This window comes from Mucilaginibacter flavus, from assembly GCF_030409315.1.
GTDB lineage: Bacteria > Bacteroidota > Bacteroidia > Sphingobacteriales > Sphingobacteriaceae > Mucilaginibacter > Mucilaginibacter flavus.
The window spans coordinates 403,699-461,369 of sequence record NZ_JAUFPS010000041.1 but is presented as its reverse complement, the minus strand read 5'-3'; the positions used below and the strand labels follow the sequence as shown (position 1 = coordinate 461,369).

Sequence of the window (57,671 nt, the reverse complement as noted above, 5' to 3'; positions counted from 1 at the left end):
GGCGCGGGAACGGGCGCCGCTGTTTACAGTCCTCTGCATTCAAACGGTATTTATTATCCCTGGGGGATAGCTATATTTAACGCAGGCAATATTTTTGTAGCCGATGGCGATGATGGTGTAAACGGTGGTGCTGTAATTCATTTAACAGGCCCGCCTACAGTACAAGCCTCAAACCTTACTTTTTCAAACATCAGTGGCTTTGGTGCCACTGCCGGTTGGACAAATGGAAACGGGGCTTCGCGTGCAGTCTTTGTATCTAATTCATCCACAGGTAGCCCGGCGCTGGTTGATGGTACAACGTACGTAGCCAACGCCGCTTTCGGCTCGGGTAATCAAATTGGTTCATCTGGATGGTATTGTGTTTATAACGGTACAGGTACATCAGTTGCAATTACTAATCTAAGTGCAGGCAACACCTACCGTGTAATGACGGTAGAGTATAGCGGCGCAGGAAGTGGAGCCAGCTATTTGACCACGGCGGGCACAAATAATCCTGTTAATTTTAATACATTAACATTGGTAGATGTAAATGTTACCAGTACCGACAATACAACAACCTATACACCAGGCACAACACATACTTATGTTATAAAGGTAACCAATTATGGCCCCAATAACGTGACAGGCGAAACAGTTGCCAGTATTTTGCCGGCTGGAAGTACCTGGGCCGCGGCATTTACCGGTGGAGCCACCGGCACCGCCAGCGGTAGCAGCAGTATTAATGAGTTGGTGAACATCCCTTTTAATGGTGCAGTTACTTATACGGCCACGGTACCTATACCCAGCAGCCAAACAGGGCAATTTATAAATACAACTACCTTAACAGCACCTGCTGGCGTAACAGATGTAAACCCGGCAAATGACCAGGCAAATGACGTTGATACCCAAAATAGCATAGCTGATTTGAGCATTACAAATACCGATGGTGTACCAACCTATATATCAGGTACAACACATAACTATACTGTAGTTGTAACCAACAATGGGCCAAGCGATGTAACCGGCGCGATAGTAACAAACCCGCTTCCGGCAGGAAGTACCTGGGCGGCTACTTTTACAGGCGGTGCTACGGGTATAGCCAGTGGTACTGTAAGTATCAACGTAACAGACGATATCCCTTCTGGTGGCACTGCAACTTATAATATAACTGCACCAATACCGGGAACGCAGATAGGTAACTATACAAGCACAGCCACAGTTACTACGCCTGCCGCCGTAACCGATCCAACTCCCGGAAATAATACAGCATCTGATGTTGATACGCCGGTAAGTAATATCACATCTGCCGGTTCTTTAACAGCTTTAACAACCACTTTTGGCACTGCTTCCGCATCAACAACTTTTAATGTATCGGGCTCCAATTTAACAGCCGGGATATTGGTTACGCCGCCTGCCGGTTTTGAGGTGAGCGCCAACAACGCCACATTTACAGGCACAGTTACCATTGGCGCAGCTGGCAATATAAGTTCAACCCCGGTATACGTAAGGCTTGCCGCGGCAACAGCTCCAGGCAATTACTCGGGGAACATTGTTTTGAGCAGCCCTACAGCCACCAGTGTAAATGTTGCAACGGTATCAAGTACAGTTACGCTGAACCCTGCCAAAATCTTTTACTCAGGTACCTTAACGGCCCTAACCACTACTTTTGGAACCGCCTCTTCACCAACAACATTCAGTGTTTCGGGTACCGATTTAACTGCTGGGATATTGGTTACCCCCCCTGTTGGTTTTGAAGTAAGCGCAGATAATGCTACATTTACCAGCACCGTTACCATCGGCGCAGCTGGTACAGTAAGTTCAACTCCGGTTTATGTAAGGCTTGCGGCAACAACACCTGTCGGCAATTACTCGGGAAATATTGTTCTGAGCAGTCCTACGGCCACTAATGTAGATGTGGCTACCGCATTAAGTACCGTTAACGCGTTAAACATTGCTGTCAGCTCTATCAAGCGTACTGCATCAAGCCCTGTCAATAGCAACTCGATTACTTATACGGTAACATTCGGAGCCAATATTACAGGACTAACAACCAGTAATTTTTCACTTACTACAACAGGCGTAGCTGGGGCAAGCATAACTTCGTTAACGGGTTCCGGAGCGGTATACACGGTAACTGTAAATACAGGTACCGGGGATGGTACCATTGTGTTAAACCTTGCCAACAGTACCGGTACAACGCCGGGGATCAGCACTGCTTTGCCTTTTGCTGGCGAACTGTATGCCATAGACAAGACCCCGCCCATAGCAACAAGCCTTATTTATGCTTCAAATAATACCAATAGTGGTTTGGCAAAAGTTGGCGACGTTGTAACTCTTCTTTTTGGCAGCAATGAAGCCATACAAACGCCCACTGTAACTATAGCGGGGCATGCTATAACTGCTGCAAGCCTGGGTGGTAATAATTATTCGGCAAGTTATACTATGACGGCCGGAGATACCGAGGGTAGAATACCTTTCGCCCTGTCTTTTAGCGATCTGGCGGGAAATCCGGCTATTAATGGTTTATCATATAATGATGTGGCCGCTGGCGACCTGATAACCTTTGACAAAACTCCACCAACCGTAAGTACCCTAACCTTTACTTCCAATAATAGTAATAACGCAGAGGCCAAGGTTGGTGACATTGTGACACTTAATTTTACTACAAGCGAAGCCATACAAACGCCGGCTGTAGTGATAGCTGGGCACACCATAGCTGCCACGAATCCATCCAGCGATCATATCAACTGGTCGGCAGCTTATACTATGACCGCAGGTGATACCGAGGGCACTATACCATTTAGTTTACTTTTTGCAGATCTTGCCGGTAATAACTCAGCCTCGTATACCCAATCTACCACAAACAAAATTGTTGTATTTGATAAAACATCACCCGCTGTAACAGCCATTAATCTACATACTCCGGCTACCTCTCCTACTAATGCCACAACATTGGTGTATCGTGTTAATTTTTCAGAACCTGTTTCTGGCGGTAATACAGGCGCGTTCAGTTTAACATCAACCGGAACAGCTACGGGTACCATATTTCAAACAGCAACAGCCGGATCAAATGGGTTAGATGTAACCGTTAACAATGTATCTGGTGTAGGTACCTTGAGACTCGATTTTAAGGCAGCTCCAACGGGTATTAGCGATCAGGCGGGCAATCTTACAACCACCGGTTTCACCAACGGACAGGTTTATACTATTATCCAGGTTCCAACTGCAACCACAAGCTCTTCAACCTTCGTCTCAACCACCAGCGAAACGGTTACAGGTTCGGCAAATGACAACGGAAGCGCGACAACCGTAAGTTTCACCTACGGCACAACTGCCGATCTTTCCGGGACAACTACGACCATACAAGCTACCACAGGTGGCACCATTAGCGCCGGTGGCGGCCAAACCGGGGCTTCGTTAACACTAACCAATTTAATTCCCTCAACTACCTATTACTATCAATTAACAGCAACCAATAACGCGGGAACCGGCAAAGGGTTAATACTCAGCTTTAACTCAACCGCACCGGCATCCGCACCGGCGGTCACTACCTTGGGCCCGCCTACTGCTATTACATTTGCCGGGGCCACCATTGCCGGTTTTGTAAACTCAAACGGAGCTGCAACGTCGGTAGTTTTTAATTATGGTTTAAGCGCAACACTGAGCGGAGCTACAACAGCGACTGCTACCACAAATGGCAGTTTAGCCGCCGGGGCAAGCGGTAACGCGTCGCTCTCATTAACAGGACTTGTACCCTTAACCACGTACTATTACCAGGTTAAGGCAAGTAACAGTTTGGGGACAACTCCGGGGAGTATACTTTCATTTACTACACTCGCGTCCAGCAATTCAAACTTATCAAGCCTATCTATCAATCAGGGAACGTTATCGCCTGTTTTTTCCCCAGGCCAAACTTCCTATGCAGCTACCGTAAGTAATGCTATCAGTACCTTATCTGTAACGCCAGTAACCGGCGATAGCCATGCTACGGTTTCCATCAACGGATCGGCGGCATCATCTGGTTTGGCAACAAATGTAAATCTTGCAGTAGGGGCAAATACCATCACTACGGTTGTTACCGCTCAGGATGGCAGCACCACCTCAACTTACACAGTAATTGTTACCAGGAACAAAGCACCACAAACTATTACGTTTGCCGCTTTACCTTCAAAAACTTATGGCAACGCAGACTTTGCGCCCGGAGCAACCAGCACTAACAGCACAATACCTGTTACCTATAACAGCGATAACACAGCTGTAGCTACAATTGTGGGCGGCAATATTCACATTATTGGTGCCGGCACAGCAAATATTACTGCTTCCCAGGCGGGAAATGCAAATTTCAACGCGGCAACAGATGTGCCACAGCAATTGATTGTAAGTAAAGCACCTGTCACCGTTACCGCCGACAGTAAAAACAAAGCATTTGGCGACCCTGATCCTGCCTTAACCTACCAGGTTACCAGTGGAGCCTTGGTTGGTACGGATGTTTTTACCGGAACATTAAGCAGAACTACTGGCGAAAACGTGGGGTCTTATCCTATTCTGCAAAACTCCCTTGCCCTTAACGCCAATTACGCGTTAACCTATGTTGGTGCAAACCTTACTATCGGCCAGGTTTCGCAAACTATCACCTTTGCAGCGTTGCCGTCAAAAACCTATGGCGATGTTGATTTTGCGCCGGGAGCCACCAGTAATAACAACACAATACCCATTACCTATAGCAGCGACAATACCGCGGTTGCCACCATTATAGGCGGCATGATTCATATTGTTGGCGCGGGTACAGCAAACATCACCGCCTTGCAGGCCGGCAATGCAAGCTTTATCGCCGCGGCAGATGTAAGCCGACAATTAAATGTGGGTAAGGTTGCTATTACTGTTATAGCAGATGCCAAAAGCAAAGTTTTCAATACGCCTGATCCAGCCCTTACCTACCAGATCACCAACGGGGCTTTGGTTGGTACCGATGTATTTACCGGAGGATTAAGCAGAACTGCCGGCGAAAGCGTAGGCGCTTACCCCATTTTACAAAACACCCTTGCGCTTAATAATAATTATACATTAACTTATATAGGTGCAAATTTATCCATAGGCCAATCAACGCAGGCAATAACCTTTGCCGCCTTGCCACTGAAAACGTATGGCGACGCCGATTTTACCCCTGGAGCTACCAGTAACAATAATACCATCCCAATTACCTACAGCAGTGATAATACCGCGGTTGCTACCATTGTAAGCGGCCAGATTCATATTGTAGGCGCAGGCACCGCAAACATCACCGCATCGCAGGCGGGAAATGCAAGTTATGCCGCCACTGTAAACGTGGTAAGGCAATTGACCGTTGGTAAAGTAGCCATCACTGTTACCGCCGGTAGCAAAAACAAAGTTTTCGGCGCGGCAGATCCGGCTTTAACATATAGCGTAACCTCGGGAGCTTTAATAGGTGCAGATGCTTTTACCGGAACATTGAACAGGGCTGTCGGTGAAAACGTTGGTGTATACCCAATTTCGCAAAACACCCTCGCGCTTAGCGGTAACTACGCGTTAACCTATGTTGGTGCAAATCTTACCATTGGGCAATCAACGCAGGCTATAACCTTTGCAGCTTTGCCGTCAAAAACCTATGGTGATGCCGATTTTGCGCCTGGAGCTACAAGTACCAATAATACCATACCGGTTACCTACAGCAGTAACAATACAGCGGTTGCAACGATAGTAAACGGCAATATCCACATCGTAGGTGCTGGTACAGCAAATATAACCGCTTCGCAGGCGGGCAATACTAATTATGCCGCAGCAACAGATGTTACTACCCTGTTAACGGTTGGCAAAGTAGCAATCACTGTTACTGCCGATAGTAAAAGCAAAGCTTTCGGCGCTGCCGATCCTGCGTTTACTTATAGTATTACTTCGGGCGCTTTAATCAGCGGTGATGCCTTCACAGGTACATTGAACAGAAGCCCGGGCGAAAATGTAGGTATCTACCCGATATTGCAAAATACGCTTGCACTGTCCGGCAATTATACGTTAACCTATGCCGGGGCTAACCTAACCATTGGCCAGGTTTCGCAATCAATTACTTTTGCCGCGTTACCATCAAAAACTTATGGTGATGTAGATTTTGCGTCAGGAGCAGTTAGTACCAACAATACCATACCGGTAACTTACAGCAGCGACAACACCGCCGTGGCGAGTATTGTAAATGGCAAAATACATATTATTGGCGCGGGTACGGTAAATATAACCGCCTCGCAGGCCGGTAACGCTACGTTTATCGCCGCTGCGGATGTAACCCAGCAACTTACAGTAGGTAAAGCAGTCATCGCTGTAACAGCCAATGCGCAAAGCAAAACTTATGGCGATGCTGATCCCGCATTAACCTACAATATCACGGCGGGGGCGTTGGTAGGTGCAGACGCCTTTACAGGCTCGCTAAACAGGGCAGCCGGCGAAACCGTTGGAGCCTACGCTATAAACAGGGGAACACTGGCGCTCAACACTAACTACGCGCTTACTTATACGGGCGCAAACTTAACGGTTACCACTAAGGCAATTACCGTAACCGCCAATGCGCAAAGCAAAGGCTATGGTGATGCAGATCCATCGTTAACCTACAATGTTACCAACGGCGCATTGGTAGGCACAGACAGCTTTACAGGGGCGTTAAGCAGAAACGCCGGCGAAAGCGTAGGTAACTACCCTATCGCAAAGGGCACACTGGCACTTAACAGTAATTACCTGCTTACTTATATTGGCGCAAACCTTACCATTACAGCAAAGGCGGTTACTATTACAGCCGATGCCCGAACCAAAATTTATGGCGCTGCCGATCCTGCACTAACCTATAGCATTACCAATGGAAGTTTGGCCAATGGAGATACTTTTACCGGGGCGCTAACAAGAGTTGCAGGTGAAAGCGTTGGTACATATGCCATCAATAAAGGTACACTTGCTTTAAACAGTAATTATACCCTTACGTATGCAGGAGCAAGCTTCACCATAAGTAAAGCATCGCTCAGTATAACTGCTGATAACCTGAGCAAAACCTACGGACAGCCCAACCCTGTATTTACCTTAAGCTACAGTGGTTTTGTAAATGGCGATACCAAAGCCAGTTTAAATACGCCGGCTACAGCCACCAGTACTGCGACAACGTCGTCGGCAGCCGGAAGCTATGCCATTACTCCTACAGGCGCTATAGATGCTAATTACATTATTACTTATACCAACGGTAAGCTAACTGTTAATCCTGCTACGCTAACTGTAACCGCGGGTAATGCAACCCGAATTTATAAAACAGCAAACCCAGTATTTACGGTTACTTACTCCGGCTTTGTAAATGGCGATACACAAGCCAGTTTAACTACACCTGCTACGGCTACCACGCTGGCAACAACAACGTCGGTAGTGGGTACTTATCCAATAACACCTGCGGGTGCTGTTTCTGGTAATTATGGCTTAAACTATATAAACGGCGCGCTTACCATTACAGCAGCTACCCGTGCTTTAACTTTTAACCCTTTAACCGCAAAAACATACGGCACCGCCGATTTTGATCCAGGAGCAATTGCAAGCTCGGGAGAAACTATTATTTATAGCAGTAGTAACACCGCGGTAGCAACCATTGTAAATGGTAAAATACATATCACGGGCGCAGGTATTGCAACAATAAGCGCAACGCTACCCGTTAATACCAATTACAGTAATACACCATTGGTAAGCAGGGCGTTTGTAGTTAATAAAGCCCATCAAACTATCGACTTTGCCGCCCTTCCAGATCAAACCAAAGGATCAACATTTGACCTAAGCGGTGTAACATCAAGTTCCGGACTACCGGTTACTTTCACCTCGGCTGATGAAGGTGTGGCAAGCATAAGCGGTGCAACTTTAAACGCCCTCCACATCGGCACAACTACCATTACCGCAACACAAGGAGGCAACAACAACTATTTTGCCGCCACAAGTGTGGTGCAAACGGTAACGGTAAATGATGCCGCCGGCGATGAAATACTTGTACACCAGGCCGTATCGCCTAATGGCGATGGTATAAACGATTACCTATTTATAGAAGGCATCAAAAACTATCCTGAAAACGAGGTGCTTTTGTTTAATCGTAACGGGGTATTGGTATACCAAACCTTTAATTATAATAACAGTAGCAACTTATTTGACGGGCATTCCAGTGTTACAGGTGTTTTACAACAAGCCGGCACCTATTTTTATAAAGTGGAGTTTGTTGTAAATGGCGAGAAAAAGCATAAAACAGGCTTCTTCGTTTTAAAATATCAATAGATCAACCTTTAGCAATTAAAAGAAATGAAATCAGGATATATGATTATTAAAAATACAGGAGCCACACTACTCGCGCTGTTTTTGCTGCTGACCGGCAAGGTAAGCGCGCAGACCCAGGCCTTCAGTTATACGCAATACATGGATAACCTAACCCCTCTTAATTCGGCATATTCCGTGTTGGATAAAGCGGGTTCGGTAAATATGATGGCACGCAAACAGTGGGTAGGTATTGACGGATCGCCAACAACATTCCAGTTTAACGGAAATATACCAATAGCTTCAATGGGCGCGGCGGCTGGTGTTATTGTACTTAATGACCAGTTTGCCATAGAACGGCAAACAGAAGTTAATGCCTATTTTGCCAAATCAATACAATTAGGGCAAAAAGATTTCTTAGCAGTATCGTTAAATGCGGGCATCAGAAATTACAGGGCCAACTATTCAAGTTTAGATGCAAATGATCCGGTATTTACTAATGATGTAAGGCAAACTAAGCCCAATTTGGGTTTTGCTGTAATGTATTATACAGACTGGTACTATGTTGGTGTTTCTGTACCGGAACTAACTATAACCAGCCTGGGCACGGCATCAGTACAAAACAATCGCAATTTTATAAACCATTATTATTTTACAGGGGCTTTTATTAAAGATATATCAGAAGATATACAGGTTAAGCCATCAATCCTGTTTTCGTATGCCCGGGGCGTACCACTTATTACCGATTTTTCGAGCATGTTTTATTTAAAGGAAACCCTTGGGCTTGGCGCAACTTACCGCTTAAACAGCGAAATGGCTGGAATTATATCATTCAATTTTACCCGGTTTCATTTAGGTTATAGTTATCAGTTTGGTACATCATCTGAAAACCTTGGTGGTGTTAATATTCCCACACATGAGGTTACCATTGGCTACCGTTTTGGTAGTGGTGCGGTTAAACCCAAATTGTTATAAACTATTTCCCATATCATAGATGCTGGTAAGAAAGGTTGTTTCCTAAAGCAGGATAAGAATTGTAAGTTTGTTATTAAACAATAAGCAATAACATGCCTTTTTTATCCCGCATATCTGTTCCCGCTTTGCAGGATGGCAGTTACCTGCAAAACATTCCAAGCCTTGGCAAAGGTTTACAGCTTACACTGAAAGAAAATGTAACTTTTTTTGTTGGCGAAAACGGATCTGGGAAATCAACCTTATTAGAGGGTATTGCCGAGCAGTGTGGGTTTAGCTTAAGAGGTGGCAACCGAAACCACAACCTTAACACCGGGTATCGTTTTGAAGGTTACGAATCGCCGCTTGCACCATATTTACAGCTGGGTTGGACACCGCGCCGGATTAACGAAGGTTTCTTTATGAGGGCCGAAAGCTTTTATAATTTCGCATCCTATATTGATGAGTTGGCTGTAGACAATCCACGTATTTTTCAGGCTTATGGCGGGCGATCACTACACGAGCAATCTCACGGTGAATCGTTTCTTAGTTTGTTTAATAACCAGTTCGAATCCGGTATTTATATTCTCGACGAGCCAGAAGCCGCGCTATCACCAGCCAGAGTTTTGGCCTTTATGTCGGTAATAAATGAACTTGAACAAAGCGGACGGGCGCAATTCCTGATAGCCACCCATTCGCCAATGCTCATTTGTTATCCCGGCGCTGCCATTTATCAGTTTGATGATGATGGCGTGCGGGAAACAGCATACGAGAATACCGAGCATTTTTACCTTACTAAATCATTTCTTGACAATCCGCAATCATACCTCAGGCATTTGATTAGGGGTTGAAAGATTAGTTATACCAATATTAAAATACCAACCCAAAAACGTGACCGCCGATACCGCCGCCATTTTTGATTATCATCGTGCAATGATCTCTTTTCATGGCAACACCGGCCCGGCTGCTTTAGGTTGGCGCGACAAGGAAAGTCAACTGATAAGATTCAAGGTACTGGCCGGGATAGCGAACCTGGATAACTTTAGCATATTAGACGCGGGATGCGGACATGCCGATCTGTTGGGATTTTTGTTACCCAATTACCCCGAAATTACCTATACAGGTTTTGAGCAAATTCCCGAATTATTAAGTGAAGCAAAGAAACGTTACGGCAACCGGCCTAACACCAATTTCATATTAGGTGATTTTATTGAGACTTCACTACCCGTTGTGGATTATGTATTTTTAAGCGGCTCGCTTAACTACTATCAGGCCGATCCCGATTTTATTTACAAGGCCATCGAAACTTTGTATAATAGCTGTAAAAAGGGTTTGGCTTTTAATTTATTGCATCGTATAATACCAAACGGCTTGTTGGCAGCTTATGAGCCGGGCAAAATATTGAGCTTTTGTAAAACAATATCCAACAGGTGTATTTTAACCGATGATTACAGCGATGAAGATTTTACGGTATTTATGTACGGGGACTAAACAGGCAATAAAAAAAGTGGGCTAAACAATTATAAAACTGTTTAGCCCGCTTTTTTATCGTTTTAATAACCTATAGTCTGCCGGTATCACCACTTTCAACTTTCTTTCTGTAGGTCCAATAAAATACTATCGGAAATACAAAAAGGTTGAATATTGTATTGGTGATCAACCCGCCTATTACCACAATCGCCAGCGGTTTTGAAGCTTCTGAACCAATCCCTGCCGATAACGCCGCGGGCAATAAACCTATCGCTGCCATCATAGCGGTCATGATAACCGGGCGCATTCTATCGGCCACGCCGGCTCTTAGCGCATCCGGGAAATCAACGTACACATTTTGGCGCAGGTCTTTGATGTTTACCTTGAATTTAGAAATCAGGATAACGCCATTTTGTACGCATATACCAAACAGCGCTATAAAACCAATACCTGCCGAAATGTTGAAGTTAACACCCGTGATCAGCAGCGCCAGGATACCGCCCATTATGGCGAATGGTACGTTGTTTAAAACCAATAGCGAATCCCTGAAATTACCAAACAGGATAAACAGAATAAAGAAAATGATCAACAAACTTACCGGCACCGCTTGCGATAACCTTTGGGTTGCACGCTGTTGGTTTTCAAAATCGCCCGCCCATTCTAAGCGGTAATCTTTTGGAAGTTTGATCTGGGCATTTACTTTGGCTTGCGCTTCGGCAATGGTACTACCCATATCCCTACCCCTGATTGAAAACTTAATGGCACCATACCTGCTGTTTTTATCGCGGTAAATCATACTGATGCCGGTTATTTTACCAATATCAGCCAATTCCCTTAAAGGTACGCTACCGCCATTTAAGGTTGGTACACGTAAATCACCTATAGCTCTGGCGTTGTTCCTGAAATCTTCGGGATAACGGATTCTTAAATCAAATTTTTTCTCGCCTTCATAAATCTGCGTAGCTGCCCTGCCACCTATGGCCGTTTCTATAACGGCGTTTGCGTCGGCAGCGGTAACACCATACTGGGCCATTTTATCCTGGTTAAGGTTTATTTGGAGCTCGGGCTGCCCCATGTTACGTAAAATACCCAAATCTTCAATACCTTTTACCCCTTTCAAAATTTTGTAAATCTGCTCTTCGCGACTTTCAATATAAGGATAATTGTCGCCAAACATTTTCACAACGATAGATCCTTTCACACCAGATACGGCTTCCTCCACGTTATCTGAAATTGGTTGCGAAAAGTTAAGATCCACGCCCGGGTAAAACTTTAATTTGTCCTGCATCCTGGCAATTAACTCTTCTTTGGTTTCCTTACGCTTCCATTGATCCTGCGGATAAATATCGACGTGAAACTCAATATTGTAAAAGCCTGTAGCATCGGTACCATCATTTGGTCGGCCGGTTTGGGAAATTACCTGTTTAACCTCATCAAAGCTCAGGAAGATTTTACGCATCTCGTTTGACAACTTAACAGACTCTTCGAGTGAAGTGCTCAACGGCCCGGTTGCCCGCACATATATTGAACCTTCGTTCAGCTCCGGTAAAAATTCAGATCCTAATAAAGTGAAACAACCTAAACTAATCACCAATGAGATTAGGGCTATCGGGAACACTAATTTGCGTCCTTTAAAGCATATGTTATAAAAGCTCAGCGCGTGTTTGGTAATAAACTCCACAAACACGTTATGACGTTCACGAACGTTTTTCTTTAGCAGGATGCTACATAGGGCCGGTACCAATGTGAAAGTTAGCAGCAAGGCTCCTAAAAGGGCGAAACTCAGCGTCCAGGCCAGGGGCGAGAACATTTTTCCTTCTACCTTTTGAAAACTAAATATGGGCAGCAAACCGGTAATGATGATAGCTTTGGCAAAAAAGATGCCTTTACCATTTACCTGGCAGGCCTGGCGAATTAAACCCAGCTTGCTCAGTTTGTTGAAGTTCTCCATTCCTACTTCCTTGGCTTTATGGTCGAGCAGTACAAAAATACCCTCCACCATCACCACGGCCCCGTCTATAATAATCCCGAAATCTATCGCCCCCATCGATAGCAGGTTGGCAGACATACCTTTTAATTTAAGGCACAGGAATGCAAATAATAATGCTAAAGGAATAATAATTGCCACAATAACCGTAGTACGCCAATCGGCCATAAACAGTAACACAATTACGGTTACAAATACAATACCTTCAGCCATATTGTGTAACACGGTATGTGTAGCAAAATCTACCAGGGTTTCGCGGTCATAAAACGTGTTGATCTTTACGTCTTCTGGTAAAATACTGCCATTCAACTCTTTTATCTTGTCTTTCAAACCTGCGATAACTACGCTTGGGTTTTCGCCTTTGCGCATTACTACAATGCCTTCAACGGCATCGGGGTCAACATCTCTGCCTACCTGGCCTAAACGCGGCAATGCAGATTCGGTGACCTCGGCAATTGTTTTTACATAAATCGGAGTGCCTTTTACATTGTTTACTACAATGTTTTTAATCTCGTTAATGTTGTTCAACAAACCAATGCCGCGCACCACGTAAGCCTGCCCGCTTTGCTGAATAACGTCGCCGCCAACATTCACGTTACTTTTTGATACGGCATCGTATAGCTGTAAAGGCGTAATATTATATTGTACTGCTTTTTGGGGGTTGATGGTAATCTGATAAGTTTTCACCTCGCCGCCAAAGCTGTTTACATCGGCTACGCCAGGCACCGCCCTTATCTCGCGGCTTACCACCCAATCCTGTATTGTTTTTAACTCCCGTACAGAACGTTTGTTACTGGTAAGGGTATAACGGTAAATTTCGCCTGTTGGGCCGTAAGGAGGCTCAATTTCGGGCGTAATGCCATCCGGTAAATTAGCTTCATCTAAGTGATTGTTGATCTGCAAACGGGCAAAGGCATAATCAACATCATCATCAAAAGTTATCTTAACTACTGATAAGCCAAATAATGAAGACGACCGTACGCTTGTCTTCTTCTCAGCCGGGTTCATGGCCAGTTCTATAGGCCTGGTCACAAATTTTTCAACCTCCTCGGCAGATCTGCCCGGCCATTGTGTAATAATGGTTACCGATGTATTGGTTACATCCGGAAAAGCATCAATAGCTATTGTTTTGAAGCTAATATAGCCGGCAACAGCCATCAATAGCGTTACAAAAAATATAAATACCTTGTTTTTAAGTGCAAAAGACAGCACTCCTTTTATGAACTTGTTCATTTGTTCGTTTTTATAAAATCTTAGCCTCACCTAAATCCCCTCCAAAGGAGAGGATTTTTGATTTGCATTCTCAACTATCGGTTAATCACCTTGATTTTTAGAACCCTCTCCTCTGGAGAGGGCAGGGTGAGGCCTTTAGTCTTTTAAAGACTCATACAGGTAAACTTGTCTTGATGCCACTACACGTTGCCCCGGTTTTAATCCGCTGCTGATATAAGCTACGTCCTCTACACGTTTTGCTATCTCGATGGGTTGAATATGCACCTTTGCCGGGCCATCAATAACAACCACATAGTTCTTATTGTTATCAAATACAATAGAGTTAGTATTAATAGCCGGCAGGTTCATGCCAGATTTTGCCTGGATTTTAACATTGGTAAACATTCCCGGCTTTAGCATATTATCGGGGTTATTGATTTGTACACGAGCGCGCATTACCTTGGCATCAGGATCAAGCACATCAAAAAGCTTGTCAATTTTACCCGTAAACACTTTATCGGGATAAGCAAGAGTAGTAATTTTCACTTCATCGCCCAATTGTACACTGGCAATATCGCTCTCATACATGTTGATAAGCACATATACCGACGATAAATCGGCTATAGTAAACAGGTTCTGAGTATTATCAGCACGTACCTGCATGTTGTCTGTCACGTTTTTTTCGATGATGTAACCAGTTAAGGGTGCCTGCACTTCTAACCCATTGCTGTTACTTTTATTGATGGCCAATATGGAATTGGCGCGGCTATTTTCGGCAACGGCCTTTTGGTAGTCAGATTTTGATTGCTCTAAATCTTTCTCTGATGCCAACCCGCTTTTATACAAATCCTCAGTTGATTCCATTTGGCGTTTGGCATTACGCAAATCGGCTCCTGCACTTATTAAATCGCGGTTAAAGCCTGCTATTTCGGCACTGCGCATGGTGGTAAGCACCTGGCCTTTTTTAACCACATCGCCCAATTGTACGTGTACAGATTGCGCAACCCCACTTACCATGGGGTAAATTTTTACCATTTTAGTTTCATCGGGCGCTACGCTGCCGGTAAGCGTAATTTCTGATAAGGCATTCTCTGCCTTAACAGTATCAACTACCAGGCTGTGCAATAAACTATCGGTCACCTCAAAATGGGCGTCCTTTTCTGTTTCTTCGCTATGATGCGTACATGCCGCAAGCGACATCATCAGTGGTATAATACTAAGGCTAATTATTTTATATGGGCGATACATGATCTGTGTGTTATTGTTGATTAAAGAATGGTGTGCCGGTGGCAAAGTTTAATTGCTCAAGCGAACTGATGCGGTTAAGCTGCAGGTTATTGAGTTGAAGCGTGTTAGTTTTATAAGAGTCGTAAAAATCCAAGAACTCCAATAAACTGATGTTATGTTTCTGGTAATTTTTAAACACTTCCTGAATCAGGTGGTTAAAATCCTGCTTAAACTTCGGGTCGAAGCTGTTGTATAGGTTTTCGAGCCGTAAAGCGCTTTTATAGTCGTTGGCGATATCGCTTTCTAACTGATCTTGCGCGCTTTGCAGCTGCACCTTACTTGCGTCGACTGCTATGCGGGCTTGTTTAATGCCACCTTGATTGCGATTAAAAAACGGCAATGAAAAAGCTACACCTGCGCTTGAATAATCGCGGATGTAACTACCTTGCTTATCGTAGGCCAATGAAAAGGTAAGATCGGGTACGGCGTTGGCTTTTTGTAATTTAAGGTTGATGTTGTTATAGTCGACCATTGAACGGGCAACCTTTAAATCGTACCGGTTGGCATTGGCCGAATCTACCAGGTGTTGGTACGGCACTTCAGATACTATGGACTTACCTTCAAGGTTAATATCAACCACCGGCACTACAAAACTTTGTGGATTAGCCCTTATCATCAGCTTTAACTCGCTTTGCGTATCATCGATACCGTCAATCAAATCGTTAAGTTCTGACTGTAATGAGTAAAGCTGCGATTGAATGCGCAGTACTTCTTTTTGGGCGATGTTGCCTTTGGTGTATTGTTCCTTGAAAACAGAAAGTGTTTTTGCCAGGGAGTTAATCTCTTCCTGGTAAACCTTTGCCGATTGTTCCTGAAAATATATCTTATAAAAATCACTCCGTAAGGTAAATCTCAGCGTGCGCAATAAATCAAACAATTGATATTGAGCCTGTTGAAAACCTATTTGAGCCAACTGGATGCTTTTGTTACGCTTTCCTGCTGTTTGAAAAAGCTGCGACAACTGGGCCGAGTATTCGCCCCCATCGTGACTGGTATCAAAAAACTTTTTAGTTTGCGGGTTATACAAAACGTTGGCGAAACTAAAATCGGGATTATTGAACAAACGGGCGGTTATAATTTGCGCCTGTGCCTGGTCAATACTATAATGCTGAACAATGAGATCGAGGTTATTTTTCAGGAATTGTGCTTCTGTCTCTTTCAAACTCATCCTAAGGGTATCGCCGCCGGTAGATTGACCAAAGGCCTTCCCCCCGATAGCTATACACGATAGTTGAATTGAAAAAAGAACGATAACAAATTTTGTATGCATAGTATATTTGTTTAGAACAAAGCTATCCCACCTAAATTAGAGGCACATTAAAAACACATTAGAAAGAGATTAGAATGTTGGTGTAAAACTAATGGTAAATGATGCTCCCTCATTGATAACTGATTGCATGCTTATTATTCCATTAAACAATTGTATTATTTTAAAGGCAACATATAGCCCAACTCCATTGCCATCAAATACCCGGCCATTGGCGCCACGGTAAAAGGGGGTAAAAATTTTTTCCTGATCATCAATGGGAATGCCTATGCCCAAATCTTTTATTGTAATTACTATGGTTTGCCCGTTTGCAAATAAACCACACGAAACAGGTTTATTACCCGAAAACTTAAAGCCGTTTCCAATAATGTTGTTTAATGCAATTTTTAGCAGGGTTAGGTTCGCATTTATAAACAAAGCTTGCTGCTCATCGGGCAATTCATCGATATGTACCTGCAATTGCGGGTGGTTTTGTGTTGATGCCCAATAATGCTGCAAATCCCATAAAAGTTCGTCAACCTGTACCGGTTCAAGTTGGGCGCGTGTGTACTCCATATCGGTTTGGGCCAGCTCCATCAGGCTGTTGATAGTATCTTTTAACCTTTCCGAATCAAGTAATATTGATTTTAGTAGTTGTTCATACTCTGTAATACTACGCTGCCTGTTTAGGGTTACCTCCACCTCGCCTATTATGCTGGTTATTGGCGTACGCAGTTCATGTGACGCGTTGGCCACAAAAGTTTGCTGCAATTCAAATGAGTTTTGCAAATGACTTAACAATCGGTTAAAGTTCAGGGCAAGCGCGCTAATCTCATCTTTGCCATTCCCTTCATCAACCCGCACATGTAAGTTGCTGGCATTAATTTGCTTCATTTGTTTAACCAAACCATCTATTGGCAACAACGATTGTTGCGCAAACCACCGGCCTATAAAAAACAAAACACAGTTTACCAGTATAAATATCACCGCCATAATTTTAATGATACCAGTTAACCGGTTAACGGCCTGCTGATCATACGCCGACGCCAGTATTACAAAATTACCCTGGTTATCATGGTAATAAATACCTATGGTTTGCCTATCCCCTTCTTTAAAGCTTACACTTTTCTGTTGTCGAACTTCTTCAATGGTATTGATACTCCAATACTGGTCTCTGTCTTTTATAAAAGAAGCCATGTTATTACCATCGTACACCCGTATTACTTCATTGGGTAATTTCTCCAGCATGCGCTCTCTAACATGTACCAATGAATCTGACGATATTTCATCGGCCTCAAGATATAACTGTGCTGCAACCTTTGCCCTATCTCTTAAATGTCCATAAAAATCAGTGCTAAAAAAACGCGAGAAAGCAAGATACATTATTGCCATAGTTACCAATAGCAAACCAGAGCTAAGCAGGGTAAAATTAAGGGCAAGCCTGTTTTTTATCTTCATACCCCTTTATCTTTTAAAATATACCCCATACCTATCACTGTGTGAATAAGTTTACTTTGGCCACCTTTTTCAATTTTCTTTCGCAGGTAATTCACGTATACGTCAATAAAATTAGTGCCCGTATCAAACTGAATACCCCACACCTTTTCGGCTATATAATCTCTTGATAAGGTTTTATTTGTATTACACATAAACAATTCAAGCAGGTGATATTCTTTGGTAGTTAAGGTTATTTCAATGCCTGCCCTCCAGGCTGTTTTAGTAAAAGTATTTAATTTAAGGTCGCTAAAAGTTAATAAACCATCTTCTTGCAAAATAATGGGCTTAAAACGCCTTAATAAGGCGCTTATCCTGGCCAGTAACTCATTAAAATGAAATGGCTTTACCAGATAGTCGTCGGCACCGGCCTGTAAACCATTAACTTTATCATCAACCCTATCAAGCGCGGTGAGCATTAATATGGGGATGGTGGCATTATCTTTTCTTATCTGCCGGCAAAGGTCAAGACCGCTTATGTCTGGCAACATCAGGTCAAGTATAATCAAATCAAAAGATTGTGCAGTTACCAATTCAAGTGCAGAAATACCCTCGTTTACATGAACCACAACATAATCATGTTCCTGCAAACCTCTTGAAATAAAGGCTGCTACTTTCTCTTCGTCTTCTACAAGGCAAATCCGGTTCATATTTTTAACACGATCAATAGCTGCAAATTAAAGGAATAAATGTGCAGATTTTATATTTTGTTATATTCAACCCCATACTTTCCGCAAATGTTGAGATATTTACCAATCAGCGCCAGGAAAAATAAGTGGATACATTAATAGCTTACGAAGAGGATGACAGCCGGGAACATAGCTTTATCATTGATGATATAGCTTTTAAAGATATTACCGAAGTTACAATATTTCAAAGGTCCTCGGGAGGGTTTGACAATCATCCATCTTTATACAGGCACATAACTCCGCAATATATTGAAATAAATCACGGCATTTTTTATCATGATTATGATAAAGATTTTCCTTCGGTTGTTGTAGATCAAAAAGGTGATAAACTGACGCTTAGATGCTCCTGCAATTGTGCTCCAAACAGGTTATGCGTTCATCAGGCCCTGGTTTTAACCGCCATTATCAAAAAGGAAGATTTCTCCATATTTTTCAATCCTGGGTCAAGACACGATAAGCTTAAAAGAGCAGCTGTTGATTACGGTCTTGAAAATGAACCCAACCTTGATGAGTACCTAAAAGTTACTTATGATGACAGGCGTACCGTCATCAGCCCAAGGTTATCGTCGTTAATCCCGGTGACAAAAGATAGCCTTGATGCATATGCCGACCTTGTTTCTGCACCGGATACGTTAGCCTTACCAAATGACGATACAGATCGTTCGGTGTGTATAGTTGTAAAACAACATAAGTATTACAAATACTTGTTCATTGAGCTTTACAGCGCGCAAACGGCTAAAAACGGCAAAATAAAAAATCCGCTTGTGTTTATAAATCCCATGGAACAGATTTGGGATACTGATGACCACGAACGTTTAAAGTTTTTTACGGCGATAAATAAATTTCAAAATCATATCAATGGCAAAAGATCGCCCGCCGATATCATGGCGTTGCGGGCGATAGTTAAAAACCCATTGGGATATAATTTTTACTATCACAATAGTGAGGTTTCTGAAAATATCACAGCTACATCCATCGTGCCGGTGCAAGTTGCGTTATTGCCCAATAACATTAGTTTAAATGTAAAACCTCAGGGACTTTTTTATGAATTTACCGGCACACTTCGCTTAGGCCGACACACCTACGCACTGAAAGATCTTCAGATAAAGTTTACCTACTTTATTTTACTGAACGATAGGCTTTACCTGCCCGATAATATACAACTGCTTGGCATTATTGAGCTGATGAAAAAGCGTGCCGAAAATCTGCTTATCCATCAATCAAAATACAGTGAATTTAAAAGTAAGCTACTCAGTAAAATTGAGGATAAAATAGAGATAGCTTACCAGCATATTAAACCGGCAACCCCTGTTCAGTTAAAACAGGAAGGTTTTGATAAAGAAACCGAACAGATTATTTACCTGTCTGATTTTGGCAGCCATGTGATGATCATCCCGGTGATACGCTATGGTGAAAGCGAAATCCCCATTCGTACTCAGCGACAGATTTTTGGGGTAGACCAAAAAGGGAACGAGTTTTTGGTAAAGCGCGATGACCCGGCCGAAGTTGAATTTACCGCGCTGCTTGTGAAGCAGCATCCCTACTTTGCCGAGCAATTAGAAAACGACCTGCATTACTTTTACCTGCATAAAAAGCATTTTTTAGATGAAGATTGGTTTTTAAATGTATTTGCAGACTGGACAAACCACGGCATAACGGTGTTAGGCTTTAATGAGTTGGAAGGGAATAAACTAAACCCTAACAAAGTAAATATCACCATAAGGGTACTCAGCGGCATAAACTGGTTCAATACCGAAATCAGTGTGCGGTTTGGCAAAAAGAAAACTACCTTAAAACGGGTTCATAAAGCGGTGCGTAATAAAAGCAAATATGTGCAGCTTGATGACGGCACATTAGGCATTTTACCATTAGAATGGATCGAGAAATTTGGCAAATATTTTAACGCGGGTGAGATAACGGATGATGATATATTAAGCATTCATAAAATAAACTTCCAGGCACTTGCCGAGTTATTTGACCAACAGGTTATGGATGAGGAAGTTAAAGCCGAACTAATCACCTATAGGGAAAAACTTGTGGACTTTGATAGTATTAAACCTGTTGAAGTATCCCCAGATTTACTTGCTACACTGCGTCCTTATCAGCAACGGGGATTAAACTGGCTAAACTTTTTGGATGATTTTAATTTTGGAGGATGCCTTGCTGATGATATGGGCCTGGGCAAAACCATGCAGATCATTGCCTTCATACTATCGCTACGTAAAAAAACAGCGCACAAAACCAATTTGTTGGTGGTACCAACCTCGCTAATTTTTAACTGGCAGGCCGAGGTACAAAAATTTGCGCCCTCTATCAGGATTCATACTATTTACGGGGCCGATAGGATTAAAAGCACCGCTGGTTTTGATGGATATGAAATTATACTTACGTCTTACGGTACACTGCTTGCCGACATTACTTTTTTAAAAAGCTACCAGTTCAACTACGTTTTTCTTGATGAATCGCAACAAATCAAAAACCCCGATTCGCAGCGTTATAAAGCGGCAAGGTTATTAAAATCACGTAACCGGATAACTATAACAGGCACTCCTATCGAAAACAATACTTTTGATATTTACGGTCAATTATCCTTCGCTTGCCCTGGCCTTCTGGGCACCAAACAATATTTTAAAGATATTTACGCGGTACCCATTGATAAATTTAAAAGCCATAAGAGAGCTGCCGAGCTTCAGCATAAAATAAAACCCTTTGTATTAAGACGAACCAAACAACAAGTGGCTGCCGAGCTTCCCGAAAAAACAGAAATGGTTTTGTATTGCGAAATGAAAGAAGAGCAACGAAAAATTTACGACGCTTATGAGAAAGAATTTCGTGAATATATATCGGCAACAACCAGCGATGAACTGCGGAAAACGCCGATGAACGTACTTAAAGGCTTAACTAAACTACGACAGATATGTAATTCGCCATTATTAATTGAGGGCGAGAAACCGCCGGGGGCCGAATCGGCCAAAATTGAGCTGCTGATTGAGCAAATTCAAAGTAAATCCCATAAACATAAAATTTTGGTATTCTCGCAATTTGTATCAATGCTGGAATTGATTAAAATTGAATTAACCACACGCAAGATAGGCTTTTGCTGGCTTACGGGCAGCACGCGTAATCGCGAAGCGGTGGTAAACGAGTTTCAAACTAACCCGGATGTTACCGTGTTTCTCATCAGCCTAAAAGCAGGTGGTACAGGTTTAAACCTCACGGAAGCGGATTATGTTTACCTTGTTGATCCGTGGTGGAATCCTGCTGTCGAAAATCAAGCTATTGACCGTTCGCACCGTATCGGACAAAATAAACCAGTGGTGGCTGTCAGGATGATTTGCCCCGATACCGTTGAAGAAAAAATAATGCAAATGCAGGAATTTAAAAGAGGCTTGGCAGATACCCTTGTCAATACCGATCAATCATTTATCCAATCGCTCTCAAAAAGAGACCTGCTAAATATTCTTGGTTAAATCATCACCTTAACACGGTGACATAACCTGTAAATCTTTTGCTATCCACTTTGGTATCAACAATATAATAATACACACCAACAGGTACCGGCGATCCGTTACTGGTTCCGTCCCAAGGTACACCGTAACCCCTGGAATGAAATATCAAGGTGCCATATCGATTAAATACATCTACTGTTGAATTTTCATAGGCTACAAGACCAACTATCTCCCAATTATCATTAGTTCCGTCGCCATTAGGAGAAAAAGCATTGGAAACAGATAAATGTGGCGACACAATGACATAGGTAGTATCCGAAGTAACACATCCCAACTTATCGGTGATGGTTAATGTATAAGTTTGATTGACTTGGCCACCCGTAATTACAGGATTCTTAGCATGAACGTCATTTATGTTATTAGGATCTCCGGTGGTTGTCCATAAATAAGTTACGGTTTCATCTTTTACTATCGGATGTAAGGTAATTGTGTTACCTTTTAATACATATCGTACATGTTCGGTAGCCAAAACAGCCGGCGGTATAAACGTTACCTTCATATCGTCGGTGGTAGTATAACACTCGCCAGAATTGTTGATGTTAAAAGTTAATGTTACTGAACCTTTCTTTTTATCATTAACTCCTGGCAAATAAACGGCGTTAGGCTGGGTACCAGACTGAAATGTACCATCGCCAGTAGCGGTAGACCAAAAGCCGGTTGCGCCTGAAAGCAGAATTTTACCGGCTAATTGAACACGCGTATCCTGGGCGCAAATGCTCTGATCTATACCAGCATCTACGCCAGGCGTAAGTCCAAATTTCACAACTACATCGGCTGTAGCAACAGTACAATCGTCATTACTGGTCGATGATAGCGTTAATGTAACGCTACCGTTTTCTTTATCTTTAGCCGTGGGGATATAATTTACGTTACCAATGGTTGTAATTGATGGTGAAAAACCCGTGCCTCCGCTGCTGCTGCTCCAAATACCGGTTGTAGTACCGCCACCAACCGTGCCATTAAGAGATATTGTAGTGGCAGTAGTACAAACAAGATGAGGACCTGTGGCTGTTACCACCGGTGGTTTATTAACCTGCACTGTTGTTGGCCCCGGATCGCTTGTGCACCCACCTACCGTAACAAATAAATTATAGGTACCTGCAGCAGCTTCCGTAGCAGGTATATCTACGTTTTGCGATGTGGACGAAAAATTATTAGGTCCCATCCAAAGGTAAGTAGCCCCGGCAACTGACGGTGTGCGTAATTGTATTTTACTGGCCACGCAAACCGGCGAGTTGCTATTAGCTTTAGGAACATCGGGTTTGGGGTTTACGGTAACAATATGTGAAAAAGGATCACCGGTGCAACCGTAAGCCGATGGGGTTATAATATAAGTAACGTTGATAGGGCTGGTTGTTGTATTTATAAGAGTTTCATCTATCAAAGCTCCCGTTTTTTGGGTAGCGGCATTGCTAATACCTGCAACAGCGGCGCGTTTCCATTCAAATGTGGCCGAAGGAACGTTTGATGTGATCGTATAGTTCTGCGGCGTTTTATTACATGCTAATGATACAGCGTCGCTGGTGATATTTACTTGCGGATATACAGTAACTATCCAATTGAAAGGCGCCCCATCACAATCATTTGTTTTGTAATTGATGGTGTACGGCACATCAATAGGCTCCGACGTTGTATTAAATAAAACCTCCTTTATTACCGCTGAAGCCTGCCCGTTAACCGCGGCATTTAAAATACCGGGGATTGCAGCCCTACTCCATGTAAAAATGGTGTTTGGCGTGGTAAAAGTTATGGCGTAATTAGCGGTTGTACCATAGCAAACGTTATCTTTTGCATGGCTTACTATAGTTGGTGTTGGATAAACTGTTACAACATAATCAATGGGCTCGCCGGCACATGTACCATTCATTGGGGTAATTACATAAGTAACATTGATAACATTGGGCGTAGTATTCACCAGGGTTTCCGTAATATCAGTTGTTGTTTGGTTGGATACTGCAGCATTTGTTATACCTGCAACCGCCGCCCTGCTCCATAAAAATGCAGCAGTTGGTACATTTGAAGTAATTGTATAGCTTAAAGGGTTGCCACTACAAACAGGATCTGATGATCTGCTGGTGATGTATGGTGCCGGAGTTACGGTAACAGTTATTCTTTTGCGCGGACTTACACATTGCCCTATTGCCGCTTGTACCTCGTAAAATGTACTATTGGTTAAAGTGGTACTTGTAAACGACGCACCGGTGCCAACGGATTGTCCCGACTCATTAAACCATTCATAAGTACCAACAGAGCCGCTTGCGTCTATTTTAACAACATTGCCGCTGCATGTGGTTATAAGATCATTAGGTACCACTGGTGTTGACGGCACGTTATAAATGGAAACGGTAACCTGCGTGCGCGGACTGGTTAGGCCATTAACAGTGGTTGATACATAATATGAGGTGGTAGTGGTAAGTGCAGGAGTTTGAAAGTTTGCGCCTTGTTGTAATGAACTTCCTCCAACAGCATCCGCATACCAATCGTAAGTTCCGCCCGGCGCGGTAGCTGTAAGCGTTACGCTGCTGCCAACACAAGCCTGCGTACTTTGCGCTGTTGGTGCAGGCGGTATGCTATTAAAAGTAATGGTAACTGTTGCCGTTTTGATGCCACAGGCGCCCGGAGGATCGTTAGAAGTTAAGGTTAATTTTGCCTGTAATTCATCCACTGCCGGGGTATATACAGCGTGCAAGTCATTAACATTTGAAAACGTGCCCGCTCCGCCGCTCCATGTACCAGTTACGCCGCTGCTTATACTGCCGTTTAAAGTAACCGGCGTATTAATTGGCACGCTTTTATTTGAACCGGCGCTTACAGTTATAGCTTTATCAATTGTTATTTTAGCTTGCGATACAGAACCGGTAAAGGCGCCGCTGGCAGGTATAGCATTTGTTACCGTATAGGTACCTGGCGCCGTTTTTGAAAGATCTATCTCGCCCGTATAATCGCTCACAAATGTTAATCCGGACGGGCTGGCACTGAAAAAACCGGCATTAGCACCCGGGTCAAATATTGGTTTAGGATTACTACCAACCTGGCACACCGGTGTATCATACCTAAATGACGTTGAGGGATGATCTGTAATTGTTATAATGGATGAATAAGTACCAGAGCAAGTACCATTACTGGTGAGTACTATTTTGTAGGTACCGGGAGTGCTTGCCGCAGCATTGATTTGCCCGGTAGTTGCATCAACAAATACCACACCCGCAGGGGCACTAAATATACCCGGACCTGAGGGATTATCAATAATGGGGGTGGGATTATTACCGGATTTAACTATGGTGCTTGATGGGTAATGAAAGCTGGTACCACCAATATTTACCTTCACATCAACCTGCGTACGGGCGCTAATGCACGTACCCGAAGTGCTTTGTACATAATAACTCTTATCGGCATAAATGGCATCAGTTTGATAATTGGAGCCTGTATGCAGCGATACGCCGCCTGCGGGCACCTCAAACCAATCTATAGATTGGCCGGCCGGGGCCGTTGCCGATAAACTGGCAGTTTCTCCAGGGCAAATTGTTGGCCCCGGATTTACTACGGGTGCCTGTGCCGCCGGTTTTACTGTAACCTGAACAGCGGTTTTATTACTTGCACAACCGTTGTTACTTACCTGAACGTAATAAGTAGTGGTGGCCGTTAACGCTGGTGTATTAAAAATTTTACCTACCTGTAAAAGATCGCCGGCGGCGTTATACCACGCATAATCACCGGCTTGTCCGTCGGCTGTTAATGTAGCTACATCACCACTGCAAATACTTGCACCCGTTGCGGTTGGTTGGGTTAAAGGGGCAAGTACCGGAACCTGCACAACCGTTCTGGTACTTGTACATGATCCTATAGTGGTTTGTACGTAGTATGTTGTAGTTGCCGTTAAAGCCGGGGTTGTAAACTTTCCATTTTCGGTTGTAGGCAAGGGAGTACCTCCGGTGGCTGTAGTAAACCACTGATAATTACCGCCCGGAGCGGTTGCTGTTAGCACAGCGGTAGAGCCGTTACAAATAACAGGTGGGTTAATAACGGAGGGTTGCGGAACAGGAGCTGCTACAACCACATTTACCGGAGTCAGGGCGCTGCTACAACCACCGTTTACTGCCATAACATAGTAGGTGATATCGTGGGTTAAAGCAGGAGTATCATAAGTAGTGCCATTTTTAAGCAGATGTTTGCCGTTTGCATCAGAGTACCATTGATACGCTCCGCCGGTGGCGCTGGCCGTAAGGTGCGCGCTACTGTTATAACAGGCATTTACCGTTTGGTTAGCCGGTGCAGATGGTATTGGGTTAACGTTAACCGTAACAGGTACACGGTTGCTTAAACAACCGTTTAAATCGGTTTGCACATAGTAGGTGGTATTGGCTGTAAGCGTCGGCGTGGTATAATCCGGGCTTATAATAAGGGGGCTGCCGCCCGATGCCACATCATACCATTCAACAACACCCGCTGGCGCATCAGCATGTAAAGTAATAACATTGCCGGAGCATACTCCCTGGTTTGGTGAAACTACAGGTGATTGTGGGGCTGATGTCACATAAGCGGTAACGGGCGTACGGCCACTTGTACAACCGTTAGCAACAGACTCCACATAATAAGTAGTGTTGTTTGTAATTGAGCTAATATTTAAAATAGCGCCTGAATTTACCGACGTTGTTGATGAGGGGGATGTATACCATTGAAAATTATCGCCGCCGCTTACCGATAATGTTACTGGGCTCCCGTAACACGCGGCTCCATCATGAGCTGTGGGGTTTGAAATATTGGTTACAACAACAGTTGATCTTGCACTTGTACAGCCGCTACTTGTAGCTTCCACGTAAAATATGGTAAACGTAGTAACAGGATCTGTATCGTAACTGGTTCCGGTATGAAAAGGCGTGACATCTGTTGCATTTTTATACCACTGGAAGCTATCCCCTCCAGAAGTGATGGTAAGATGGGCACTGTTGCCCTGGCACACTATCCCCCCACCTGTTACGGTAGGTGGATTAGGCGTAGGCGTTATATTTACTGTTGTATTACCTACAGCAGTACAACCCGATGATTTATCCGTTACCGTTACCGAATAGCTCCCAGCTTTATTAACGTGCGCAACATTGGTTGTTTCGCCGTTACTCCAGGCATAACTATAAGAGCCGCTTCCGCCGGCAGGTGTTGCTGTTAAAGCTATAGTGTTACCTGCGCAAATACCAGGTTCTGAAGATGTTATACTGACACTTAAAGAACATTGGCTATAACTGCGTAGCGATATAAACAAAAAAACAAATACAATTAAACGGCTCTTCATTAACCTTAATATCTTTAGTTTTTAGCTTTTTTGATAATGGGGTAAAGGTTAAAATTAACTCCCAAATGAGAAGTAAACTATTTATAACCATTATCATACGGCTTTAAACATTGTACGGCTCAAATAAAATATGCCCTTTTTACGGTTTCACAGTTAAAATAGTTTGCTTTAAGCTTAAAATACCTGTTGTGATTATCATTTTTATGCCCAGCGGCCTTGAGTACGTATTTGATTGCAAAAAAAACGGCCCACAGGACTGGTTCTCATTACTATTAATAGCATGTATAGAGTAAAGCGTTAATCGGCAAATGCGTCTAAAGCGTTAGTGGGTTTACCCGTAGTGTCAAAAGCACCTAAAGCATAACCCTGCCAGTTGTTATAACTCTCCGGCTCCCAATAAAAAACACCTAAACCACTCCCGCTGTCAACAGATTTTACTTTACTGATAATATCCGAAAGAAAAGCTTTTGATTCAGCAGGTGCACCTGCCTCCATCCCAACTTCAACCACCATAACAGGGGTTGAATAACGGCCAACCATATCGTTCATATTAGTAAAGCATTGCGCATCAAGGGTTGACCAGTTTGTTTTTGATGGGTATAAAGACATGCCTATAATATCCCATTTTGCGCCGTTTGCTTTTAAGCCATCAAACATCCACCTAAACAAACCATTATCATAGCCGTTAGAGATATGGATGATAACTTTAGTAGCGGGGCTAACTTCCTTAACCGCGGCATAACCGTTTTTAATTAATGCTGCAAAATTGGCCATGCTTTTTGAGGCCCTCCCCTCTTCCCAAAGCATTCCATCATTTGTTTCGTTGCCAATTTGTACCCAGGTGGGTGCTATGCCGTTGTCCTTTAAAGTGCTCATCACACTTTTGGTGTAATCATGCAAGGTAGCTGTAAGTGTTACAAAATCAAGAGAGGCCCAGGCGGCGGGTTTGGTTTGTTTGCCAGGGTCAGCCCAATAGTCGCTGTAGTGAAAATCAATCATGATTTTAAAGCCCTGTTTTTGAGCGCGAATCGCTTTGGTTAACAGATCGGCAGTGTTACAATAACCATCTGTTGGATTTACCCATGCCCGCAGCCTGATGGAATTAAACCCCAAACTTTTTAGTAATACAAACAAGTCCTTTTGAGTACCGGTTTTATCATAAAATTTAATCCCCTTTGCTTCCATTTCGGTAACCCAGCTCACGTCGGCCCCCTTGGCAATTGTTACCGGCGTATCAACCGGGTGTGTTTTGATTGGTGATTGAGTAGGGCTATTACTTTTTGAACAGGAAAAATTCAAGCAAAACGTTATTAGTATTAGTCCTGTGCACAAAATCTTTTTCATCTGCGGCATAATTAATAGTTGGCCAGCAAAGGTAAGAAGCAAAATTGGTTATAAAAACAACACCTATTATCATAACAAAAGCACCGTCATCTTTAATAACGGTGCTTTTGTTTGCATATTAACGGTATTACAACTTTCCTGTTCTTGAAGGAGCGCTTAAAGCAGATACATAGTTAAACGTTTGGGTTTGGTCGCCTACCTGGATTTTAAATTCTCCGGCTTCGGTAACTGTTTTGCTTATATCATTTACAAACGCTAGGTCTTTTGGCGTAATCTTAAAGCTTACCGTTTTTGTTTCGCCTGGTTTTAATAAAATTTTATCGTAAGCCCTCAGCCGTTTGGTATCCGGCGAAATGCTGGCGTATGATTGGCTGGTGTACAATAAAACCGATTCTTTACCTTCAATCGCCCCGGTATTTTTAACATCAACAGTAACTGTTAAAACTTCATTATCCTTTAATTGGGGCTTGCTGATGTGCAGGTTATTGTAGCTGAAAGTGGTATAGCTTAAACCATAGCCAAATTCATACAGCGGATTGTAGCCATGTTTATCATCAGAATTACCGTTCTCCAAATTTTTACGGTAGTAATTGTTTAACGCGTTGGTATAACGAGGATAGGTAACTGGCAGCCTGCCAGATGGATTTACATCGCCAAATAAAACACCGGCAATAGCATCTCCACCTTCATTGCCGGGCAAATAAGCCATTACGGTAGCGGCAGACAGGCTTTCGGCATCAGTAACAACACGTGGCCGGCCTTCTGCAAGTACTAATATTATCGGTTTACCAGTTTTTGCCAAAGCTTGCGCTAACTGAATCTGGGCAGCCGGTAAATTCAAATCATCAATATTACCTACGTTTTCGGTATAGGATAATTCTCCAAGGCAAAGTACTATCGCATCAGCTTTTTTAGCGGCTTTGATGGTTTCATCTATATTTTGAAGGCTATCAAATGCGGCACCGGCTTCATAGCTTACATTATCCTTACCAATTTTTTGTTGCACTGCCTCCAAAATGGTGTTTTTGCCGGCCGCGAATTTATCCGACTCATCACCTTGCCACGTATAGCTCCACCCACCATCTAATGAACGCATGGTATTAGCCGTAGGGCCGGTTACCAGTACCTTCATATCTTTTTTAAGCGGCAGGATATGGTTATTGTTTTTAAGTAAGGTAATGGCTTCATTGGCCGCCTGTACACTTACCTGGCGGTATTCTTCCGATCCGAATTTTGGATAATCTTCCGGATTACCAACCGGGCGGTCAAATAAATTCAGCTCGTATTTTACTTTCAAAATGCGGTGCACGGCTTCATTGATGCGACTCATCGGCACTTTACCTTCTTTAACCAATTCAACCAGATAGGTAAAAAAGGTATAATCATAAGGCACCATGCTCATGTCAACACCCGCGTTCACGGCAATCATCACGGCGTCTTTTTGGGTTGCGGCTATATGGTGACGGTCATGCAGATACTGAATATCGCGCCAATCGGTTACAGCTACACCCTCAAAATGAAGTTCGCCACGCAGTACATCGGTAAGCAGGTATTTGCTGGCGTGTACTGGTACCCCGTTAATCTCGCCCGAGTTGATCATCAATGTTTTGGCACCGGCCTTTACAGCCTCGGTAAACGAAGGTAAAAAGTACTCGCGCATATAACGATCCGGAATCCAGGCAGGCGTACGGTCTTTCCCGCTCAACGGAAAGCTGTAACCCAGGTAATGTTTCATACAGGCGGCAACGTGATATTTATCGCCAACATTGTTACCCTGGTAGCCTTTTATAATGGCTGCTCCCATGGTTTTAACCAGGTAAGGATCTTCGCCAAAAGTTTCATAGATACGTGGCCACAATGGTGATTTACCTAAATCCAATACCGGCGAATAATTCCAGGGGATATAACTGGCTCGGGTTTCATACGCGGTGATCTCCCCTGCCTTATGGGCTATATCACGGTTAAATGTTGCTGCCATAGCTATCTCCTGCGGAAACAGTGTACTACCGGTGGTATAAGTTACACCATGAATAGCGTCGATACCATAAATAACCGGGATTTTTAGGCGGTCCTGGTCTGCCGCTTTTTGTATGGTAGAGATCACCTCATACCAATGCGCGCGATCATAAGCATGTCCGCTTACATTCAGGATAGAACCCACATGATATTTCATGATAGCCTCTTTCAATTTATCGGCATCGAGCTGGTGATTAGGTACATTGGTTTTGGATACCACATCAGAGGCAACTTCGGTCATTTGCCCTACTTTTTCCTCCAGCGTCATTTTAGCTATCAAGGCATCCACTTTTTTATCAATAGCGGTTGATGACGGTTTTGTTTGAGCCTGTACCGGTTGGGAAATTACATGGAGCAAAAATAAACTTGCTGCCGTTATGTAAATTTTTCGCATTTGTTGATTGATTTGAATTTGAGAGATATTTTATTTTGTCGGTTTTGAATTTGAAGTATGTTGAAGTTGTAGCTGCAAAGCTTCTATAGCATTGGCTAAGTAAGCTATCGGGGCGTTCCAGTTGATGGTTATTTCATTAGCGGCATAGGCTCTTGTATCATCAATATAAGCTTCATCCGGCACTTTCGAAGGTACTTTGATGCCATCTTGCATACCAGGATTAGGGCCACCTACCAACAAACCCGGAACAGGATCAACAATACCATCACTTGCCGACGGACGATGGTGCGGGTGCATAGGTGTTTTACTACCATAACCGGTAACGTAAGCGTACCCGGCAGCGTTTCTCCCTAAAAGGTAATCAAGATTGGCAAGGGCGTTATCGAGGTATTTTTTATTGTGTGTTAAATTATAGGCCTGTAGCAGCATTACCCCTTCATTAGCCGCCTCGGAATTACTTCCCCAGCCAAAATGCTTTACAGATAATGTCATAGCGGTTTGCCAGGCATTGTCCTCTACCCCATTGATCAGCTCATCAGCTGCGGCTAATAGTCGTTTCTTTATTTCCGGCAAATCGGCAACGGCTTTAACATCTGCCTGATTCTCATTTTTAAGCAAAGTATAATAACCCAAAAGTTTTACCTGCCCCCAGGTTGGTACCGGCATTTTGTCATCGGGTAAAAGGTTGATATGCTTTAAATAATCCGCATCGTGAGTGGTCACAAATAATTCGCTCGCGACCCAGATAAATTCATCTGTAAAATTGTAGTCGCCATAACCTCCCGTTGTTACCGGTGGACTAAACTTCCTGTTATTTTCTTCCTGCCGATATGCCACTTTAGGATTTTCAACAGCCCACTTCCAGGCATTTTTGGAGGCCTTTAAACAAGAATCGGCCAGGCCTGGTGTTTGTTGCGGAAATTGTTTAAAAATTCGGGACGCCTGCGCCATTACCGCCGCGAAATCCAAGGCCGCGGCAGTTCCTTTTTGCACAACGTATCTTGGCGTTTTATCTTTGTCCGGCATTTCAAATTTATCAAATGCGGCGTTGGTTAATTTATGATATACGCCGCCGTCATTAGGGTCCTGCATGGTAAGCATCCACCGTAAATTCCATAAGACTTCATTCAGTAAATCGGGCAGGCCATTTCCGCTCTCCGGAATATTAAGTTTTACTGATTTCATGTAATCCGGAAAATCCTCGTATAACGAAAGCAATGTGCTGGTGCTGATGCCGCTGTTAACTACATATTTGTTGTAGTCGCCGGCATCATACCAGCCCCGTGGGGACGATATAATAGTACCGGCAGGCCTTTTATCGCTCGCGGCAGACGGATGGATTAAAACGCTTGTATCGGGGTGTCCTTCGGTCCTGGCCCACTTGCCTGCGTATTTTGCAGTAATCGGTGTAGATGCCCGCATAAAATAATAAGCCTTAATAAGGCCGGCGGCTAATTTTTGATGAATATTCTCTTTGATAGAAAACGGATATGAGTAACCCAGCCCCTTTATATATAATTTATATTCGCCTGCTTTTTGTAGCGCTGTAAAATTGGCTATGTAAGTTGTTTTTCCAGAAAATGCAGGTTTAACAGATTCCTTTAAATTGCCGGTGAAAACAACTTGCTTTTTAGTATTTTGGATGGTAAATACGGCCGGGCTCCCTGTTAAAACTACTGCTGTTTTTATGCCATTAGGATAAAAGCCTACCTGGTTTAACCGTATCTGGTTTGATGCAGTATCTTTTACCTGGGCCGCGCATGGCCTAATTAGTATCAACAGAAAAAAAATGCCGGCAATATGAGTAACAACGCTGGCGGTTGGTTTAAAATTTTTAAACATAATGGTACACCTTATCCAGGTATTTGCAGTAATACAAATGGTAGATAAATATAGGTGTACTAAATACAATAAGTATAATACTATTATGCCGATTTAGCTTGAATTTATAATACAAAAAAAACAATTATTGATACGATACATCCTCTCCTTTGCTGCCCGAATCATATCAAAATAAAAATACATGCCAACAAAAAAGACCCGCCATTTACGACAGGTCTTTTGATCTTTTTTGGAGGCTATTAGCTTACAGAGAAAATATCTTGTAAGCTAATGACAGGCTGAAAAGGCTTACCCTGGTATGAGAATTATCCGGCCCGTAACCAATTTTGTTTAAACCACCTTCGTAACGCAGATCGACAGAAAAATCTCTGATATCAAGACCAGCGCCAAGTTGTATGCCGTAATTGGCGTCTTTGTAATTCAAATTTACCGCCTCTTTTGTAGCGCCCGATAAACTCTGATCTTTATTTACAGAGAATGAAAAAACTGGACCGCCATAAAACCGACCGCCTAAACCAAAGGCTCCAATTTTACCACCAACCAATAGCGGTAAATCAACACTGGTAAATTTTGCTTTGTTGGTATTTCCGGCTTCATCTTTAATGTCGATGTTTTTTGAAGTATAGTAAAGCTCTGGTTGAAAATTAAAACCAAGCCCGCCTACTCTCGCCCAAACACCGGCCAAATAGCCTGCTTTGTTATCATTGTTATATAATCCATTTGACGGAAAAGTTGAATAATTAAGCCCCGCTTTGGCCCCAAAAGAAAAACTTGGAATAACCTGGGCAGACGCAAGCCCTGCCGATACCAGTAAAATAGCTAAAGAAAGTAAAATTGTTTTTTTCATTTTCATAGGTGTTTAAGTTTGTAAATCGACCTTAACGCTTTAGATGATGAGGTTAAGGCCAGCGCTAAATTAGGAATATCCGGTCTATATTTCCTGCCTTTAGCGGTAGAAAATATAAAGCCGGATATCAACGATCAAATTGCTGGGATAAATTTAATCTCTTTTTACCGATCCCCAATATTTGGCAACCGTTATAATGTAAGTTTTCCCTGGTAGTAATCTAATATTTTGTTGTAGATGTAGCAATCATAACGTGCGTTAATCATGTTAATCTTCGATCTATCCAGGTTGTTTTTAGCTAAAACGAAATCATAAGAAGTTAAAACGCCGTTGTTGAAACGAATTTCAGCAATCCTGAAAGATTCGCCGTAAGCTTTTACCTGTTCAAGCAAAACAGTGTAGCGCTCATAGGCCGATGTCATGTTAAGATAGGCCTGTTCAACATTTTGCTTTAAAACTATCTTGGTATTGTTTTCTACATATTTTGCTTCTTCGAGGTTAATTTTTGCCAATTTTACCTTATTGCGGTTTTGGAAATAATTAAGAATAGGAATCTGCAGGTTTAAACTAACCTGTGTGCTGTAGTTGTTTTTAAACTGATCATAGTAGCCAATGGTATGGTTGCTGTAATTAGCCTGTGTAGCATAAACAGCCTGTTTAGTACCGCCAGCTCCGTTTACAAAAGAGCCGGTGTTCACCGTGGTTGAATCAATAAACTTTGAACTTTGCGCAGCGCTGGAATAGTTGGTGAAAATACCGGCACCCAATGAAAGCGTAGGCAATAAAGCTCCCTGCGCCACTTTAACGCCCTTTTCGGCGCTTTTGCTTCTTAGCTCGGCAGCTTTAATATAGGCAAGTTGTTGCAACGCGGCGTCATATACCTGATCAGAGCTCGCGCCTGTCTGCGTGGATACGTCCTGTACGGATAAAGGCTCCAGTTTGAGGCTTTTATTGTACGGGATATTCAGCATCTGCATCAGGTTAAGTTTTGAAACCTCTAAGGCATTTTTAGCCGATACTAAGTTCAACTGGTTATCGCCGTAAGTACCTTTTAAATCATACAGATCAGATGGCAGCTTATTGGCGCCCTCTTTTTCCAATATATCCAGGCGTTCAACTTGTTTTTTTGATACATCTAACTGGTTGGCAACCTGGCCGAGCAATTCGGCATTATCCAGCACCTGCAAATAAGCCGTAATTACGTTAATGGTAATTTGATCTTTAGCTTGCTGAAAGTCCATTTTGCCTGCCTGGTATGAAAGTGATGTTTGCTTAATGTTATTTAAGTTTTGCATCCCGCTAAACAAGGTAAGGTTACCATTAAGGCTATAGTTACCATAAGTAAGCGACTGGGTAACATAGCTGTTGGTAAAAGGGTTAATGTTACGCCCGTTGTTAATACCGTGGTTAACCGCGCCGTTTATGGTTGGCAGTAAATATTCCTTGGCTTGTTGGTAGCCAACCTCAAGACGTTCCATCTGTAGTTCGCTTTTCTTTACGTCGAGGTTGTTTTTTATGGCGATGTCAACGCATTGCCTTATGGAAAGAACAGAATCTGTTTGCGCCTGCGCATTAATGGCCTGCACGGCAATCAAACTAAAAAATATAAATTTAAAATATCGCATTACTATATGGATGATCAGAGTTGGTGTGATGATGCTATTTTACCGTCGAGCAGGTTAATGATGCGCGTACCGTACTCAGCATTTTTTTCGGAGTGGGTTACTTGTATAATGGTTACCTTATCTTCTTTATTAAGCTTGCGGAACAACTCCATGATCTCTTCGCCCTGTTTTGAGTTAAGGTTACCAGTAGGCTCATCGGCCAGTAACAGTTTAGGTTTGGCAATCAAAGCGCGGGCAATACCCACTAATTGTTGCTGACCGCCCGATAACTGCGCCGGGAAAAGATCCTTTTTGCCTACTATATTAAATTTATCCAAAATATCGGCCACCATGGCTTTACGCTCGCTGCTTTTAAAGTCCTGGTAAATTAGCGGGGTTTCGATGTTTTCATAAACGGTAAGTTCGTCAATCAGGTGATAGGCCTGGAAAACAAAGCCGATGTATTGTTTATACAATGCCGAGCGTTGTTTTTCTTTAAGCTGATGAACTGCCTGCCCTGCGAAATAATGATAGCCGCTTGATGGCTCATCAAGCATACCAATAACATTTAATAAAGAAGATTTACCAGAGCCTGAAGGTCCCATAATAGAGATAAATTCGCCTTCATCAACTTCGAGGCTCAGGTCATTAAGCACGTAATTTTTTAGTCCGCTTACCTGGTAGTATTTTGAAATATGTTGAAGTGATAACATTGTTGTTTGGTGGATTAGATGGTTTGTGAATTAGTGTTAGTCATTTTTTGTTGTAAACAATAATAGTGATCATTTTAGTATTAAAGTATCAATAATATACCAAAGTTTTAAACAATTGAATATCAATATATTAAATCAAAATCACTAATTAAAAACTGTACGCTTATGTAACAGGCAGCGTCCGTTTATGATACAATGGGGAAAAGAGTCAAGAGGTTAGAATCAAGAGTTAAGACAAAAACCGTAGGAGGGAAAAGAATCAAGAGACAAGCTTCAACAGAAATAAAAAGCGGGTCAGTTTTAATTGACCCGCTGATTTTGTTCCTGTCTTGATTCTTGATTCTAACCTCTATTCCCCCCTCCTATTCGTTCCGTAAGCTCTTGATCGGGTTTGTTAAAGCCGCTTTGATTGATTGAAAGCTTACAGTTCCCAAGGCGACTATAACAGTTAAGATGCCGGCAAGCAGGAATACCCATATTTCGATACTGACATGATATGGATAGCTCTTAAGCCAGGTATACATACCATACCAGGCTATTGGCGAGGCAATTATGAAAGAGATAATAACAAGCGTTAAAAATTCTTTAGATAACAACCCAGTTAAATTAGAAACTGATGCCCCTAACACCTTGCGCACGCTGATTTCTTTTTGACGGTTTTGAGCCATATAAGCCGCCAGTCCGAATAAGCCCAGGCACGATATAAAGATGGTTAAGCCGGCAAATAAACTGGCAAGGGTACCTACCTGTTGTTCATCGTTGAATTTTTTGGCGTATTCTTCATCAACAAAATGGTATTCGTAAGGATACTCCGAATTGAATTTTTTAAACACACCTTCGGCTCTCTTTAGGTTATCTGCAGTGCTGTTGTTAGGGTTCAGTTTATAATGAATTACGTTGAACCACGATTTTGGCCCCTGGATAATCATCGGCTTAACCGGTTGATAAGGCGATTGCAGGATAAAATCCTGTACAACCCCTACAACAGTACATGGCTTGTTGTTGCCGTTTTTAATAATCTGACCAACCGGGTTTTTAAAACCGATGATCTTAACCGCGGCTTCGTTCAGGATCATGGCGGTTGAATCTGTTGGGTAGGTAGCAATATCTATATCCCTGCCCGCTACAATGTGCAGGCCCATGGTTTTCACAAAATCGCCGTCGGCATTAAATACATTGAAATCTATCTTTTGGCTCTGGTCTTTTCCTTTCCAGTCAAATCCCCAGCTATCGCTCCAGCCTTCGGTCATCGGTGCGCTGGTTTTGGTTACAGATACCGCCGCGCCGCTGCTGATTAGTTCTGACCGGATCATTTTATAGTTTTTATCAATACTCCCCGACATCATGGTATAAACCAGGTTATTCTTTTTATAACCCAAATCGCGGTTTTGCGCATACCTCATCTGGTTATGAATAATAACCGTACATATAATGAGTACAATTGCGAATGTAAACTGTGTAACAACCAGTAATTTACGCGGCGTAACCAAAGCATTGGCCGCCTTAAAAGTTCCTTTCAATACACTAACAGGTCTGAAGGACGACAGGAAAAATGCAGGGTAACTACCTGCAACCAAACCGGTAAATAAAACAAAACTTAGCCCTGCAAGCCAAAAGTAAATGCTATTAAATGGTATATATAATTGCTTTTGCGTAAGCTGATTAAAGCTGGGTAAGCTCACCTGCACTATAACAATGGCAATGATACCAGCAATAAAAGCTAACAGAATACTTTCGCCCAAAAATTGGGCTATCAATGATCCTTTTTGCGCGCCTACCACTTTACGGATGCCTACCTCACGGGCACGCCTTTCGCTACGGGCGGTACTGAGGTTCATAAAATTAATACAGGCAATGAGCAGGATAAACAGGGCGATAATTCCAAACAGCCTTACAGAACCGATCTTCCCTCCTACAATTTTCCCGTTTTCAAATTTGGAATATAAATGCCATTTGCTGGCCGGGTGCATAAAAACCTCATCGTCTTTTTGATCGGAGTGCGATTTGGTAACATTGATAACCTGTTTGTTAAGCGCCTCTTCGGTAATGTTAGGTTTAGCCAACACCCAGGTTTGTACAGAATTATTGCCCCAGTAAGTATCATCGCCACCTGTTTTTTTGAGGTAGCTCCAGGGCATAAGATATTCAAAGTCAAAACGGGTGTTATTGGGTAAATCTTTCATTACGCCGGTAACCGTAAAGTTATCAACGCTATCTATCCTTACCACTTTGCCCATCGGGTCTTCGTTACCAAATAGTTTAATGGCTGTTTTTTCGGTAATTACCAATGAATTGACGGTAGTTAAAGCCGTTTTAGGGTTCCCCTTAATTAAGGGAAAGCTAAACATGGTTAAAAAACCGGGATCGGTAAAGTAGCCGGGCAGGTTAAGGTGTTTGTCGCCAATGGTAAATAAAAAATTGGATTGTGTTGTCCGCGCGGTTTCTTCAACTGCGGGGTAATCCTGTTTCAGCGTTTTACCTAATATTTTAGGGGTAGTATTCCAGCACCAAAGCTTACCATCAAAAACAGCCCGGTTATAAGCCACATACAAGCGCGATTTATTTTCATGAAACTGGTCATAACTCAACTCGTTCTGAATCCAGAATAAAATAAGCGCGGCGCTTGCCATGCCAATTGCCAATCCAGAAATATTGATGAGCGTGAATGATTTATGACGCCATAAATTACGCCAGGCTATTTTGATAAAATTTTTGAACATATGCAGATGAATAAAGGTGTTAAGTGAAGCTAAAAGCAGAATGCACAAAGCCTAAAGCTAATGTATTGTTTATCAGTATAAAGTATTTTCAGTTTGTGAAATTAATTCTCAAACGCTATGTAAGTAAAAATTCAAAGGTTTTTTAACTTACTATCAGACGGCAAAAAAACGCGATAGGTTGCATCGATCTTTAAATTTCAAAAAACTGCTACCTGACTATAGCCTTCTGCTAACTGCCCACTGCAAACCACAAACTGAAATTACTCGTTCTTCAAACTATCCACCGGATTGGCAACTGCTGCTTTGATGGATTGAAAACTAACGGTTACAACGGCTATCAGTAGCGCGGCGATGCCGGCCAGAGCTAATACCCACCATTGAATGTTTATGCGGTAAGCAAAATCCTGCAGCCACTTATTCATTGCATACCAGGCCAAAGGCGATGCTATTAGTATAGAAATACCAACCAGTTTTACGAAATCTTTTGAAAGCATGCCGGCGATGGCTGCAACACTTGCTCCCAATACCTTGCGGATGCCTATTTCTTTAGTGCGCTGCTCGGCAGCGTAAGCGGCTAAACCAAATAAGCCGAGGCAGGCAATGATGATAGCCAATGCGGTGAAAATGATAAAGATTTGCCCCGTGCGCTGTTCAGTACGATAGGTGGCATCAAAATCCTGATCCATGAAGGAATAATTGATCTGCACGTTAGGGTTTACATCCTTCCATACCGCGTTGATTTGCGACATTAGCTGGCTTAGATTATTGGTATTTAACCGGATGCTTAAGGCGCCGTTATTTTCGGCCAATGTCATTACCACCGGACTAACGTTTTCATGCAACGAGTTAAAGTTAAAATCTTTTACCACACCCAATACACGATACTGCTTGGTGTGTGCTAAATCGTGTTTGCTATCCGTGGCCTTATAAATAACACTATTTACAGGATCTTTAAAGCCCAGGAATTTAGCAGCTGCCTCGTTGATCATCACCCCGTCGGAATCGGTAGCCATATCTTTTGAAAAATTACGACCGGCAGCCATTTTCATACCCAGCGTACCAATGTAATCTTCATCAATTTGCCAGCTTTGCGGAAACAGGGATGTTTTTTCGTTAATGCTTGCGTCCCTGAAATAAATGGCGGTATTTTTCCAGCCGGAAGTTGGTAAAAAGCCGGTCATGGTAGCATTAATTACACCGGGTAATTCCTTAACCTTTTGCTTAAACAATTTAGCCTGCCCGTTAAGCTCAAAAACATTTTTTACTACAAGTACCTGGCTGCGGTTATAACCAAGGTTTTTGCTTTGGATATAGTTAAGCTGGTTGTAAATAACCAACGTACCGATAATGAGGAATATGGAGATAGAAAACTGAAACACCACAAAAAAACTGCGCAGCCTGCTGCCTTTAAACCCTGTGGCCAATTTACCTTTCAACACATCAACAGGTTGAAAAGCCGACAAGTAAAACGCGGGGTACGAACCGGATAATACACCTACAAACAAAGCTATAGCAACTAAAGCAGGTACAATCCATACCATAGACGAGGCATTGATAGCCAGCTCTTTACCTGAAAGCTGGTTAAATAACGGCAATAAAAACAAGGCGATTACGAAAGCCAAAACCGTAGAAATAATGGTAACCAATACCGATTCGGTTAAAAATTGGGCTATCAAATGCTTACGGGCCGATCCTAACACTTTGCGTACGCCAACCTCACGTGCCCGGTTTGCCGAACGCGCTGTTGATAGGTTCATAAAGTTGATACAGGCTATCAGCAATATGAAAACCGCTATCAGCAAAAATATATAAACGTATTGCGTGGTGCCATTTGCGCTCAACTCGCCAGAGATGTTTGATTTAAGGTGAATATCGGTAAGTGGTATTAAGTTAAGTCTGAAAAAACTACCTTGTTTCTCAAACTCGGCATAGCTTAAATTCAATTGGGCCTTCATTTGCGCGCCGCTAAACTTCTCTAACAAAGCCGGGAAGCTGGCTTCCAACTGTTTTGCGTATGATTTATCTTTTAAAAGCACATAGGTATTATAATCGCTGCGCAGCCACTCGGTTGAGCGGCTATCCGGGAAGGAGGACATCGATATAAAAAAATCGAAGTTAAAATGCGATTGCCGCGGTACATCCTTAATTACACCGGTTACTTTACAAAGTGTATTATCATTAAACAGCAGCGTTTTACCTACTACATTGGTACTGTTGAAATATTTTTGGGCGGTGGTTTCGGTAATAACAACACTGTTGGGCTCAACCAATGCCGATGCAGCATTACCATTAATCATAGGCAGGGTAAAAACGCTGAACAAAGACGGATCGGCAAAAGCAACCCGATTTTCAGAGATATTTAAAGTACCCTTTTTTACATGCGATGTGCCTGCATTTTTTAATCGGGTAGCGTTTTCTACAAATGGATACTCGGCAATGAGCGTTTTGGCTAAGGGAGCCATGCAAACCGCGTATTTCACGGCGTTATCGCCAAGTTTAAGATCTTCATTAACCCGGTAAATCCGGCTGGCCTTGTCATTGTATCTATCATAGCTCAGTTCATCGGCTACATATAAAACAATAAGCAGGCAGGTAGCCAACCCAAGGGCAAGCCCCATAATATTTATGGTAGTAAAGCCCCTGTTTTTACGAAGGCTTCTGTATGCTGTTTTGATATAATTTTTAATCATGATGTAGGTTCATTAGTTCGTTTAAAGAGCAAATTTGACATCATTGATTCATTCAGTCATTTCGCTGCGTTGTTATTATTCCATTTGTAGCTACTAATATAAACGCCATTTAATAATGACCTAATGATGCAACGCAAATGATTTAATGACAAAAAAATTGGTGTAAAACAAGCCAACCCTTCCCGTTTGGGAAGGGTCGCTTTTCACTATTAACTTATATAAACTATCTTTCTGTTGGGGGTAGAACGATTTATGGTTTAAACCATAATGTTTTCTACAACGGCCTGGCCGTCAAGCAACCTGATGATGCGGTGGCTGTAACGTGCATCATGTTCAGAGTGAGTAACCATAATGATGGTTGTTCCTTGCTCGTTAAGGTCTGTTAGCAGTTCCATTACGTCATTACCGTTGGTACTATCTAAGTTACCGGTAGGCTCATCCGCAAGGATCAGTTTTGGTTTGTTTACAACCGCGCGGGCAATTGCTACACGTTGCTGCTGACCACCCGATAATTGTTGCGGATAGTGGTTTCTGCGGTGCATGATCTGCATTTTATCCAAAACCTCCTCTACCCTTTTTACGCGCTCAGATGCCGGTACACCGGTATAAATTAATGGTAACTCAACGTTTTCAAATACGGTAAGCTCATCAATAAGGTTAAAGCTTTGAAATACGAAACCAATGTTGTGTTTACGCAAATCGGCACGTTTACGTTCGGTGAAATGAGCAACCTCAATTTCATTGAAAATGTAGCTGCCTTCATCCGGATCATCCAGCATACCTAAAATATTAAGTAATGTTGATTTGCCGCAACCAGATGGACCCATGATGGCCACAAACTCGCCCGTTGCAATTTCAATTGATAGCTTGTTTAAGGCTATGGTTTCTACCTCTTCTGTGCGGTAAAATTTTTCGAGATTAGTAATTTTTATCATTTGCCCCTCCTGAACCAGCCTTTTACAATTGGTTCTGTTTTTTGATTTGGTTTTATATTTTTATTTATTTAATCAATTTCTGTTTATAAGACGCTCACTGTCAGTGTTTCGTTGCAGTAGCTTAGCTACTTTTTGAGCACCAGTTCCTGTATATCACCATAGGTTTCATAGCTTGAGGTAATTACCTTATCGCCAGGCTGCAAACCATCTGTTACTACATAATAATCAGGACTTTGGCGACCAAGTTGTATGTTAACCTTGTAAGCTTTTTTACCGTCTTCACTTACTTTAAATATCCAGTTACCGCCTGTTTGCTGATAGAAGCCTCCTTTAGGTACCAAAACCGCGGTGATCTGATCGCTTAACGCTAAGGTTACCTGTAACGTTTGCCCTTTGCGGATGCCTTGTGGCACCGTGCCCACAAATTGCATGTCTACCTGGAAACGGCCCGCGGTAATAATGGTAAACACCTTTTTTATAACCAGGTTATAGGTTTTATCGGCAAATTGAAAGTTACCTTTCAAGCCGGGGAATACGCGGGACAGGTAATGCTCATCAATATCAACCCTTACTTTAAAGCCCGATTGTACATCTATCTGGCCTAAGTGTTCGCCTTTATTTTTGCTTTGCCCTACTTCGGCGTCCATATTGGTAAGCTGGCCGTCAATAGGAGCACGCAAAGTTAAAAGAGCAACTTTTTTCTGCATTAACTCAAGCGCGCTTCTCATTTGTGCATACTGCTCTTTTGATTGCGCATCCTGTTGTTTTACCAGCGAAGTATCCTGGGTAAGTATTTGGGTAGCCAGCTTGCGGCGGCTTACCTGGTAATCATAGGTATTTTTAGCCGATTGATATTCCTGTAAGCCTATCGCCTTTTGGTCAAGCAATCTTTTATCCAGATCATAAATGCGTTTGGCTTCTTTGTAAGCATTATCAACATCGGCCATGGTATTCAATTTGGCAATGGTACTTTGCGACGCGTTGTTATGTGATATCTGCATTTGTGTTTGCTGACCGTAAACTGCTGTCTCCTGGTTTGCTAAAGTTAATTCCAAATCCGTATTTGACATTCTTAATATAGGGTCACCTTTTTTCAGGGTAGCGCCATCTTCAACATATTTTTCTTCAACAACGCCGCCTTCAGATGCATCAAGGAAAATAGTGGTAAGCGGCATTACGGTACCATTAACCGGGATATTTTCCTGGAAAGGGCCTTTGGTGATAGTGCTTATAGTTATACGTTCGGTATCAACATCTAATTTACTTTTACCAGATGTGGCGTAAATAACCCCTCCAATCAATAAAATAATGCCTGTAATACCAGCTATAGTAAGTATTCGTTTGCTGTTCCAGGTCTTTTTTTCAATTTTTCTGTCCACTGTAGTTTGATATATTTTGAATAGTGATTACAAAAACACATGCCACAAATTAAAATACTGTATTTCAATAACTTAATACCACAATAGATATTTAAGGCGTACGCTTCTGTTACAGCAAGTGTCCGGTTATGATACACAAAAAACACAGCGTCTGATACACAAATAGCCCTTGATTTAGGCGTAAATTCTGCAATGTGCAGATATACAAATTCTAACCATTATGAATTTTCACCTCACAACTTATCTTTTTAAAGATAATGAATAATTGAATTATTGTTTCGTTGTAACGCTAAGAATATATAAAATAATCAATCCGAAAACAGCCATAAAGGCTATGTAATACCCAACAAAAAAGGCCGGGTGATTGATATTACACCCGGCCTTTTTCTCTTGATTCCTGACTCTAATTTCTTGCCTCTACCTTCATTCGCTTCTGAGGCTTTTAACCGGGTTACTCATAGCGGCGCGTATAGCCTGGAAACTGATAGTACCAAGGGCAATCACTGTCGCTAAAACACCAGCCCCTACAAATATCCAGGGACTTATGTCAATACGGTACGCGAAATCCTTAAGCCAGCTATGCATAAACCACCAGGCCAGCGGCGATGCGATAAAAAAAGATATGACTACCAATATCAAAAAGTCGCGCGAAAGTAAGTTAACAATACCGGGGACAGTCGCGCCCAATACCTTGCGGATACCTATCTCGCGGGTACGCTGCAATGTGCTATAGGATGCCAGGCCTAACAAACCAAGGCAGGAAATAAATATGGCCAATACCGCAAAATTGAGAAACAGTTTGCCAAAGCGCTGCTCCGCGCGGTATTGCCGGTCAAAAAATTCATCTAAAAAGTAATAGCTAAACGGTCTGTTGGGTATCAGCACCTTCCATTTATTTTCTATGGCGGCCAATGTTGAAGCTGTATTTTGGGTTGACATTTTTACGGAAATGAGCTGAATATTTTTCAGTTCGATGCGCATACTTAAGGGCTTAATAACTTCCTGTAACGAACGGAAATGAAAATCCTTCATCACCCCTACTATTTTACCCTCGCGGCCCCATTGTTTAAAACGCCTGCCAATAGCCTGCTGTGGCGAACTGTACCCAAATAACTTAACCGCCGCCTCATTTAATAACATAGCCTGGGCGGTGTCGGTACCAAACTCACGGGAAAAAGAACGGCCGGCAACCATCTTGATTTTAAACTGGTTTACATAATCCCAATCTACAAAATACAGATCAAGGTTGGCAATCTGCAGATCGCCTTTTTTGTTCTCTATCTCTGAGTATGCACCAGGGTTACCGCCACCGGGCACACTTGATGACATCGCCGTAGATTTTACACCCGGAACGGAAGCAAGCGCCTCTTTAAGGGCATTACCGGCGGGATCGCCATTGGTATCCAAAACAAGCATCTGGTCTTTACTAAAACCCAGATCGCGGTTTTGCATAAAGCTCATTTGGCTGTACACCATAATGGTGCCGATGATCAAAAATATTGAAATACTAAATTGCGCGATAACCAGGGTTTTGCGCAACGTATTGCCTTTATTACTGCTGGCAAAACGTCCTTTTAATACCGACACCGGCATATATGATGATAACACCAGTGCAGGATAAATACCGGCTATAAAACCAATGGCCACCGCTGTACAAAAAAGAATAAGCACATAATACCAGTTACTGAATATTCCTGTACTGATAGTTTTACCCGCCAATTGATTAAATAAAGGCAACAGCAAAACGGAGAGAATAATGGTAAACACAAAAGCGATTAAACACAGCACCACCGATTCGCCAATGAACTGGCTGGCCAATTGCGATTTTTCGGCACCAACCACTTTACGGATACCAACTTCCTTGGCGCGTTCAACAGAGCGGGCTGTGGTAAGGTTAACAAAGTTGATGCAGGCTATCAGCAAAATAAAAACGGCAACTATACTAAAAATATAAACATTGGTAATACTGCCAGATCCTCCCTGCGCATCGCGTTTTGAATGCAAATAAACCCACTTTAAAGGCTCCAGAAATAATTTGTACGACATGTGCATTTTACGCTCTTCGTCACCATTTCGGCGTTCTAAAAAAGCGGGTAACCGGGCTTCCAACCTTTTAGGATCGGTGCCGGGTTTAAGCAGTAAATAGCTTGATGCCCCAAAATTGCCCCATGATTTATCCAGGTCTTTGTTGAACTTTTGCGTGAGCGATACCATCGAAATAAGCATATCAGCCTTAATCTGCGAGTTTTCGGGCATATCCTGCATTACTCCGGTTACTTTGGCGGGTATGGCATCGCCGGTCAGTAAAACAGTTTGGCCAATTGGGTCGGCATTACCAAAGTATTTTTTTGCCGCGCTTTCTGTAAATACAATGGTCGCTATTTCGGATAAGGCGGTTTTAGGATCGCCTTTAATCAGCTTGAAATCAAACACTTTAAAAAAGCTCGAATCGGCAAAGGCCGATTTCTCCTCCTGGAATTTTACGTTACCTTTTTTAACCAAAAAGCTACCACCGCTTACCCGTACAAATGACTCCACCTCCGGAAAATCGGCTTTAATATTAGGCGCGAAGGGCCAGGCTGTTACACCGGTATTGATCGTCTCTGTAGGCGTTTTAATATCTGTCACCAGACGATAAATCCTATCGGCCTTGCTATGAAATTTATCATAACTCAGCTCAAAACCCACGTACATAAAAATAAAAAAACAGGCCGTTATCCCTATGGATAGGCCTGTTATATTAATAAGCGAAAACACCTTATGCTTCCACAGGTTTCGCAAAGCGATTTTGAAATAGTTTTTTATCATAATGTTTCAAACTCTAAGTTTTAATTTCTAAACCCTAAATTAAAGTCCACAAATGAGAGGCTCTACGTCCAAAAAAATGACTCAATGACGCGAAGCAAATGACCCAATGACTATTCTGACCGCAAACTTTTCACCGGGTTGGCCAATGATGCCAGTACCGAGCGATAACCTACTGTTATTGTGGCGATGATGAACGTTAATAAAATGGACTCCAGGAAAATAACCGGACCGATGGTTATGCGGTATTGAAAATCCTTTAAATAATTATGCATTGCCCACCAGGCCAATGGAGCGGCTATCACAAAAGCGATGAGCAGTAAAAAGGTAAACTCCTTGCCAAACAACCACAAGATATTCTTGATTTCGGCGCCAAGCACTTTGCGTACGCCAATCTCTTTGGTTTTGCGCACAGCCATAAACGATACCAGGCCGTATAAACCAAGGCAGCCTATCACAATGGCAATACCTGCAAATGCTTCTATCAGCGTTAACAGAATGGTATCCATCTGGTAAAACTTCTTGATCGAATCGTCTAAAAATTCGTAAGAGTAAAATTCCTCGGGGAAGGTTTCATTCCAGATTTTTTCAAATGATGCTAAAGACGCTTTAGCATTACGCATATTAATTTTAATAGCCACCGTTGAGTAACCATCATAATTTGGCATCATACATACCGGCGAAATTTCGGTATGGAAAGAGTAATTGTAAAAATCCTTTACCACGCCTACTATTGGCGCTGTGGTATGTTTACCATTTATTGACAGGGTTTTACCGATAACGTCCTGCGGTTTCAGATGCAGTTTTTTTACAAAGGTTTCGTTAACCACAAACTCCCGAGTGGTATCGGCCGGAAAAAAATTGCGACCGGCAACCAATTTAAGACCGAAGGTGGCGAGGTAATCCGCATCGGCAGTTTTGGTATTGATGCCCCAGTGTTCGTCTTCGGCGCGGTGATCGTAATTAACGCCCGTGGTATTGTTTGATTGCGATGCAGGCGCACGGTAACAGTAGGAAACTTTTTCGACACCCTGAACCTCATTCAACCGGTTTTTCATGGTGCTTAGTTTGGCCTTATCATTTGATGGCACGGGCAATAAAACTATCCCATCCTTTTTAAAACCAAGATCGGCCGTTTGCGAATAATGCAATTGCGATACGATAATGATAGTGCCAATAATAAGCACCTGCGAAATGGCAAATTGTGTTACCACCAAAATACGACGTAATGAAAACCCACCAACATGTTTTTGCGATAATTTACTTTTTAGCGCCATAATAGGCTGAAACCTGGCCAATACCAAACCCGGATATGAACCTGATAAGAAAATGACCACAATGCCTATTAAAATAATAAACACAGATAATTCGCCCTTATCAAAAGCCATTTCCGACTGAAAGAGATGGTTAATGGCCGGCAATGCCACGTACGATATACCGATGGCAAATATCACCGCAACTATGGTAATTAAAGCGGTTTCGGCAATAAACTGCCAAAAAAGCTGGTAAGGCAAACTGCCCAACACCTTGCGGATGCCAACTTCTTTTGAACGGTTTAATGCCTGTGCCGTAGCCAGGTTTACAAAGTTTACGCAGGCTGTGATAATCAAAAACAGACCGATAAAAAATAAAGCCCACAGATATTTTTTTTCCGCATAGCCATCAAGCTCGGCGTTAAAGTGCATATCGTTAAGCGGTTGTAGTTTAAAAAACCAAACCTTTAAATCCCTACCTGTATAATGCTTTTTAACAATGTCGGCAAGCGCTTTTTCACCTTGTTCTTTTGATACGCCGGTTTTCAGCTTTGTAAATGCTTCGCTACCGCTGTACACGCCGCCCCAGTTTTCCTCGCGACGTTTATCGGTATATTCATCCATGTTACCGTACGAAACATAAATTTGCTGCCTGCGGTCTGTATTAGGCGGCAAATCCTTCAAAATCCCGGTAATGGTGAAATTGATTTTATTATCAAGGCGAAATACTTTACCAATAGCATCCTCAGTACCAAAATATTTCAGCGCCATTTTTTGTGTGATAATAGCTTCTCCAGGCGCTACCAATACCGTTTTTTTATCCCCTTTTACCAGCGGAAAATTTAAGATATCAAAATAGGGAGTTTCGGTAAACGCGATGCCATCTTCCTCCTGAAATTTTTTGATCTCGTTGCCTTTAGTAATGGTGATTAAAGGGTTACGAAAATTGATTACCCGGGCAGTTTTTTCGCCCAATGCAAAATCATTTCTGAAGGTTTTACCCAAAGGCTGCGGTACTCCGTTTGATTTACCAATACCATCATCATGCCATTCGGTATACAGCCTAAAAACCCTATCCGGGTCTTTATGAAAGGTATCAAAACTTAAGTGATAAGTGATCAATGTAAAAATGAGTATGCCGCAGGCAATACCCAAGGCCAAACCTATAACACTTATAAAAGCATATGCCTTGTTACGCTTTAAATTTCTCCAGGCAATTTTAATATAGTTTTTTATCATCTTTTTGGTTCATTCGTTCACTCGTTCATTAGTTCATTTGTACTGCAAGTTGGGCCATGCAAATAAATTGCAAACTGCCCACTGACAACTGCCTACTCACTACGCAGGCTTTTAACCGGGTTAGCCAGCGCGGCCCTTACTGCTTTGTAGCCAACGGTTACCCAGGCAATAAATAGTGATGTTGCTATTGCCAGCAGGAAAATCCAGGCGCTAATGGAAATCCGGTAAGCAAAGTTTTGCAGCCAGCCCGTCATGATGTACCAGGCGGCGGGCATGGCTATCACAAACGATATGGCAACCAACACCATAAATTCTTTTGAAAACAGGAATACAATACTGCTTACCGATGCACCCAATACTTTGCGAACGCCAACCTCCTTCGTACGCTGTACGGCCATAAATGATACCAGGCCATATAAGCCAAGGCAGGATATAAAAATGGCTGTACCGGCAAATATTTTATAAACCAGGGCCATCTGATTTTCTGTTTGGTAGAATTTGGCGATATTGTCGTCAAGGAAATAACCATTATAGGCATATTCGGGATAGGTTTGCTCCCACATTTTTTGTAGCTGGGAAACTGTTTGACTTAATGACCTTGTTTCGATTTTGATGGCCACTATTCCGCTAAGCTTTTTAGACGGACTAATGATTATAGGCTTTACCGTTTCGCGCAGCGAGTTAGTTTTAAAATCTTGTACCACACCAACAATAGGTAACCACCTTTTTCCGCCGCCTAAATTTACTTTTTTGCCAATAGCGGCCTGGGCGTTTTGGATGCCAAGTTTATGAATAAAGGTTTCGTTTACAACTACCTGTTTAGCAGTATCACTTACATCATATCCCTGGCCGGCTACAAACCGTAAACCAAAGGTTTTAAAATAATCGGCATCGCCAAATTTAAGGAAAGTATTAAACCCGGGATCTTTAGTTGAATTGTCAAATAAAAAGTTGGTGGCCCAATTGTTTTCTGATGATGGTGGATCGGATGCGAAACTCACCTCTTTAACATTGGAATTTGCTAATAATTGCTGTTTAAATGAAGTGATTTTGGCTATGCTGATACTATCGGTATAACCAGGAATTACCAGTACCGCGTTTTTATTGAAACCCAAATCGGCCTCGTTAACAAAATTCATTTGTTTTACCGCTACGATGGTTCCTATCATCAGCAATTGCGAAATAGCGAACTGCCCCACCACCAACGCCCTGCGTAATGGAATACCGCCTATTGAGGCCGCCGTAATTTTATTTTTTAGCGCCAATACAGGTTTAAAGCCCGATACAACCAGCGATGGGTAAATGCCTGAAAGTAAAATCACAACAATCATAACCACCACTAAGAACAACATGTTACCCGTGGTAAACAAGCCTATACTATCTGGTACATTGGCAATGTTTTTTAATTGGGGCATGGCAAATTTAGCTACGATGAGCGCCAGCAATACCGAGAAGAACACAACCAGGGTAGTTTCGCCAATAACCTGCAAAATTAATTGCTTGCGGGTACTCCCTAATACCTTGCGAATGCCCACTTCTTTTGACCGACCTACAGATTGTGCCGTTGACAGGTTAATAAAGTTGATAGATGCCATAAAAATGATGAGCAACGCGATGAACGATAGCGTGCGCAAAGTAGCTTTGCTGGTGCTATGATCTGCAAGCGGGTTACCAAAGCGGGTATCAAAATGCAAATCGGCAAAAGGCTGGGCTAATAAATGGGTTTCTGATATGCCTTTTTTAAAGTGTTTCCTTGAAAATGCCTCTAACTGGCCGTCAATATTAGCCTGGGTTGTATTTTTGGGAAAAAGCATGAACACCTGGTGGTTACTACCGGTAGATCCCCATTGGTCATTGTAATTATAATCCTTACCATGCTGTTTCCAGTTAACAAAGGATACCATTACTTTAAAAGGAAAATCGCTATTAGCGGGTGCATCCTCAATAATACCGGCAACTTTAAGCGTCATTACGTTATCCATTTTAAGGATTTTGCCCATGGCATTTTTCCAGTCGCCAAAATACTTGGTGGCTGTGCTTTGATCAATAACCACCATATCGGGCTGAGCCAATACCGATGCTGAGCCGGCCAGCCATTTTGAACTGAATATGTCAAAAAACTGCGGCTCAATGAATAGTACACCAAGATTTTCGGTAAACTTTTTGTCGCTTGTTCCACCCGCGTTGTTACCATCGGGCACTGTAAGCTGACTGCCATAGCTACTGTTTAAGGCAGCCACCTTGGCCTGCGGAAAATCGAGCCTTAAGGCCGCGGTAGCCGGAACGGTAATGCCCGGATTATAGGTAACCTCGGCTTCATGCTTTTCCTGCGTTACAATATGATATACGTTTTTGTAATTGGGTTGAAAGGTATCAAAACTCAATTCAAATTTGATAATCACAAAAATGAGCAAACAGGCCGCTATGCCTACGGTAAGGCCAGCAATGTTAATACTCGAATAAGCTTTATGCCTGATGATGTTACGCCAGGCAATTTTTATATAATTTTTGATCATTTTAATCTGCAGATTTTGGTGAACAATGTAAAAGCTATACCAAACTACCAACATATTAAAAATCAACACATTACAAAACAACAAACAATACGAATGTGTTCGTAAGTGTAACAACCTGTGTACGATAATGATACAGTGGTTGGAAAAGATTCAAGAATTAAGAGTCAAGAACTAAGACAAAGTTTTTTCTAAAACCATCTTTTATGACAAACATCGCCGCGGTACGCGATAACGGAAAACTCAATTTTAAATATTCAAGCCATTTAACGATGCTAATCTTGATTCTTGACTCTTAATTCTTGACTCTTTTCCCCCTACTCATTCCTTAAGCTATTTACCGGGTTAGCCATTGCAGCCTTAACTGATTGAAAGCTAACTGTTATAAAAGCAATAAATACAGCTACAAACCCCGCGAGTGCGAATACCCACCAATGAATATCAATGCGATACGCAAAATCCTGCAGGTATTTACTCATGGTAAACCAGGCTATGGGTGTTGCTACCACTATGGCTATGATAACCAGTCTTATAAAATCTACAGAAAGTAACGTAGTGATATTAGCAACCGATGCGCCTAAAACTTTGCGAATGCCTATCTCTTTGGTGCGTTGTATGGTTAGCAGCGTAATTAACCCTAACAAACCAAGGCAGCTTATAAAAATGGCAATAATGGCGCTTGAAGTAATGAGTTTGTTTAGAAGATCTTCTTTCTGGTAAAAGTCATTGATCTGCTCATCCAGGAAACGATATTCAAAAACATTGTCTGGGAATACTGTTTGCCATGTTTTTTGAATATGCGCTATGGCGGTCGCCCGGTTGCGCATATCTATCCGAATGCCGGTATACTGGTATTGCGCACGTAGTGTACTTATGTACGATGGTTCAATGGCCTTGTATAATGATTTGGCATGAAAATCTTTAACCACACCTACAATGATACCCGGCTTGTCGGTAAAGTCCCCTGCGGTAAATTGATGACCTATCACCTGCCCAGGATCTTTAAAGCCCAATTGTTTAACCAATTGCTCATTCACCAGGTATTCTTTGGCCGAGTCTGCTTCGGCAATATTGCGGCCTGCAATAATGCGCAACCCAAATGTTTTAGCGTAACCGGCATCTCCCATCAGGGTACGTCCTACAAACTTCTCCCAATCCCGGCCCTCATATTTTATTGACCCACCCTTATCGGCCGTTGATGACGGTGCCCTGTAACAAAAGGAAACCGCATTGATAGCCGGATTTGCCAGAAGCTGGTTGCGGAAATAATCTGTTTTGCTTTTATCAAAATCGGGCAAAGGGAGCATTACAACTCCCGTTTTATTGAAGCCAAGATCAGTAGTTTTAAGGTAATGCACCTGCATTGTTATGATAATGGTGCCCACAATAAGTACCTGCGCAATTACATTCTGAATAACTATTAAACCTTTACGACTAAACCCGGCAGCCTGTGTAGCACCGTTTAGCTGGTTCTTTAAAGCATTGACAGGTTTAAACCTGCTCAATACCAATGCCGGGTAAAAACCAGCAGCCAGCGTTATTAAAACTAAAGCTATAACGATAAAAGCGAACAGCATTTTATCATGGCTCCAGTTAAAAGTAAGCGTAGTTTGCAGCCACGAATTTAAAACAGGCATACATATCCATACCGTTAACACTGCTATAATGCCGGCAGTTAAAACAATTAAGAAGGTTTCGCTGATAAACTGGTTGAATATGGCGGTGGGTGTACTGCCTAATACTTTGCGTGTACCTATCTCCTTAGTGCGCTTAAAGCTTTGCGCCGTAGCCATATTAATGAAGTTAACACAGGCTATTACAATTAATAACAAACCAACAATGCCTAAAGTAGTTAATAACGATTTTTGAATTACGCCGCTGTACCTGCCATCAAAATGTATTTCATTAATGGGTTGCAAAGAGTAATGGAAAATTTTCGACATATCCTTATCCAACAGTTTGGCAATACTGGCCTCCACTGTTTTGGGTGAAAGATTTGATGGCAATTGCAGGAATACCACATTACGCGAATCTTCCCAGGCCCAGCTTTCCTGGAAATCTTTTTGAACATCGGGGTAAAGTGTTTTTATAGCTTTAAGCGATAAAAACATGTCGCATTTAAAATCGGTATTGTCGGCATTATCGGCCAGTACGCCGGTGATCTTAAAATTATGCTTACTATCCAACCTTATTACCTTGCCTGCCGCGTTGATAGTGCCAAAGTACTTTAATGCGAGTTTTTGGGTGATGACCGCATTATCGGGATCATTAAAAGCAGTTTGATAAGTACCCGACAACCAGGTATAATCTAACATGTTGAACCAATGCTGATCTGCAAAACCTACGTTTTCTTTTTCGTAAAATAGCTTTTTACCCGAGTCATAGGTATTTGAGATTGAGATAGTAAATGAACGCTTTTGAACCAATATGCCAGCATCGGTAATCTGTGGTAATTCGGCCTTAATTGCACGGGCTAACACCATTGGCGCGCCTTTTTCATAAAGCGTGGTACCATCATCAAGGTGCATTTGCTCAACGACCTTATAAAGTGATTTGGCGTTATGATGATAAGTATCAAAACTTAGATGATAACTGATAAATTGATACAGAATAATACTGCAAGCCATCCCCAATGCCAGGCCAAACACATTGATCAAAGTATAAAACTTATGCTTATAAAGGTTACGCCAGGCTATTTTAAAATAGTTTTTTATCATACAAATATTATTTATACGATAATACTCAAAACCTTTTAAATGAGTAGTTAATTTTTGTTAAAACCCAGGGGAGGGAAAGAATCAAGAATTAAGAGTCAAGAATCAAGATGGGAATTAGTAAAAAATCAACGTTGTAAAGTTAAGTTAAAACAATGCGTCATTGCGTAGGAAGGAATGACGCATTGTTTTTTTGTTACATCTTTTGTGAAATCATAAATCGATCAAAATCTGAACCACCTCAGTTTTTCCTATCTTGATTCTTGACTCTTAATTCTTGATTCTCCTCCTCTTTATTCGCTTCTTAAGCTTTTTACAGGGTTGGCAACCGCGGCTTTTACTGTTTGGAAGCTAAGGGTAAATAAGGCGGCCACCAGCATGCCGGCGCCACTTAACACAAATATCCACCAACTGATGGTTGTGCGGTCGGCAAAGTTCTCCATCCATTTATTCATAGCGTACCAAGCTATTGGCGTTACTATAACGAAAGCAAGCACTATCAATACTATTAACTCCGACGATAGCATGGTAACGATCTGAGCTACCGAAGCGCCCAATACTTTACGCACACCGATTTCTTTGGTGCGCAATGTAGTTGTATACATAGCTAATCCTAATAATCCTAAACAACTGATGAATATGGACAATCCCGTTGCCCACGTGAGCAAAGTTGATGTATGCTGTTCTGTTTCGTAAAACTTCTCTATGTTTTTATCATAAAAACTATAATCGAAATCATCGTCGGGATAAAGCTCTTTCCACGATTTTCCCATGCTGCTAATCGCTTTTTTCCAATCGTCGCCACCAGCTGTTTGCGGTTTCAGGGCGATGTGGAATGTTCGGGTTGCCCATTTATTGGTAGGCAATAAAATAACTAACGGCTGAATGGCCGAATGCAGCGATTTCTGATAAAAATCGGCCACAACACCTACAATCTCATTGTTATGATCGTTATAATTCAGCATTTTGCCGATGGCATCTTGGGGAGTTTTAAAACCTAAGATCTTAGCATAAGTGTTGTTGATAATAAAAGCTTTTGATGAATCGCCCTGGCGAATGTTGCGACCGGCAAGCAGCTTTATTTTATAAACGTTGATATAATTTTCGTCGCCATACTTTTGTTGTACATCTGTCTTAATTTCCTTTTTGCCATCTTTATAAGTCATTTCGGTACTGTTGGTACTGCCCGATGACGGTGGTGCACCACCAATGCTCATTAACTCAACCTGGGGCATAGCGGCCAGTTTATTTTTGAATACCTGCTTGGTACCGGGATTCATGTTTTTGTAAGGTATAGTTATATTAACAATGGCGTCCTTTTTAAATCCAAGATCCTTATGCAGTGCATAATATATTTGCTTGCTTACCAAAATGGTAGCCATTATAAAAAACTGGGCAATAACAAACTGTGTTACCGTTAACGATTTACGCAATATAGCGTTACGTGTTTTACTTGTACCAGAATGTGCCTGGTTTTTAAACACATCTACTGGTTTATACCCCGATAATACCAAGGCCGGGTAAAAGCCAGATAGAATACTTACCACAAAAACTAACCCAATCATAAATACAAGAATGTTAGCGTGATGCAGATAATCGATAGAGATACCTTTAGGGGTAAAATCGGCAAATAGCTTTAAAATAAAAGGCGCTACTAATATGGCAATGATCACAGCGAACAGCGTTACAAGAAATGTTTCGCTTAAAAACTGGCTCATCAGCTGCGCACGGGTACTACCCATAGTTTTACGGATACCAATCTCTTTGGCTCGTTGTGAGGCTTGAGCTGTAGTTAGGTTCACAAAATTGATACAGCCTAATATGAGCAAAAACGCGGCTATAACCAATAAGCCATATAACGTTGTTTTACTTGCGGTATGGCCACCATCAAAGTTATTGTAGTCCTTGTTAAAATGGAGGTCATTTAATGGCTGCAAATGAAATTGCTGGGTATTCCCCGCATCTTCCTTTTTAGGCGGATTATGTTTTTTCAATAACGCGTTCAACTGCTTCTCAACATTGGACGGCAAAGCATTATCTGCCATTTTAACAAACAGTACGGAAGAAGATGTTGTGCTGCCCCATTGCGTTAGTTGCAAATTATCTTTTAATGCCGGATTATTTAAAGCAGTGCTGTAGGATATAAAATCATGAAAGGCAAAGTCGGTATTTTCAACCGGGGTTTGCACAATGCCGGTTACAGTTGTTTTGATGCTATCGTAAGTAACCGTTTTCCCTAACATTTGATTGTAAGATAACCTTGGGAAATATATTTTAGCCTGATCTGAGGTTAAAACTACCTGGTATGGTTCATTCAGTGCCGTTTTTGCCGATCCGGCAAGCCAGTTATAATCAAACAGGTTAAAATATCTGGCATCGGCCAAAACCAGGTTGTCCTGGTCTTTAAACCTGGTAGGCACGTCGGTTTTATTGGCTATAAAAACGTTCATCCCGCCGGTCGTAAAAAAAGGCACCACATCTTTAACACCGGTAACTTCGGCCTTCACAGCAGCAGCCAGCGGACCTGTAACACCGCCATTATAACCTACATTGCCCGAGAATGAATATTCGGTAACTACCCGGTAAATCTTTTCGCTATCCCGGTGATTTTTATCAAATGAAAAATCATAATTTACAATAACGTAAATTACCAACGCGGCACTGATACCGATTGATAAACCCACAATATTGATCATAGTAAACAGCTTGTGCCTCCCGAAATTGCGAAACGCGATCTTAAAATAATTTTTAATCATGATCTATAAATTCTAAAAAATAAATTCTAAATCCCAAAAGGAAATTCTAACCTCTAAAAGAAAAACTCTAAATTGAAAGCCATTTTCACTCACCATTATTCGCTCCTTAAACTCTTTGTGGGGTTTGCCATTGCGGCCCGTACAGTTTGGAAGCTTGAAGTGATCAGAGCCGTTAACAGCATGCCCCCACCACCTAATACAAATATCCACCAGCTGACGCTTGTACGATCTGCAAAGGTTTGCATCCATTTGTTCATGGCATACCAGGCCAAAGGTGTAACCAATGCAAAGGCCAGTGCAATTAGTAATACTAACTCTGTTGATAGCAACTTTACAATTTGCGCTACTGATGCTCCAAGTACTTTACGTACCCCTATTTCTTTGGTGCGCTGGTTGGTGTTGTATATAGCTAAGCCCAACAAGCCCAGGCAGCTTATAAATATCGATAACCCCGTGGCCCAGCTTAGCAAAGTTGAAGTATGTTGCTCCTGATCGTAAAACTTAGCTATGTTTTCGTCAAAAAAG

General features: G+C 42.3%; 27 protein-coding genes (2 of these 27 only partly in view). 5 read left to right on the top strand and 22 right to left on the bottom strand.

Going from position 1 to position 57,671, the window contains the following annotated elements:
- The 4 genes from QWZ17_RS21015 to QWZ17_RS21000 form a co-directional block, all read left to right on the top strand.
- Positions 1–8,274: the 3' portion of an MBG domain-containing protein gene (locus QWZ17_RS21015; protein WP_290307277.1), read on the top strand. The gene continues 804 nt to the left of window position 1, outside the view; 8,274 of the gene's 9,078 nt are visible here — the last part of the coding sequence; the start codon falls outside the window, past its left edge; its stop codon occupies positions 8,272–8,274.
- A gap of 24 nt (positions 8,275–8,298) precedes the next feature.
- On the top strand, positions 8,299–9,225 hold the full coding sequence (locus QWZ17_RS21010; protein WP_290307276.1) for a PorP/SprF family type IX secretion system membrane protein: 927 nt from the start codon (positions 8,299–8,301) through the stop codon (positions 9,223–9,225).
- Positions 9,226–9,317: 92 nt separating this feature from the next.
- The gene (locus QWZ17_RS21005; RefSeq protein ID WP_290307275.1) at positions 9,318–10,052 is read left to right on the top strand and encodes an AAA family ATPase; all 735 of its coding nucleotides are present in this window, start codon (positions 9,318–9,320) and stop codon (positions 10,050–10,052) included.
- A 40-nt stretch (positions 10,053–10,092) separates the two neighbouring features.
- Positions 10,093–10,692 carry a class I SAM-dependent methyltransferase gene (locus QWZ17_RS21000; protein ID WP_290307274.1) on the top strand — a complete coding sequence of 200 codons (600 nt, stop codon included), beginning with the start codon at positions 10,093–10,095 and terminating at the stop codon, positions 10,690–10,692.
- 70 nt (positions 10,693–10,762) lie between these two features.
- On the opposite strand, the gene QWZ17_RS20995 is transcribed toward QWZ17_RS21000, so the two are convergent.
- The 5 genes from QWZ17_RS20995 to QWZ17_RS20975 all read right to left on the bottom strand — a co-directional run bounded on the left by QWZ17_RS20995 (position 10,763) and on the right by QWZ17_RS20975 (position 18,547).
- Entirely contained in the window at positions 10,763–13,891 is a 3,129-nt protein-coding gene (locus QWZ17_RS20995; protein ID WP_290307273.1) for an efflux RND transporter permease subunit, read from the bottom strand.
- A 135-nt stretch (positions 13,892–14,026) separates the two neighbouring features.
- The gene (locus QWZ17_RS20990; RefSeq protein WP_290307272.1) at positions 14,027–15,118 is read right to left on the bottom strand and encodes an efflux RND transporter periplasmic adaptor subunit; all 1,092 of its coding nucleotides are present in this window, start codon (positions 15,116–15,118) and stop codon (positions 14,027–14,029) included.
- 10 nt (positions 15,119–15,128) lie between these two features.
- Positions 15,129–16,427 (bottom strand): TolC family protein, encoded by a 1,299-nt coding sequence (locus QWZ17_RS20985; protein ID WP_290307271.1) that lies wholly within the window; start codon positions 16,425–16,427, stop codon positions 15,129–15,131.
- Between the two features lie 69 nt (positions 16,428–16,496).
- On the bottom strand, positions 16,497–17,861 hold the full coding sequence (locus QWZ17_RS20980) for a sensor histidine kinase (RefSeq protein WP_290307270.1): 1,365 nt from the start codon (positions 17,859–17,861) through the stop codon (positions 16,497–16,499).
- Positions 17,858–18,547 carry a response regulator transcription factor gene (locus tag QWZ17_RS20975; protein WP_290307269.1) on the bottom strand — a complete coding sequence of 230 codons (690 nt, stop codon included), beginning with the start codon at positions 18,545–18,547 and terminating at the stop codon, positions 17,858–17,860. The genes QWZ17_RS20980 and QWZ17_RS20975 overlap by 4 nt, the downstream gene beginning before the upstream one ends.
- Before the next feature lie 125 nt (positions 18,548–18,672).
- Between QWZ17_RS20975 and QWZ17_RS20970 the strand changes: the two genes are divergently transcribed.
- Positions 18,673–22,056 (top strand): DEAD/DEAH box helicase, encoded by a 3,384-nt coding sequence (locus tag QWZ17_RS20970; RefSeq protein WP_290307268.1) that lies wholly within the window; start codon positions 18,673–18,675, stop codon positions 22,054–22,056.
- A gap of 4 nt (positions 22,057–22,060) precedes the next feature.
- On the opposite strand, the gene QWZ17_RS20965 is transcribed toward QWZ17_RS20970, so the two are convergent.
- The 17 genes from QWZ17_RS20965 to QWZ17_RS20885 form a co-directional block, all read right to left on the bottom strand.
- Positions 22,061–27,382: an Ig-like domain-containing protein gene (locus tag QWZ17_RS20965; protein WP_290307267.1), complete on the bottom strand. Its 5,322-nt coding sequence runs from the start codon at positions 27,380–27,382 to the stop codon at positions 22,061–22,063.
- A gap of 297 nt (positions 27,383–27,679) precedes the next feature.
- Positions 27,680–28,681, bottom strand: coding sequence for a glycoside hydrolase family 53 protein (locus tag QWZ17_RS20960; RefSeq protein ID WP_290307266.1), 1,002 nt, complete (start codon positions 28,679–28,681; stop codon positions 27,680–27,682).
- A gap of 172 nt (positions 28,682–28,853) precedes the next feature.
- Complete coding sequence (locus tag QWZ17_RS20955) at positions 28,854–31,136, bottom strand: glycoside hydrolase family 3 N-terminal domain-containing protein (protein WP_290307265.1); 2,283 nt, start codon at positions 31,134–31,136, stop codon at positions 28,854–28,856.
- Positions 31,137–31,166: 30 nt separating this feature from the next.
- Positions 31,167–32,978, bottom strand: coding sequence for a glycoside hydrolase family 9 protein (locus QWZ17_RS20950; RefSeq protein WP_290307264.1), 1,812 nt, complete (start codon positions 32,976–32,978; stop codon positions 31,167–31,169).
- Positions 32,979–33,222: 244 nt separating this feature from the next.
- Positions 33,223–33,825: a porin family protein gene (locus tag QWZ17_RS20945; protein ID WP_290307263.1), complete on the bottom strand. Its 603-nt coding sequence runs from the start codon at positions 33,823–33,825 to the stop codon at positions 33,223–33,225.
- Between the two features lie 191 nt (positions 33,826–34,016).
- Positions 34,017–35,450 carry a TolC family protein gene (locus QWZ17_RS20940; protein WP_290307262.1) on the bottom strand — a complete coding sequence of 478 codons (1,434 nt, stop codon included), beginning with the start codon at positions 35,448–35,450 and terminating at the stop codon, positions 34,017–34,019.
- A 14-nt stretch (positions 35,451–35,464) separates the two neighbouring features.
- The gene (locus QWZ17_RS20935) at positions 35,465–36,142 is read right to left on the bottom strand and encodes an ABC transporter ATP-binding protein (RefSeq protein ID WP_290307261.1); all 678 of its coding nucleotides are present in this window, start codon (positions 36,140–36,142) and stop codon (positions 35,465–35,467) included.
- Positions 36,143–36,504: 362 nt separating this feature from the next.
- On the bottom strand, positions 36,505–38,862 hold the full coding sequence (locus QWZ17_RS20930) for an ABC transporter permease (RefSeq protein WP_290307259.1): 2,358 nt from the start codon (positions 38,860–38,862) through the stop codon (positions 36,505–36,507).
- A 260-nt stretch (positions 38,863–39,122) separates the two neighbouring features.
- The gene (locus QWZ17_RS20925; protein ID WP_290307258.1) at positions 39,123–41,552 is read right to left on the bottom strand and encodes an ABC transporter permease; all 2,430 of its coding nucleotides are present in this window, start codon (positions 41,550–41,552) and stop codon (positions 39,123–39,125) included.
- A 257-nt stretch (positions 41,553–41,809) separates the two neighbouring features.
- Complete coding sequence (locus QWZ17_RS20920) at positions 41,810–42,487, bottom strand: ABC transporter ATP-binding protein (RefSeq protein WP_290307257.1); 678 nt, start codon at positions 42,485–42,487, stop codon at positions 41,810–41,812.
- Between the two features lie 125 nt (positions 42,488–42,612).
- Positions 42,613–43,866 (bottom strand): efflux RND transporter periplasmic adaptor subunit, encoded by a 1,254-nt coding sequence (locus QWZ17_RS20915; RefSeq protein WP_290307256.1) that lies wholly within the window; start codon positions 43,864–43,866, stop codon positions 42,613–42,615.
- A gap of 423 nt (positions 43,867–44,289) precedes the next feature.
- Entirely contained in the window at positions 44,290–46,674 is a 2,385-nt protein-coding gene (locus tag QWZ17_RS20910) for an ABC transporter permease (RefSeq protein WP_290307255.1), read from the bottom strand.
- A 110-nt stretch (positions 46,675–46,784) separates the two neighbouring features.
- A complete protein-coding gene (locus tag QWZ17_RS20905) occupies positions 46,785–49,163 on the bottom strand; it encodes an ABC transporter permease (protein ID WP_290307254.1) in 2,379 nt (792 codons plus the stop codon).
- A gap of 92 nt (positions 49,164–49,255) precedes the next feature.
- On the bottom strand, positions 49,256–51,679 hold the full coding sequence (locus QWZ17_RS20900; RefSeq protein WP_290307253.1) for an ABC transporter permease: 2,424 nt from the start codon (positions 51,677–51,679) through the stop codon (positions 49,256–49,258).
- A 314-nt stretch (positions 51,680–51,993) separates the two neighbouring features.
- The gene (locus QWZ17_RS20895; protein ID WP_290307252.1) at positions 51,994–54,393 is read right to left on the bottom strand and encodes an ABC transporter permease; all 2,400 of its coding nucleotides are present in this window, start codon (positions 54,391–54,393) and stop codon (positions 51,994–51,996) included.
- Positions 54,394–54,683: 290 nt separating this feature from the next.
- Entirely contained in the window at positions 54,684–57,146 is a 2,463-nt protein-coding gene (locus QWZ17_RS20890) for an ABC transporter permease (protein ID WP_290307251.1), read from the bottom strand.
- Between the two features lie 95 nt (positions 57,147–57,241).
- Positions 57,242–57,671 carry the 3' end of an ABC transporter permease gene (locus tag QWZ17_RS20885; RefSeq protein ID WP_290307250.1) on the bottom strand. It continues 2,036 nt past the right edge of the window, so the window shows 430 of its 2,466 coding nt (coding positions 2,037–2,466); its start codon lies off the right edge, out of view — the gene reads right to left on this strand; its stop codon occupies positions 57,242–57,244.

Excerpts from the sequence above, each read along its gene's own strand:
- QWZ17_RS21010 (WP_290307276.1), top strand. The coding sequence starts at position 8,299 with ATGAAATCAGGATATATGATTATTAAAAATACAGGAGCCACACTACTC.
- QWZ17_RS21005 (WP_290307275.1), top strand. The coding sequence starts at position 9,318 with ATGCCTTTTTTATCCCGCATATCTGTTCCCGCTTTGCAGGATGGCAGT.
- QWZ17_RS20995 (WP_290307273.1), bottom strand. The coding sequence starts at position 13,891 with ATGAACAAGTTCATAAAAGGAGTGCTGTCTTTTGCACTTAAAAACAAG.
- QWZ17_RS20990 (WP_290307272.1), bottom strand. The coding sequence starts at position 15,118 with ATGTATCGCCCATATAAAATAATTAGCCTTAGTATTATACCACTGATG.
- QWZ17_RS20985 (WP_290307271.1), bottom strand. The coding sequence starts at position 16,427 with ATGCATACAAAATTTGTTATCGTTCTTTTTTCAATTCAACTATCGTGT.
- QWZ17_RS20980 (WP_290307270.1), bottom strand. The coding sequence starts at position 17,861 with ATGAAGATAAAAAACAGGCTTGCCCTTAATTTTACCCTGCTTAGCTCT.
- QWZ17_RS20975 (WP_290307269.1), bottom strand. The coding sequence starts at position 18,547 with ATGAACCGGATTTGCCTTGTAGAAGACGAAGAGAAAGTAGCAGCCTTT.
- QWZ17_RS20965 (WP_290307267.1), bottom strand. The coding sequence starts at position 27,382 with ATGAAGAGCCGTTTAATTGTATTTGTTTTTTTGTTTATATCGCTACGC.
- QWZ17_RS20955 (WP_290307265.1), bottom strand. The coding sequence starts at position 31,136 with ATGCGAAAAATTTACATAACGGCAGCAAGTTTATTTTTGCTCCATGTA.
- QWZ17_RS20950 (WP_290307264.1), bottom strand. The coding sequence starts at position 32,978 with ATGTTTAAAAATTTTAAACCAACCGCCAGCGTTGTTACTCATATTGCC.
- QWZ17_RS20945 (WP_290307263.1), bottom strand. The coding sequence starts at position 33,825 with ATGAAAAAAACAATTTTACTTTCTTTAGCTATTTTACTGGTATCGGCA.
- QWZ17_RS20940 (WP_290307262.1), bottom strand. The coding sequence starts at position 35,450 with ATGCGATATTTTAAATTTATATTTTTTAGTTTGATTGCCGTGCAGGCC.
- QWZ17_RS20935 (WP_290307261.1), bottom strand. The coding sequence starts at position 36,142 with ATGTTATCACTTCAACATATTTCAAAATACTACCAGGTAAGCGGACTA.
- QWZ17_RS20930 (WP_290307259.1), bottom strand. The coding sequence starts at position 38,862 with ATGTTCAAAAATTTTATCAAAATAGCCTGGCGTAATTTATGGCGTCAT.
- QWZ17_RS20925 (WP_290307258.1), bottom strand. The coding sequence starts at position 41,552 with ATGATTAAAAATTATATCAAAACAGCATACAGAAGCCTTCGTAAAAAC.
- QWZ17_RS20920 (WP_290307257.1), bottom strand. The coding sequence starts at position 42,487 with ATGATAAAAATTACTAATCTCGAAAAATTTTACCGCACAGAAGAGGTA.
- QWZ17_RS20910 (WP_290307255.1), bottom strand. The coding sequence starts at position 46,674 with ATGATAAAAAACTATTTCAAAATCGCTTTGCGAAACCTGTGGAAGCAT.
- QWZ17_RS20905 (WP_290307254.1), bottom strand. The coding sequence starts at position 49,163 with ATGATAAAAAACTATATTAAAATTGCCTGGAGAAATTTAAAGCGTAAC.
- QWZ17_RS20900 (WP_290307253.1), bottom strand. The coding sequence starts at position 51,679 with ATGATCAAAAATTATATAAAAATTGCCTGGCGTAACATCATCAGGCAT.
- QWZ17_RS20895 (WP_290307252.1), bottom strand. The coding sequence starts at position 54,393 with ATGATAAAAAACTATTTTAAAATAGCCTGGCGTAACCTTTATAAGCAT.
- QWZ17_RS20890 (WP_290307251.1), bottom strand. The coding sequence starts at position 57,146 with ATGATTAAAAATTATTTTAAGATCGCGTTTCGCAATTTCGGGAGGCAC.